Source organism: Paenalcaligenes sp. Me131 (genome assembly GCF_050487225.1).
Lineage (GTDB): Bacteria > Pseudomonadota > Gammaproteobacteria > Burkholderiales > Burkholderiaceae_B > Paenalcaligenes.
In genome coordinates this window covers 628544-686214 of the sequence record NZ_JBKQGY010000003.1, presented here as the reverse complement: position 1 = coordinate 686214, position 57671 = coordinate 628544, and the positions used below count along the sequence as shown (strand labels likewise).

Genomic DNA, 57671 nt, shown 5'->3' with positions numbered 1-57671 from the left:
TGTGAGCCGAAATACCAATGTTACGATAGCGCTCGATGGGGGTTTTGCGGGCCATGATTTTGTCCTTTGATTACCAACGGAAATGGCTGAATGCCTTGTTGGCTTCGGCCATTCTGTGCGTGTCTTCACGCTTTCTCATTGCACCACCACGGCCTTCTGCGGCATCCAGCAATTCGCCGGCCAAACGCAGGTCCATGGATTTTTCGCTGCGTTTTTTAGCAGCTTCACGTACCCAACGCATGGCCAGAGCCAAACGACGGACAGGACGAACCTCAACTGGCACTTGATAGTTAGCACCACCAACACGGCGGCCTTTAACTTCAACTACAGGTTTTACGTTATTGATTGCAGTGGTGAACACTTCGATCGGATCTTTGCCGGCTTTTTCCTGGATTTGATCGAGGGCGCCATACACGATGCGTTCGGCAACAGCTTTCTTACCGGACAACATCACAATATTCATAAATTTTGCGAGTTCTACGCTACCAAACTTAGGATCTGGCAGGATTTCTCTTTTGGGTACTTCGCGACGGCGAGGCATAATAATTCCTTGTGACTATTCAGTTGAACCGCTCTTCACGGTCTTGGCCATTCATAACAAATGACCACTTACATGCCTTTGCATCAGGACAGCAAAGGCTGCACGGACACGGGCCAGATTATCCGGCCAGCAGAAAGCAGTAAATTACTTCTTAGGACGTTTCGCACCGTATTTGGAGCGAGCCTGTTTACGATCTTTCACGCCTTGCAGGTCAAGTGCACCACGAACGATGTGATAACGCACACCTGGTAAGTCTTTTACACGACCACCGCGGATCAGAACGACCGAGTGTTCCTGCAGGTTGTGACCTTCACCGCCGATGTACGAAATAACTTCGTAACCGTTGGTCAAGCGAACCTTGGCGACTTTACGCAGAGCAGAGTTAGGTTTTTTAGGGGTAGTGGTGTACACACGGGTGCAAACACCACGACGCTGCGGGCAGTTCTCGAGGGCAGGACTTTTGCTTCCTGGACGAGATACGGCACGCGGCTTGCGTACTAATTGACTAATGGTTGGCATAGCCTCGACGTATCCTTTACGTACAAAAACGAACATATCCTTGCGACAGTATTCGTGTCGCCGGGACGACTTGCACAGAACCGCCCACAACGAACATTTACGTAAAAGAGCGGGTCTGGCAACAAAGGACCACAGGCAGGGTTTACCGATTAACTTATTGCCATCACAATACAACTCTGACAGCGCATGTTGATACGAATCGTAGCAACATCAAGTAAAAGGCGTAGCTAAAACAAGCTGTTTTTGGCCTATATAGAATGTTTCCATATAGACAGAACCCCGTGCACTGGGTTTATTTACCTAGGAATACCGGCAAAGGATCCCATGAGTAAGCTAGCCAATTTACCACGCAAAGGTTTTCAGGGTCAATAGTTTATGAGGGCAACGCTAGAGTTTGCGCGGGCTTCGTGACGCTAAAGTAACGGGTGGTTGCATCAGATACCCGGTCCCCTAGGGGGAAAAGTTATACTTCCTACAATTTCTTGCTTTTAATATTAACGCCATGAACATTGCCTCATTGGAAGACGATCCAGTACAAAGCGAAATGATCGTCAAAACACTGGATTCAGCCGGCTACACCTGCTCGCCCTTCCATACTGGAAAGTCATTGTTAGCAGCGTTGGCTAAACCGCACGATTTCAACGTGCTGGTGCTAGACTGGGAGCTCCCTGACATGAGCGGCCTAGATGTATTACACTGGGTACGGTCAAAACTAGGGTATGCCCTGCCTGTGTTGTTCTTAACCAGCAGAACTGCCGAGGAAGACTTGGTGATTGGGCTGCAAGCTGGTGCGGACGACTACATGGGTAAGCCTATTCGGCCTGCCGAGCTACAAGCCAGGGTTCAAGCCCTGTTGCGCAGGATGAACCCCGTTACGCCTTCTACCGACTCATTTGAGTTCGGGCCGTATAGTATTGACCCCGCTGCCGGCACAATTACGTTGCACGGTGAAGCAGTAGAGTTAGCGCCTAAAGAGTTTGAGCTTGCTCTGTTGCTGTTTCGCAATCCTGGTAGGCTATTTTCCCGTGATGTACTCAGTACGGCTGTGTGGAACCGTGAAATCCCGGCCACCTCACGTACGTTGGATACTCACCTTTCTAACATTAGACGCAAGTTACAACTGCGTCCCGAGAACGGTGTGCGTTTGAATGCTTCTTACGCACTGGGCTATCGCCTGGAAACCGTTAACGAGCTTTAAAACTATAAACGCTATATAACTATGCTTAAACATCTCGCCCTTGCTTGTTTCACTACATACAGTTTGTTAGCCGGCACAGTCAGTGTGGCCCAGCCCTCTGGCGCCGAGGGCGACGATTTTATCTATAACGTTAGAGCAGGCGACACGCTCTCTGCTCTATCAAAGTTATATACCGGCCAAAGCAATCACTGGCGTACATTACAAAGCCTGAATAATGTGGCTGATCCATTAGCCTTGCCTATTGGTAAAGCACTACGTATCCCGTTCGCATTGATTGCTGAAGTACCTGGCCAAGCGCGTATTAGCCACTACAGTGGCGACATCACAATTAACGGCCAACGTCCACAAACAGGCGACCTGCTCAAAGAGGGTGATTCCATTGTTGTAGGCAGCAATGCCTTTTTGACATTGCAACTGAGCGACGACAGTACCATCACGCTGCCACCTTCCAGCAATCTGAGCTTGAAACGTCTACGTGACTTTACCCATGCAGGGTTGACCGACTCCATTATCGAGCTGGAAAAAGGCGAGTTGGAAACACGTGTGGCACCTGACCACCGTGGTGTAGGCCGTTTTGAAGTCCACACCCCAGTGTCGGTAACGGGCGTGCGCGGTACAGACTTGCGTGTACGTAGCCAAGATGACCGCAGCATTACTGAGGTCATCAGCGGTAGAGCCAAACTGCAAACCGACGCCGCCAACCAACCCATGTACATCAAACCCGACCAAGGTACGATCGTAAAAGCTTCTGGTGAAGTCAGCACTGGCAACCTGTTGCCTGCGCCCGCCATGAGCGAACCCGAACGTGGCCCTAAAGGCTGGCAGGTATCCTTCCCTCCACTGCCTGGTGCGAATGAATACTTGGTACAAGTCACGCTGGATGAAGAAGGCTCACAGATCTACTCTCGTGAAACCACCACTGATACCACTGTTAGCTTCCACTCTGGCGGCACAGGCACTCACTATGTACGCGTAAGGGGTATTGATGCTGATGGTTTGATGGGTAGGGATGCCGTCGCCAGCTTCCCTGGTCAAATGGTCTTGCAAAGCTCTGACGGTTCACCTGTTATGAGTAGCTTTAACCTACCCATCACACTGCAAGAGTACTAGGCTGACTACGTTGTATGCGCAAGACAGCCTTGCCTCTACGTCCACCATCGGGCTCCAGTTCGCTGGGGCGCCAGGTGCTACTAGAGTGGCGAATCATGACGTTTTTCTTGATTCTGCTGACTATCTTGCTCATACAGTTCAAAGATGTACTAAAGCTCTCCCAAGTCGATAGCACCTTTTACGACTTCTACATGAAACTGACGTTGCCAGTTTCAGAGCCTGACCCCGATGTAGCACTTGTAGTCATAGACGAAGGCAGTCTGCAGCAAATGGGATACTGGCCTTGGCGGCGTGCTGAACACGCCCGCCTCTTGGAAAACTTACGTCAGGCCAAAGCCGTAGGCTTCGATATCCTGTTCCAAGACTACAACCCTGCCTACCCACAAGACGATCTTATCTTTGCGCAAGCCATTCAGAAGCATGGCCGCACTGTACTGCCTACCATCGTTCGCCCCGAGAGCACTCCTGCCTTAGTCGACAACCCTGTATCACCACTTGCTGAAAGTGCTGCCGAGTTGGGTTTTATCAATATTTATCCGGATCCCGATGGGGCGGTGCGCCGCATTTCACTGCACACCACAAACGGTGAACAAACCTTTTCGCATATTATTCCTGCCATGCTTAAAGCGGGTGGTGAAGAGGACATTGCCGCGTCGCTTTTGGCCGCCAAGCCATCTGAGTACATGATCAATTTCTCGGGGCCTCCGGATCATTACCAGACCTACCCTTATTCGGCCGTCGCCAATGGGTTGATTCCCCCCGAGGAATTCAAAGGCCGCTATGTACTGGTGGGCGCATGGAGCAGTGGTTTAGGTGATTACTACCCTACCCCACGCTCATGGGTAGACCGCACTAGCATGGCTGGTGTGGAAATTCTCGCGAATGCGCTGAGCAACGCGCGCGATGACAATTGGATCAAGCCACTGCCAACATGGTGCGTGATCGTTTTAAATATCGTTCCTATCTATTTGGTATGTTTGATACTGATACGGTTTTCGCCACGTAAGGCCTTCCTTACCACCACGGTGCTATGGCTAGCACTTATAGGCTTAGATTGGGCCTTATTACAGCTACTGCATTTCTGGCTGCCTATTTCCAGCAGCTTAGTGGTGATGATGCTGGCTTACCCCGCTTGGCACTGGCGCAGCCAAGAGACGGTATTACGTCATATCAATCACGAACTCTCGGTACTCAGTGCCCAAGATTCTGCCTTACGCCTCGCACTAGAAGCCAAAGCCCCCACTGAGACCCTACCCGCACGACTCAGCTTTCTGCACCGAGGTATTGAGCTGTTGCGCGAAGCCCAACAACGGCGTGAACAAACCCTGCGATTCATTTCGCACGATATGCGTGCCCCACAAAATTCTATTTTGGCGTTGGTGTCGTTACAGCGTTCTGGCCAAGAAACACTGGATGAAAAGCAATTATTGGGCAAGATAGAGTCGTATGCCTCTAACACCCTAGAGCTTGTGAATAACTTTATGGATTTGGCCCGTGCCGAGGCCATGGAAATTGAATTTCACGACGTCAATCTGGGCGACGTATTGGCAGATGTGTATGACGATGCATGGTCTCGTGCCAAAGCCAAACACATAGAAATAGAATTCGATGCCACGGAAGAACCGTTGTACGTGCACGGAAACGCCACCATGCTACGTAGGACGTTCAATAACTTGGTGGATAACGCCATCAAATACAGCTCGGCCAACACCACAGTACGCTGCACGCTTACTCAAGAAGGCAACTACGCCGTGGTCAGTATCAAAGACCAAGGCTGGGGTATTCCTGACCACTTACAACCCACGATCTTCCAAGCCTTTAATCGCGCGCACAGTACTGCTGAGGATGCCCCTATAGGCAGCGGTATAGGATTAGCGTTTGTGCAGACAGTGGTACAACGCCATCGCGGTGACATCACGTTAGAAAGCGAAGAAGGTAAAGGTAGTACCTTTACCGTTAGGTTGCCACTTAGTGAGGAAAAGGAGTCATCCTCCGCTGCCTACTAAAGCAAAGCCATGCTTAGCCATGGAAAGTAGCTCAACAGTACAACCACCGCCCCCGTAACCAAAAGAAAAGGCAACAGCACTTTAAACAACCGTCCTGACGGTACGCCCGTCATGGCTGATGCCACAAATAACCCCGTACCCACTGGCGGCGTGAGCAAACCCAACACTAATACCAAACAAATCACTACCCCAAACTGAAATGGGTTAATCCCAAATTCACCCACAGCAATAGGTAGCAGAATTGGCACGACCAAAATTAAGGCAGCGATACCGTCTAATACCGTGCCAATCAACAGCAGCAAACCACATACCATCAACATAAACATGAAAGGGTCCGAGGTGCTCTGCCCTACCCATGTCGCCACCATTTGGGGTACTTGCTCAAACGTAATCGTCCATCCAAAAACGCCGGCGGCTGCAACCAAAAACAACACCATGCCTGTGTTCAAGGCGGTGCGTTCTAGTAGCAGAGGTAGCTCTACCCACCGCAACTCTTTGTAGACATACAGCCCCACGAACAACGACACAATAGAAGCCACTGCAGCAGATTCTGTAGGCGTCGTCCAACCCGACAAAATACCGCCAATAATAATCACAGGAATAGACAGCGCAGGTAAGGCTTTTGTGCAAGCTGGCCAGATTGCCGACTTAGTAGGCCACTGCCCTTTGGGGTATTGATGACGTATGCCTAGCAAGAAAATAACAACCAGAATCCCTAGCCCCATTAACAAGCCAGGAATAATACCAGCGGTAAACATATCCCCAATAGATATCTGGGCCAACACGCCATAAATCACAAACATCATAGAAGGCGGAATAATCGATCCCATCAACCCTGAGATAGCAGTTAATGCTGTAGCAAATGATTTGTCGTAGCCTTCTTTTTCCATCTCAGGAACAATGGATTGCGACATGACGGCAATTTGCGCTACAGCAGAGCCAAGGATGGCCGCCATCAACATATTCGCCAACAAATTAATATACGCCAGACCACCCCGTAAACCACCAAAAAACAACCGAGCAAAATTAATCAGGCGCTTGGTTAGGCCCCCAGCATTCATTAACTCCCCTGCCAAAATAAACAGAGGAATAGCCATCAACCCGTAGTTTTCTACTGAGCCAAAGAGCTGCTGCGAGAAAGATGCAAACAAAACCGTATTATCTGAATGCCAGATGTAAAACACAGAGCTCAGGATCAACGTGATCCCTATGGGTACGCTCAGTAGCATCAGCAAAAGAAAAATAGCAAACGTCATACGCCTCTCCCGTCAGAGTCATGCGACGTATGGGTACCCCCCACAATATTCGCCAAACTATGAATCACACATGAACACGAAAACCACGCAATAATCAGCCATACCCAAAATTTAGAGAGGGGTAAGGTGGTCACGCGCTCTTGATAAATGAAATTCATGGTGGCAGCACTGAATGCTTCAGTATTAAAGCCGTAACGTATCAACTGCAAAGGTTCAAACCAATACCAACAGAAGACCAGCATCACAATACTAAAACCCAAGGTCACCCAATCTACCAACCTACTGACAGCACCTTGGTATACCTTAGGTAATATGTCTGTTAACACTGTGACAGCAACGACCTGACGCCGTTTAAATAACACCGAGATGGATAAAAACAGCATCCACACCATGGCATATATGGCCAGTTCATCCACCCAAAAGAAAGCGTTATTCATGGCACGAGTCACCACGTTAAAAGTGACTAATAACGCTACTGCTGCCGTACCAATAATCGCCCCCCACCGCTCTACAACAGCTAGCCCATTAGAGAATTGCTTAAGCATGATGCATACCCCCTGCTTATCTACTGGGACGTAGAAAAAGACGCTGATATATCACGCAATTGCTTTAACACAGGCGTTTTCTCTTGCCACTGGCTATCCCACTGCTCCAGCGTTGCACCAAAGAACTCTGGACCCACCTCATTTACTGTCACACCCGTGGCCAGCAACTGCTCTTTCCATTCCTGTTCTTTTTGCGCATACAACGTGATGGTCTTACCCAACTGCTCTTGCATTAGCGACTTAATCATTTGCTTAGTTGAATCATCTAAGCCAGCCCACACTCTGGCCGACACTACCCCTACTACTGGAAACATGATGTGGTTAGATAACACTACCGTTTCGGCCTTATCGTAAAACTTCAGCCCAATAATCATTTCCAGGTCCATATCAATGGCATCTACCTGCCCATTACTTAAGGCGTCATAGACGACTGAAAGCGGTAATGCTGTGGGTGCCGTGCCTAACCCTCTATAAAAATCCTGTAATGGCTCCAAGGGCGTAATACGCAGCTTTTTCCCCTTTAAGTCTCCAAGCGTCTCTACTGGCTTGGCACTGACAATTTGACGTAGTCCACCTGTACCATAGGCCATACCCACTACACCTGCTTTGGCGGGTAACGCATCCAACAAGGACTGTGCTGGCGGAGAGTTCAACACGCTGCCAACCTGCTCCATAGAGCTCACCAAATACGGTGCATACAACGCCCCCATATCGGCATAGCGATTACTCACCTCAGCAATGGTCAGAAATGCCATGTCTAGCGCCCCTGTTTGCAATTGCTGCAACATTTGCGCCTCATTTCCCAATTGTGCTGCCGGGAAGACAGCAACACGATGCTGCCCGCCTGATGCCTCCTCCAGATCTTTGCCAAACTGCGTGGCGGCTTCTGTCCAGATATGATTCGCGGGGGTTAACAACCCTAATCGGAAGTTCTTGGCACTGACCGTATTTGATACGGTGAACAAACATGCCGTCATCACCACAGCCGCGCCGATTTTCTTTGTAACGTTATACATTTTGTCTCCTCACACCCGGGGTATTCCTCGGTGGTGTTAATCGTTATAAAGCGAAAAACTGCTGTGCATTTTGATAAAGCAACTTGGCTTTCTGCTCTGCGTTAAAAGCCGCCCCATCAATTAATTGCCCTATCTGCTGCTCACCGAGTGGGAAGGGATAGTCCGAACCCAACATCACGCGCTCCTCACCCATCACGCCCACTAACATGCGTAATGCCTCTTCATTGAATACCGCGCCATCGGTATACAGCCTATGCGCATATTCAGACGGCAAACGCGGGCAGTTCTGACGCACAATATCGCGATGCTTCCATGCGTTATCCACACGCCCTAACAAGTAGGCAAAGCTGCCGCCCCCATGCGCAAAACAAATCTTGGCATGCTCAGGAATACGCTCTAACGCACCAGATAAAATCAACGACAACATACCCAGCTGGGTTTCCGCTGGCATGGCTACCAACCACGGCAACATCCATTGCTGCATACGGTCTGATCCACCCATCATGTCCCAAGGATGAATAAAGACTGGGATATGCTCATCAGCACAGTGAATTAAGAAATCCACCATGTCAGGGTGATCTAAATCTTTATCCGCCACATGGTTTCCTATTTGCACCCCTACACAGCCCATTTTTTGTGCTCTTGAGGCTTCAGCACATGCCAGTTTCAAGTTTTGCAATGGCACCTGGGATAAGGCTTTTAATCGAGTAGGGTGTGCTGAGCAAAACTGTACAGCTTCGTCATTTAATCGTTGTGCCCAGTCATTTGCTTTGCCCACATCCCAGCAATAACCAAACAACACGGGAGTGGAACACACCACTTGTATATCAATGTTCTGAGCATCTAACTCCTGCACCCTAAAATCTGGATCCCACAATGCCCTATACACGGGCCTGAACGGTTGATCACCCACCATAATCTGACCAGCGTTTCCGCTAGACTCTATTTGCAGCCATGCTGCACGCTCTGGATCAATGGCATGAGCCACATCACGGCTCAAGGCGGGGAAAAAATGTGAATGTATATCGATGCGCATAATCAGACAGTGGGGTAATGTTGCTTCAGCGTTTTATGCCACGCTCGGTAGTCGTGCCCGGGGTGCACCTCACCACACTTGGTGCAGCGTCGCTCCTCATCTGACAGACCATAAAACATCTCATAAACTGGCGGTAAGTCATCCACAATGCTGTCCAGAAGCATTTCAAAGCGGCGGATACGCGTACCACAACATGCGCAAAACCACTGCAATGCATCTTTAGCTTCGGGCGGACGCTTGTGCTCAATCACCAAACATAAACTGCCAGCTTCGGGACGTTGAGGTGAATGAATCACATGGGGCGCCATCAAGAACATGTCCCCCTCTTTTAGATGCACCCGTTCAAACGTGCCTTGATCCCACATCAGTAAATTGGCATTACCCTTGATCTGCCAGAAGTACTCTTCAACCGGATCATCGTGGAAATCCGTACGCTCGTTTGGGCCACCTACCACCGTAATCATGAAGTCAGCATCCTCCCAGATTTGCTGATTATTCACGGGTGGCTTCAGTTGCTGCTCATGCTCTATTAACCAACGCTGGAAATTTAATGGCATGCCATATTTCAGCTTCATGTCTCTCCCCCTGTACTGATAGGTTTATAGGCAACTGCTTTAATTTCGATCAGGAGATGGGGGTGCGGTAACTGATGCACAGCCACCGTGGTTCGCGTCGGACCGGAGTAATCAAAGAACTCGGCCCAGACTTCATTAAAACCACCAAAGTCATTCATGTTGACCAAAAACACACCCATCTCAACCACATCACTCAAGTCTGCACCGGCACTCTGTAAGATGGCTTGGATGTTATTGAGCACAGCGCGTGTTTGCACTCGCACATCCAAATTCGTGACACCCATTTCATCAACCGCTACACCTTCAAAGCTGTTATCACTGCGCCGTGAGCTGGTACCAGACACATAGATAAAGTCGCCCGCGCGGCGGTAATGGGGAAACTTGCCCCTAGGCTTTGCGCGTCCAGCAATCACTGCAGAGTGATCGCCTGTTTGTTTGTTCTGCATCTCAACTCACCACATGAAAACCGGCTTGGCCTACGCCACGCACATCCACATCTACATAGGTGCCAGCCTTCATCGCCTCAGCAGCGGTTGCCGCACCTGCCATAATCAAGCTACCAGCGGGTAAAGTCTGACCAGACTCGCCCAATAAACGCGAGACCTGCACAATGGCTCGCAACGGATTACCAAGAATGGCCGCCGTAGAACCCAACTGCACAGGCCTACCGTCTACCGATAAGCTCACGAATGCGTTGTGCAATGCGGTGAACGCGCTAGACCACTCCCCCACCACCAACCCAGATGAAGAACAGTTATCGGCCACCACATTGTTCAAATCAAATTTGAAGTTCTGAAATCGTGAGTCGATAATTTCTAACGCTGGTGCAACAGCTTCTATGTACTGCACGGCCTCTAAGGCAGTGATCGGCCCCGTGATCGCTCGCTTCGTCAGAAAGCAGACCTCAGGCTCAACGCGTGGGTGAATAAATGCCGATAAGCTGATATTGCTGCCTTCCTCAAATAGCATGTCATTGGTGAGCCATCCCCAAATCAGGTCATCTACCCCCATCTGTTTCATCTTGGCTCTACTGGTGAACCCCAGCTTCACCCCTCGAATAGCATGGCCTCGCGCAACACGGTGCGCGATAGATTCACGTTGAATGGCGTAGGCCTGTTCAAGGTCAAACGTACCTGGTGCATATTGTTCTACGGCTTGTTTGGTGAGTGCCGCCGCATCCAGATGCGTGGCAATATCCTTAAAGACGGACTGCATGTTGTTTCTCCTTTTTCTCTGCTGTGGGGATGATGGGGGACGCGTATCTGGCCTTAACCAAAGCAGGCACTCACACGTCCTAACCCTTCAATATCCACGGTGACGGCGTCACCGGCTTGCACTGTAGCCATAGGCCCCAATGCCCCCGTCAGCAAAATGTCTCCTGCCTGTAAAGGCGTACCCAATTTCACCATCGTGTCAGCCAACCATACCGCTGCATTAAGGGGGTTCCCCAAACATGCAGCGCCTGCCCCTACCGAAATTTGGTCACCACGACGCGACATCACCATGCCGCATCGGGCAAGCTCTACATCGCGCAACGATACCGGCCTAGACCCTAATACCAATGCTGCTGATGAAGCGTTATCCGCCACCGTATCTAGCAAGCTGATTTTCCAATTCTCTATGCGGCTATCCACAATCTCGATGGCGGGCAATACATACGCTGTAGCCGAAATCAGATCCGCAAAACTATGACGCTCAGCACAAAGATCACGCTCCAACACCAACGCAATTTCTGCCTCAATCTTGGGCTGTATCCACGCATTCGTATCCAACTCTTGGCTGCACCCATACGCCATATGCGCAAACAACGCACCAAAGTCTGGTTCATTCACACCCAACTGCTGCTGCACAACGGTAGAGGTCAGCCCTATTTTTCTGCCAATCAACCGCCCACCCATCGTCAACTGCCGCTCTGCATTCATACGTTGAATGGCATATGCGGTTTCTAGCGCTGACTGCCCTTTTGATGTCAATGCGTGTATAGCATCAGCGACTGGAGGTATAGCCACACGGCTTTCTTGTGCTTGCCACAATGCTTGGGCAATTGCCTCTAACGAGTAATCAGACATAACTACGATTTCCCAAAAATAACGATGAACGATGCGGTCTTAAATACGTACAGAGACGTTAGTGGTCTCAGAGTAAAACTCCAGTGAATAGGCGCCACCCTCTCGCCCTAGTCCCGATAGTTTCTGGCCACCAAAAGGCGTGCGTAGATCTCGAGCAAACCAATGGTTGACCCATACGACCCCGACTTTCATCTGTGCCGCAACTCTATGTGCCTGGGACAAATTTTCAGTCCACAGCACAGCGGCCAACCCGTAGTGCGTGTTGTTCGCGCGCTGTATCACCTCATCCTCATCATCAAAGGGCGAGATATGACATACCGGGCCAAACACTTCCTCTTGCATGCAACGCGCGGTATCTGGCAAGCCCGTCCACACCGTGGGCTGTACATACGCGCCATAATCGCGTTCATCATTAAACGTAGGGACTCCGCCGCCCGTCACCACGACGGCCCCTTCCTCCTCGGCTAAGCGCATATAGCCGAGTACTTTCTCTTTATGCACTAGCGAAATCAACGGCCCCATATTCACATCAGGGTCATTGGGCTTGCCCACTTTCAACGCCTCTGTCGCCACTTTCAATGCGGCCACAAACTGCTTAAAAATAGAGCGATGCACATAGACGCGCTCAGTGCACAAACAGACCTGCCCACTATTCGTAAAGGATGAGCGGACAATGCCTTGCACTGCCGCAGTAAAATCAGCTTCTTTAAATACAATGGCGGCATTTTTGCCACCCAGCTCAAACGACACGGGTTTTACACCCTGCGCCACCGCCTGCATGATGGTGGACCCAGTACCTGACTCACCAGTAAACGTCACCGCATCTATTTCGTGATGACTTGTCAAAAACTCGCCCGTAGAGTCTTTCCCAAACCCATGCAACACATTGAATACGCCGGGAGGCACACCCGCTTCATGAAAGGCCTCTGCCAGCAACGTAGCAGAAGATGGTGTTTCTTCAGACGGTTTGCATAACAAGGTATTGCCACAGATCAGGGCGGGTGCCGCTTTCCACGTTAGCGACAGCAAGGGCAAATTCCAAGGCGAAATACTAGCCACCACCCCTACAGGGCTACGACGGGTGTAATTCAACAGTTGTGTACCGTCTGGCAAATGGCTTTCAAACATCTCACCGTGCGCCTGCTTGCCTAGATCAGCAAAAGTACGCAGGTTATGTATGCCCCTATACACATCCAATGTCTTAGCCTGATGTACAGGTCGGCCTGTATCCATCACCTCTGCAGCCACAAACTCATCAAAACGTGCTTCGATGATGTCTGCCACCTTATGCAATAACACGGCACGCTGCTCTACTGTCATGGCTCCCCAAGGGCCTGATAATGCTTTCTTCGCACTGTGGACCGCATAATCCACTAACGCCTCATCCGCCTCATACACAACGGCAATTTGTTTACCGTCTACGGGGGAGTAATTCGCAAACGTCTTGGTGCTCTTAACAAACTCACCGTTCACGTAGCAACGGCAATGTTTAAGGCTTTTGGGTAGAACAGGTGCATGCACAAGCAGACTCCACAATCAGAAGCTAAGGTATGCTTCGATTGTAGGTACCTGATTTGTCTTCGAATAATCAAAAGATTGCGCATCGGTATAACCATTACCGATATCCGTACAAGCCCTAGTAGGCTGGCCCAGTGTACCTAGGGCAGCGTAGCCAACACCACCTCATTGAGCGCATCAATGAAGCGTTGACAGGCAGGGCTAGTAGGTCGATCTTTCAGTAAGGTATAACCTATGCTGCCCAAGACCACACGATCGTTCAGCGGCAATAGGCTTAACACCCCCAATTGAATAAAACGGTGCGCCACGGTAGAAGGCATCAGCGCCACAAAGTTAGACTCCGTCAAAATGCCTATGTTGGTCATGATGGATACTGACTCTATGGTACGTAAGGGGTGCTTCAGAGCTCTACGCTCAAAAAACTGTGTGACTGCTGCACCAGCTTCTGTATTAACAGGGGGAATAATCCAGCTCAACCCCTCATCCAGTAGCCAGTCTTCTTTGAGTTGTACCGCCAAAGGATTCTGCTTACCCACCACCGCACAGAGGCTTTCCTCATAGAGTACCGTATGTTCTAACTCATCCTGTGCCGATGTAAGGGGGAGCAAGCCCAACATAATATCTAGCTCGCCTTTAGCCAAACCAGGGTGCAGTTTTTCATTCACCCCCACTTTAATTTCCACGGTCACATTTGGTGCTAATTCTTTCAGGCGCATGATTGCTCTAGGCAAAAAATCCACCGATGCCGTCAGCATCGTACCCACCACAATGCGCCCAGAAATCCCCGTATTCCAGTTATTCAGATCATCAATCAGATAACGGAAATCGGTAACCAGTGTTTTGATATGCCGCTCTAGCATCAAGCCAAACTCTGTGGGTCGTACCCCTTGGCTGGTGCGTATGAATAGGCTTTGCCCCAGTGTTTCTTCCATATCTTGGATGGCTTTGGTCACTGCAGGTTGGCTCATGTGCAGGACTCTAGAGGCGGCCAGAATAGAGCCTCGGCTAAGCGTTTCGTCAAAAATATACAGCTGCGATAACCGTAGGCGTCGCAACAGAGTGGCAACAGAAAATTGCATAGCACAAGACAGTAAAGAAAGGGATCACACTAGATGTTCTCGCATAATGCCCTTTTCTGACCCCACAAACAACAACCCCCTGTACCCGAAGGTAACAGGGGGTTGTTGATGCAGTCAGTAGACAGCGAACTTAAGGATTACTCCTCGTCACTCGCGTCCAATGATGCTGATGCTTCAGGTTCTGCCGATGCAGCGTCTTCAACATCCACAAATGGGTTGTTGTCGCTCATGAACGGGTTTTCCTGTGCACGTGCTGCCTGACGCTCTGCTTGCTCGAAGATTTCTTTGTTGTGACGGGCATTGTGATAAGCCATACCCGTACCAGCAGGAATCAATCGACCAACAATCACGTTCTCTTTCAGACCACGCAGGTCATCACGTTTACCCATGATGGCTGCTTCAGTCAGTACTCGTGTGGTTTCCTGGAAAGAAGCCGCAGAGATGAAGGAGTCAGTAGACAGCGATGCTTTAGTAATACCCAACAGTACGTTTTCGTAAGTAGCTGGGATTTCATCTTTCGCTACGACACGATCGTTCTCGTTCAACAGCTCGGAACGCTCTACCTGTTCACCTGTGATGAACTCGGTATCACCCGCATCAGTAATGTGAACACGACGCAGCATCTGGCGAACAATCACTTCGATGTGCTTATCGTTAATCTTCACACCCTGCAGACGGTAAACGTCCTGCACTTCGTTAACAATGTAGCTGGCCAATTGCTCAATACCTTTCAAACGCAAGATATCGTGCGGATCAGCTGGACCGTCAACAATGGTTTCACCTTTGTTCACAACTTGGCCGTCGTGCACCAGAACCTGTTTCTCTTTAGGAATCAGGAACTCGTGGCTTACGCCTTCCAAGTCAGTGATGATCAGACGCTGCTTACCTTTGGTGTCTTTACCGAAGGAAACCGTACCAGTAACTTCTGCCAGCAAGCCAGCATCTTTTGGTGAACGAGCTTCGAACAGTTCAGCCACACGTGGCAGACCCCCGGTAATATCGCGAGTTTTCTGGGATTCCTGAGGAATACGAGCCAGAATTTCACCCACGCCCACCTGCTGCCCGTCACGCACTGTAATCAGCGCGCCCACTGGGAAGGAGATGTTTACCATGTGGTCTGTACCCGCAATCTTGATCTCTTCGCCTGCTTCATTCAGCAGTTTGATCTGCGGACGTACGGATGTTTTACCACCGCGAGTCTTAGGTGTAATCACCACCAAGGTAGACAGACCAGTAACTTCGTCAACCTGACGAGCAACGGTTACGTTCTCTTCGATGTTCTCGAAGCGTACGGAACCGGAGTACTCGGACACGATAGGACGAGTCAATGGATCCCAACTTGCAACGCGCTGACCAGCTTTGACGCTCTCGCCATCCGCCACGGCAATGTTTGCACCGTAAGGGATTTTGTGACGTTCACGTTCGCGACGGTTGTCATCATAAATGATGATTTCGCCAGAACGGGAGATCGCAACTTTCTCGCCTTTGCTGTTGGTCACATAGCGCAAGCCGATGGCAAAGCCAACGTGACCAGCAATTTTGGTTTCCACTGTGCTGGTTGTCGCTGCACGAGACGCCGCACCACCAATGTGGAACGTACGCATCGTCAACTGTGTACCTGGTTCACCGATGGACTGAGCAGCGATAACACCCACTGCTTCACCACGGTTAACCAACACACCGCGACCCAGATCACGACCGTAACAATGTGCACATAGACCATGACGTGTTTCACATGTCAGTGGTGTACGGATCTTGACTTCGTCAATACCCAGCGCATCGATCAGCTCAACTTTGTCCTCATCCAGCAATGTACCGGCAGGGATTGCAGTTTCTTGTGTATCAGGGTTGATGATGTCAGTAGCAGCCACACGACCCAAAATACGGTCGCGCAACGCTTCAATAACCTCACCACCATCCAGCACCGCTTTCATGGTGTAACCGCTGGATGTACCGCAATCGTCTTCTGTGATCACCAAGTCTTGGGTCACGTCTACCAGACGACGAGTCAGGTAACCAGAGTTAGCCGTTTTCAGCGCCGTATCAGCCAGACCTTTACGAGCACCGTGAGTGGAAATAAAGTACTGAAGTACGTTCAAACCTTCACGGAAGTTCGCAGTAATAGGTGTCTCAATAATGGAGCCATCGGGCTTAGCCATCAGACCACGCATACCTGCCAACTGACGAATCTGTGCTGCGGAACCACGAGCCCCGGAGTCAGCCATCATGTAAATGGAGTTGAAAGACTCCTGACGGACTTCCTCACCGTGACGGTCAATCACTGGCTCAGTTGCCAGTTGTTCCATCATGGCTTTACCAACGCGGTCACTGGCTTTACCCCAGATATCTACCACGTTGTTGTAACGTTCCTGTGCAGTCACCAGACCGGACGAGTACTGTTTATCAATCTCTTTAACTTCGTTACCGGCTTGCTCAAGGATTTCAGCCTTGACGGTAGGCACCACCATGTCACGCATGGAGATGGAAATACCACCACGCGTAGCCAGGCGGAAACCAGACTGCATCAGTTTGTCAGCAAAAATCACTGTGGCACGCAGGCCGCAACGACGGAAAGACAGGTTGATCAGCTTGGAGATTTCTTTTTTCTTCAGCGTCTGATTCAGAACTTTGAAAGAAAGGCCGTGAGGCAGAATCTCGGACAACAAGGCACGACCAACGGTGGTTTCAAAGCGTTGCAGCCTTTCAACCCACTCACCTGCTTCGTTTTTATCGTACTCAGGCAAACGCACGGTTACGCGCGATTGCAGTTCAACTTCGTGGTTGTCGTACGCACGCTGAACCTCAGCGACGTTGGCGAAGAACATACCTTCACCTTTGCCGTTGATACGATCACGCGTCGCGTAGTACACACCCAGCACGATATCCTGAGAAGGAACGATAGAAGGCTCACCGTTAGCTGGGAACAATACGTTGTTCGATGCCAGCATCAAAGTACGCGCTTCTAACTGAGCTTCCAAGGACAACGGCACGTGTACCGCCATCTGGTCACCGTCAAAGTCAGCGTTAAACGCTGCACACACTAAGGGGTGCAACTGAATCGCTTTACCTTCGATCAGCATTGGCTCAAAAGCCTGAATACCCAGACGGTGCAGCGTAGGTGCACGGTTCAGCATTACTGGGTGTTCACGAATCACTTCTTCCAGAATATCCCAAACTACGGGTTCCTGATTTTCAACCATGCGTTTGGCGGCCTTGATGGTCTGCGCCAAATCCATTTTTTCCAGACGGTTGAAAATAAAGGGCTTGAACAGCTCCAGCGCCATCAATTTTGGCAGACCACACTGGTGCAGTTTCAATTGTGGACCCACAACGATCACGGAACGACCGGAGTAGTCAACACGTTTACCCAACAGGTTCTGACGGAAACGACCGCCTTTACCTTTAATCATGTCAGCCAAGGACTTCAATTGACGCTTGTTAGCGCCAGTCATGGCTTTACCGCGACGGCCGTTATCCAGCAGCGAATCCACGGACTCTTGCAGCATACGTTTTTCGTTGCGCAGGATGATGTCCGGAGCTTTCAGTTCCAGCAGGCGTTTCAGACGGTTATTACGGTTAATGACGCGACGATACAAATCGTTCAGGTCAGAAGTCGCAAAGCGGCCGCCATCCAGTGGTACCAAAGGACGCAGTTCTGGAGGCAACACTGGCAGCACTTCCAAGATCATCCAGTCTGGTTTGATACCGGACTTTTGGAAACCTTCCAGCACTTTCAAGCGCTTGGAAATTTTCTTGATCTTAGCTTCGGAGCCAGTGGCTTTCAGTTCAGCACGCAGAGTTTCTACTTCTCTATCGATGTCGATAGTGCGCAGCAACTCACGAACAGCTTCCGCACCCATCAGGGCTTGGAAGTCGTCGCCGTATTCTTCTGTTTTAGCGTAGTAATCGTCATCAGACATGATCTGACCGCGTTTCAGCGGAGTCATGCCTGGCTCGATCACGCACCATGCCTCAAAGTACAGAACACGCTCGATATCACGCAGCGTCATGTCCAGAACCATACCCAAACGGGAGGGCAAGCTCTTCAGGAACCAGATGTGCGCAACCGGGCAGGCCAGCTCAATGTGGCCCATGCGTTCACGACGTACTTTGGATACGGTTACTTCAACACCACACTTCTCGCAGATTACGCCGCGGTGTTTCAGTCGCTTGTACTTACCGCACAAACACTCGTAGTCTTTTACTGGGCCAAAGATTTTGGCGCAGAACAGACCATCGCGCTCAGGGCGGAAAGTACGGTAGTTAATCGTTTCTGGCTTACGGACTTCACCGAAAGACCAGGAGCGGATTTTCTCAGGAGACGCGATACCGATGCGAATCGCATCGAATTGGTCATCCTGAGAGACCTGTTTAAAGAGATCGAGTAGCGCTTTCATTATTTACGCTCCAAATCCATGTCAAGCGACAAGGATCGAATTTCCTTGACCAGAACGTTGAATGACTCCGGCATACCGGCATCAATCACATGATCGCCCTTGACGATGTTCTCGTAAACTTTGGTACGGCCAGTGATGTCATCAGACTTCACAGTCAACATTTCCTGCAACGTGTAGGCTGCACCGTAAGCTTCCAGTGCCCAAACCTCCATCTCCCCGAAACGCTGGCCCCCGAACTGTGCCTTACCACCCAGCGGCTGCTGAGTAACCAAGGAGTACGGACCAGTGGAACGAGCGTGCATCTTGTCGTCAACCAAGTGGTGCAGTTTCAGGTAGTGCATGTAACCTACGGTCACAGGACGCTCAAACTGTTCACCAGTACGGCCGTCGAACAAAATCACTTGAGTACGGCTGTTGGCCAATTGCATTTTCTCGGCTACGTCATCTGGGTAAGCCAATGCCAACATCGTTTGGATTTCGTGCTCAGTTGCACCGTCAAATACCGGAGTAGCCAGAGGCACACCGTTGCGCAGGTTATGCGCCATGGAGATCAACTCAGCGTCAGTCAACGAAGCGATGTCTGCATGTTTGCCAGTGGTGTTGTAGACTTTTTCCAGGTAAGCACGCAGCTCAGCAACTTGATAACCTTTCTCGTTGCTCAGCATTTCGTTAATACGATCGCCCAGACCTTTAGCAGCCCAACCCAAGTGAACTTCCAGTACCTGACCCACGTTCATACGTGAAGGCACACCCAGCGGGTTCAACACGATGTCTACAGGAGTACCATCGGCCAAGTGAGGCATATCTTCTACCGGTACGATGCGGGAAACCACACCTTTGTTACCGTGACGACCAGCCATCTTGTCACCAGGTTGCAGACGACGTTTAACCGCCAAGTACACCTTAACCATTTTCAGAACGCCAGGAGGCAACTCATCACCTTGGGTGAGTTTCTTGCGTTTTTCTTCAAAGGCCAAGTCGAACTGGTGACGTTTCTGTTCCAGAGAGTCTTTGGTGTGTTCCAGAACCAGCGCGTGCTCTTCATCCGCCAAACGGATGTCAAACCACTGCCAGCGATCTAGATCAGCCAAGTACTCAGCAGTGATTTCACTGCCTTTAGCCAGACGACGTGGACCACCATTCACAACCTTACCGGTCAGGAATTTAGCGGTACGGTCGAAGGCATCGTCTTCCACGATACGCAACTGGTCATTCAAATCTTGACGGTAACGACGCAGCTCATCATCGATAATGGACTGTGCACGTTTATCGCGCTCAATACCTTCACGAGTGAACACTTGAACGTCGATCACAGTACCTACCATGCCGGATGGCACGCGCAGGGATGTGTCTTTCACGTCAGATGCTTTTTCACCGAAAATCGCACGCAGCAGTTTTTCTTCTGGTGTCAGTTGAGTTTCGCCTTTAGGCGTTACTTTACCAACCAGAACGTCATCTGCACGTACTTCAGCGCCGATATACACAATACCGGAATCATCCAGACGGTTCAGTTGAACTTCGGACAAGTTGCTGATATCGCGTGTGATATCTTCAGGTCCCAGCTTGGTGTCACGAGCAACAACCGTCAACTCTTCGATGTGCACCGAAGTGTAGCGATCGTCAGCCACAACTTTCTCGGAAATCAAAATCGAATCCTCGAAGTTGTAACCGTTCCAAGTCATGAAGGCGATCTTCATGTTTTGACCCAGAGCCAATTCACCCAAGTCTGTGGAAGCACCATCCGCCAGAACGTCACCGCGAGCCACTACGTCACCACGTTTTACGATAGGACGTTGGTTGATGTTGGTGTTTTGGTTAGAACGTGTGTATTTAGTCAGGTTGTAGATATCTACACCCACTTCACCCGCTACGTTTTCGTCATCGTTCACACGAATAACGACACGCTCGGCATCCACGTAGTCTACCAAGCCGCCACGAGTGGCCATCACGGTAGTACCCGAGTCAACAGCAACCGTACGCTCAATACCGGTACCGACCAGAGGTTTCTCTGGACGCAAGCACGGTACGGCCTGACGTTGCATGTTGGCACCCATCAGCGCACGGTTAGCATCATCGTGCTCTAGGAACGGGATCAGTGAAGCAGCAACGGACACGATCTGTGAAGGAGCAACGTCCATGTACTGCACGTTTTCTGGCGCAGTCATCAGCGTTTCGCCCGCTTCCCTACATGCCACCAGATCATCCACAAAGCGGTGATCGTCATCTAACTCGGCGTTAGCCTGAGCGATGATGTAGTTACTTTCTTCAATAGCCGACAGATACACGATCTCGTCGGTAGCCTGACAATCCACCACTTTACGGTAAGGTGTCTCAAGGAAACCGTACTCGTTCAGACGCGCATACAGCGCCATGGAGTTGATCAAACCAATGTTTGGACCTTCAGGCGTTTCAATCGGGCACACACGACCGTAGTGGGTTGGGTGCACGTCACGCACTTCAAAGCCGGCACGTTCACGAGTCAAACCACCAGGTCCCAGAGCGGATACACGACGTTTGTGTGTAATCTCTGACAGCGGGTTGGTCTGGTCCATAAACTGGGACAACTGGCTTGAGCCGAAGAACTCTTTCACCGCAGCCGAGATTGGACGCGAGTTGATCAAGTCGTGAGGCATCAGGTTTTCGCTTTCAGCTTGACCCAGACGCTCTTTCACGGCGCGTTCAACACGTACCAAACCTGCACGGAATTGGTTCTCAGCCAACTCACCTACACAACGTACACGACGGTTGCCCAAGTGATCGATATCATCGATCTGGCCAATACCGTTACGCAGATCTACCAACAGTTTGATGGTGTCTACGATGTCTTCGTCAGTCAGTGTGAGTGGACCTTCAATGCTTTCGCCACGGCCTAAACGGCTGTTCACTTTCATGCGGCCAACGCGAGACAAATCGTAGGTCTCGTCGCTGTAGAACAGGCGTTGGAACAGCGCTTCAACCGCTTCTTCGGTTGGTGGCTCACCAGGACGCATCATGCGGTAAATTGCCACACGTGCAGCCATCTGGTCTGCTGTGTCGTCAGTGCGCAGTGTCAGGGAGATATAACCGCCCTGATCCAAATCGTTGACGTACAGAGTTTCCAACTCACGAATGTTTGCATCGCGAGCTTCGGCCAGAATGCCTTCAGTGATTTCGTCGTTTGCCTTAGCAATGATTTCACCTGTTTCTGGATTAACCACATTCTTGGCCAATGTACGGCCTAGCAGGTAATCTTCAGGAATAGAGATGTAATCAATCTTGGCATCTTCCAGCTGACGCAGGTGACGGGCATTGATACGTTTGTCTTTTTCAACAATTACGTTGCCATCGCGATCGGTCACGTCGAAACGCGCCACTTCGCCACGCCAGTGCTTAGCCACGAACTGCAAGCGACCACCTTCACCCAACAGCTCGATATGATCGAACTCGAAGAAGTGAGCCAAAATGGCTTCAGGGGTCATGCCGATGGCTTTCAGCAAGATACTGACTGGCATCTTACGACGACGGTCAATACGGAAGAACAGAATATCTTTTGGATCGAACTCGAAATCCAACCATGAACCACGGTAAGGAATAACACGAGCTGAGAACAGCAACTTACCGGAGCTATGGGTTTTGCCCCGATCATGCTCAAAAAACACCCCAGGGGAACGGTGCAACTGCGATACAATGACACGCTCAGTACCATTGATCACAAAAGAGCCGTTATCAGTCATCAAAGGCATTTCGCCCATGTAGACTTCTTGCTCTTTGACTTCTTTGACTGTGGGTTTACTAACTTCGCGATCCATGATCACCAGTCGCACCTTAGCACGCAAAGGCGATGCATAGGTCAAACCACGCATTTGGCACTCTTTCACGTCAAATACGGGCTCACCCAGCGTATAGCTGACGAACTCCAGACGTGCCATGCCATTGTGGCTTACGATAGGGAAAATGGAATTAAACGCTTCTTGCAGACCTTCCGACTTACGTTCAGAAGAAATTGTTTCTCGTTGAAGAAACGTTCTGAAAGAATGTAGCTGGGTCGCCAGCAAATAAGGAACCTGCTGTACGTCTTCACGTTTGGCGAAGCTCTTGCGTATGCGCTTTTTTTCGGTATACGAATAAGGCATGAGCACTCCGACTCAAGGGTTACACGGGCCGTCAACCACGACCCTGGTTTACGACTCTAGAGAACCTGACTCAAGTAATAAATAAGCTTACTAAAATCACAGGTTTTCTAGAGACGCGAAAGCCCGGGAAGGCAAAAAGACACTTCCCGGGCATGTACTAAAGTCTTACTTAAGTTCGACTGCAGCACCAGCTTCTTCAAGCTTTTTCTTGGCGTCTTCAGCGTCAGCTTTGGACAGACCTTCTTTAACGTCTTTAGGAGCGCCGTCAACCAGGTCTTTAGCTTCTTTCAAGCCCAAGCCAGTCAATTCACGCACAACTTTAATAACGCTAACTTTGTTTGCGCCAACTTCTTTCAGGTGTACTGTGAACTCTGTTTGTTCAGCAGCAGCTTCGCCACCTGCAGCAGCAGGAGCAGCAACTGCAACAGCAGCAGCAGCAGCGGATACACCAAATTTCTCTTCCATGTCCTTGATCAGTTCGGACAACTCGAGAACAGTCATGTTTGCAACTGCATCGAGGATTTCAGCTTTAGTAGCCATGTTTCAACTCCAGATATTAGATATAAATGCCAGGTTTGGGTATCGTCCGATACAACAAAATTCCCTAAGGAAAGTAGCGCAATTATGCAGCTTCTTTCTGATCGCGTACGGCCGCCAGGGCACGTGCGAACTTAGTTGGAACTTCGTTAAGCGTACGCACAAATTGCGTGACAGGTGCTTGCATCGTGCCAAGCAGTTTCGCCAACAACTCTTCGCGAGAAGGCATTGTTGCCAATGCTTTAACGCCGTTAACATCCAGCAGGCTATTAGGCATAGCACCGCCTTTGATGACCAACGCGTCGTTAGTTTTAGCGAAATCTGACATGACTTTTGCCGCTGCAACTGGATCAGCACTGATGGCGTACATCAGAGGACCTACCAGTTGGCTAGACATATCTTCGAAAGATGTGTCTACCAATGCACGGCGAACTAACGTGTTTTTCAAAACACGCAGATACACGCCCGACTCACGCGCTTTTTTGCGCAATACGGTAACGGAAGCGACGTCCAGACCACGATACTCAGCGATAATGATCGATTGTGCCTGTGCTACTTGAGCAGCGACATCTTCGATAACTACCGCTTTCTCTTCACGATTGAGACTCACGGTTTGAACACTCCTATAAAGATGTCCGGACTTCTCCGGGACATCAACCGAATGCGGCGCACCTGGTCGAGTTTCTGAAGTAGAAAATCTTCCGCGGGCGCCGTCTACGTTGGATGGGATAATCCCGATTAAGGTTGCACAACTGTGTTGTACAAAGCCTCCAACGGTCTTTGACAGCAGTAGCTGCTATATCAGCCAGCTACGCCCAAAGTTCTGTTTTGCTTTTCTGCTAGCGATTAAGCTTGCAGAGTAGCGATATCTACACGAGCACCGCCGCCCATTGTGGACGATACGGCTACTTTACGCATGTACACACCTTTAGCTGCAGCTGGACGAGCTTTGTTCAGCGCGTCAACCAAAGCTACCAGGTTTTCCTGCAACTTAGCTGTATCAAAAGAAGCACGGCCAATTGTTGCGTGGATAATACCTGCTTTGTCTGTACGGTATTGAATCTGACCAGCTTTAGCGTTTTTCACTGCTGTAGCTACGTCAGGAGTTACTGTACCAACACGTGGGTTAGGCATCAGACCACGTGGGCCCAATACTTGACCTAGCGTACCCACAACACGCATTGTGTCAGGGGAGGCAATCACTACGTCGAAATCCATTTGGCCTGCTTTAATTTGCTCAGCCAAATCTTCCATACCAACGATCTCAGCACCAGCTGCACGAGCTTCTTCAGCTTTCTCGCCTTGTGCAAAAACGGCTACACGCACGCTTTTACCTGTACCGGCTGGCAGAACTACGGAGCCACGAACCAATTGGTCGGATTTACGAGGGTCAATACCCAGCTGAACAGCAACGTCAACGGATTCGTCAAATTTGGCAGTTGCCGTTTCTTTGATCAAAGCCAGTGCGTCGGAAACAGGGTACAGTTTGTTGCGATCGATTTTGGCAGCGATAGCTGCTGCGCGTTTGCTCAATTTAGCCATGACTGATTACACCCCTTCCACGATAACGCCCATACTGCGCGCAGTACCAGCAATGGTACGTACAGCAGCGTCCATATCTGCAGCAGTCAGATCTGGCTCTTTGGTTTTGGCGATTTCTTCGGCTTGAGCGCGTGTCAGCGTAGCAACTTTGTCTACGTTAGGACGAGCGGAACCGCTTTTCAGACCAGCAGCTTTCTTGATCAGAATAGTTGCTGGTGGAGTTTTCATGATAAAAGTGAAACTTTTATCAGCGTAAGCAGTAATAACAACTGGAATTGGCAGACCTGGCTCTACTTGCTGAGTCTGGGCATTAAATGCCTTACAAAATTCCATAATGTTCAGACCACGTTGACCCAGTGCTGGACCAATTGGTGGCGATGGGTTTGCTTTACCAGCTGGAACTTGCAGCTTGATAAACCCGACGATTTTCTTCGCCATGATGTACTCCTTGCGGGTAATAGTGCTACTTCAGAAGAAATAGCTCCCCGGGGTTAAAAATCAAGTCTTATCGACTTGGTCAAAATCCAGTTCTACAGGTGTGGAACGGCCAAAAATAGTAACCGAAACACGTACCTTGCTTTTTTCGTAGTTCACTTCTTCTACGTTGCCATTGAAATCAGCGAATGGGCCTTCTTTAACACGCACCATTTCGCCCACTTCAAACAACGTTTTAGGACGTGGCTTCTCGCCGCCCTCTTCCATTTGCGACATGATTTGTCGCACTTCACGTTCTGGAATTGGGGCAGGACGGTTACCAGAACCTCCCAAGAAACCACTTACACGGTTGGTGCTACGCACCAAGTGCCAGGTCTCATCGGTGAGATCCATTTCCACCAGCACGTAGCCAGGGAAAATACGTCGTTCAGTAATTGTTTTTTTGCCGTTCTTTACTTCTACGACTTCTTCGGATGGGATAAGAATATCGCCAAAAGCGTGCTCAAGCTCGGCACGCTCAATCCGTTCTTTCAACGCTTTCTGCACACTTTTTTCCATACCGGAATAAACGTGTACTACATACCAACGTTTGCTCATGTGTGCCCTTTATTTCCAGCCTAAGAACAGGCTATAGATTACCCACTCAAGGCCTTTATCAATCAACCAGAGCAGAATAGCCATTACCGTCACAAACAGGAACACAATGCCTGTCATTTGGGTAGCTTCTTTACGAGATGGCCAGTGTACGCGTCGGACTTCTTGATAGGAATCGCGAGCAAAACCAATCAGTCGTTTGCCGGTTTCGCTGAGGAACACAATGAGGGCTGCCACGATTAGGGCGCCCACGAAGACACCAACCCGTACAAAAGCGGATTGCCCCTCTAACAAGGAGTAACCAACTATGCCAGCAGCGAGCACTAACACTGCAAGGCCCAGTTTTAGACGTTCTGAGCCACGATTTACGGTTTCTACGTTGGTATTCGACATAATCCGACGATTAGACGTCACCAGAGTGTGACGAGTGACTGGGTGGCAGGGGCAGAAGGAATCGAACCCTCAACCTTCGGTTTTGGAGACCGACGCTCTGCCAATTGAGCTATACCCCTATACCTTGAAAACCGGTATGCATGAAACCCATACCGATAAGTGCAAAGAGGAATAATACCCTCTTTTGCACTTTTTGGCTACTACTTTATTTAATAATTTTGGCTACAACGCCAGCACCAACAGTACGGCCACCTTCGCGAATCGCGAAACGCAGACCTTCTTCCATAGCGATAGGCGCAATCAGCGACACTGTCATGGAAATGTTATCGCCTGGCAGAACCATTTCTTTGTCTTCTGGCAGCTCGATAGTACCGGTTACGTCAGTTGTACGGAAGTAGAACTGAGGACGGTAGCCTTTGAAGAATGGTGTGTGACGACCGCCTTCTTCTTTGGACAGAATGTACACTTCAGCTGTGAAGTCTGTGTGTGGCTTGATGGAACCTGGTTTGGCCAAAACTTGACCACGCTCAACGTCTTCACGTTTGGTACCACGCAGCAATACACCAACGTTATCGCCCGCTTCACCTTGATCCAACAATTTACGGAACATCTCTACGCCCGTGCATGTGGATTTTACAGTTTCGCGAATACCAACGATCTCGATCTCTTCACCAACTTTAACGATACCACGCTCGATACGGCCAGTTACCACTGTACCGCGACCGGAGATGGAGAACACGTCTTCAACAGGCATCAAGAATGCACCGTCAACTGCACGTTCTGGTGTTGGGATGTAGCTGTCCAGAGCTTCAGCCAATGCCAATACAGCTTGGCTACCCAATGGGCCTTCGTCGCCTTCCAGTGCCAGCTTAGCGGAACCTTTAACGATTGGTGTGTCGTCGCCTGGGAAATCGTAGTTCGACAACAGCTCACGAACTTCCATTTCTACCAGTTCCAACAACTCTTCGTCGTCAACCATGTCGGCTTTGTTCAGGAACACGATGATGTAAGGTACACCAACCTGACGGCTCAACAAGATGTGTTCACGTGTCTGAGGCATTGGGCCGTCAGCAGCGGACACTACCAGAATCGCGCCATCCATCTGCGCTGCACCAGTAATCATGTTTTTAACGTAGTCAGCGTGACCTGGGCAGTCTACGTGTGCGTAGTGACGTGCAGGTGTTTCGTATTCTACGTGAGAGGTGCTGATGGTAATACCACGAGCTTTCTCTTCAGGTGCTGCGTCGATTTGCGCGTAATCACGTGCTTCGCCGCCGAATGCTTTTGCCAAAACCGTGCAGATCGCTGCAGTCAGTGTTGTTTTACCGTGGTCAACGTGACCAATTGTACCTACGTTGACGTGCGGTTTAGTCCGTTCAAACTTGCCTTTAGCCATGGCAGACTCCTGAAGGGAATAATGCAGAGAATAATGAGATGATTGTGGTGCCCATGACGCGAATCGAACGCGTGACCTCTCCCTTACCAAGGGAGTGCTCTACCCCTGAGCCACATGGGCACTTCTTTATCGTAGTATCGATAAACTTGGAGCGGGTGAAGGGGATCGAACCCTCGTCTTAAGCTTGGAAGGCTTCTGCTCTACCATTGAGCTACACCCGCAGGTGATCCGTCTACACCCATACAAAAGCCTGTCGCTCTTGCATATAAATTTGGTGGTGGGAGTAGGATTCGAACCTACGTAGGCGTAAGCCAACAGATTTACAGTCTGCCCCCGTTAGCCACTTGGGTATCCCACCATTTGAAGCGAACTTCGTATTATGGACATGTTAATAATGTAAGTCAAGCACCTGACGAATCTAAGTGACTTGCTATTACCACATACGAAGCATGCTATTGTGCATGGTCTATAAAGCGAAGTCAATAAAAATGGCGGACATTTTTTATTTTATGTCCGCCATCTATCTAAAAGCCTACAAATTACTTAGAAGTAAGTTAGACCGATAGAGATAATTACGCCTGTGACAAACAGCTGGATTAAGCAAAAACCCATAATGTCTTTCGCTTTCAAACCTGCAATCGCCAATACAGGCAATGCCCAGAAGGGTTGCAACAGGTTAGTCCATGCATCACCCCATGCCACAGCCATCGCTACGCGTGGCATATCTGCACCCAGAGCTTGTGCGCTGGCAATCACAACAGGCGCCTGCACGGCCCACTGACCACCACCTGATGGCACAAACATGTTCACCAAGCCGGCACTCATGAAAGTCCAGAAAGGCAAGCTGTCTACCGTTGCAAAGGATACAAACCAATCGGACAAGGTTTTTGCCAAACCGGAATCCACCATAATGGCCATAATCCCCGCGTAGAACGGGAATTGGATAATGATCCCCGCCCCACCCTTCACAGCCTCATTCAAAGAATTCAGCAAATTACGAGCATTGCCGTGCAAGACAATAGCCAAGAACAAGAAAGTGAAGTTAATCACGTTCAGGTTCAAACCACCTTGTTTGATCACGTAGTAGTTGAACAAGTATGCCAAGCCGGCAATACCGATCAACATTGCCAGGATAGTGCTGTTTTCTAATCTGGCTGCAGGACGGTTGTCAGCAGCGTTGGCAGCATCTTCTTGAGCCTTTGCGTCTTGTTCTAACAGCTCGGGCGAGATGTACACGCTTTCTTCTTCAGAAGGCATCATCAAACGGTTAACCAGCGGCACCGCAATGAACAACGCCAAAACAATCAGCAGATTGAAGGTGGAGAAAATTGTCTCGCCCGTACCGATAATGCCAATTTTGCTCGCTTGGAAGTGACCTTCAGTAGCGATAGTTAGCGGTACTGAACCCGCTAAACCACCATGCCACACAATAAAGCCCGAGTACGCGCTCGCTACCAGAAGGCGGTAGTCTACGCGTACTTTTTTGGCGATTTCTTTGGCGAACAAAGCACTCACCACCAAACCGAAACCCCAGTTGATCCAGTCAGCAATCAGGGCAACAAAGGTGACCAGAATAATTGCTGCGCCGGGGCTACGAGGCAATGAAGCCAAAGCCGACAAAATTGCTTTCACTGCTGGGGTGCTTGCCAACATGTAGCCAGCCATCAACACCAATAGCATTTGCATGGTGAACGATAACAAGCCCCAGAAGCCATTACCCCAAATATCTATTACCTCCATGGGAGTTTTACTTTCACTCCACATGGCGGCAACACCTGCCACTAAGGTCAGAATTACAACGAAGATATAAGGATCTGGTAAATAACGCTCAACCAGCCTTACAGAAAAACGAGTAATGGATTTAAACATTCGGATACTCCAAAAAAGTATTGTGCGAATTTCAATCCTTAGCCGCTTTTCTGCCTATCAGTAATAACCCTTATCTCGTTGTTAAGCTTGATCCAAAATTTGCTGTAAACCTTGTTTTTCCAACAAACTATTCAAATGTTCCCAATCATGGAAAGCAATTTGTAATTGGCCTTTATTTTTCGCACCCACTTTAAGCACAACCTTAGTGCCTAGGTGTTCAGACAACACGCGCTCTACGCGTTGGATATCGCCATTTTTTTGGGCAGAAGACGACTCTCGACCGTCTTTATCACTTTCTTCTGCCTCGCGTAGTGTCTTAGCCACTAGCTTTTCTGTTTCACGCACCGACAAGCGTCTGGCGATCACTTCATTTGCCAACATGATCTGGGTGGCAGGATCGGTAGCCAAAATACTGCGTGCATGCCCCATATCGATATCACCGGCCAACAGCATAATCTGTACAGGCTCAGCCAGATTAAGTAAACGCAGCAAGTTGGTGGTGGTAGAGCGGGATCTACCAATTGCTTGAGCCGCTTGCTCATGAGTCATTTCAAACTCTTCCAGCAAACGTTTCACCCCATGGGCTTCTTCAAGCGGGTTTAGATCTTCACGCTGTATATTTTCAATCAACGCCATAATGGCAGCGTTCTCATCTGCCACTTCGCGTATTAATACGGGGACTTTATCCAACCCAGCTAATTGGGCAGCACGGAAACGACGTTCCCCCGCAATAATTTCATACTTCCCTTTTTGTTTGCCTTTTAAAGGGCGAACCAAAATGGGTTGCATAATGCCTTGAGTTCGAATGGATTCAGCCAGTTCATTTAAAGCACCTTCGTCCATACGTGTACGAGGCTGGTATTTACCGGCGATCATTTCTTTAACGTACAGCTCAGAACCTGGTGCGGTGCTGACTTCTTTACCCAGGCTACCAATTACATTTGCATCTTCACCCAGTAATGCATCCAGGCCTCTGCCCAGCCCTTTAGGCTTACGTGTTGCCATGATGAATCCTTTTATTCTTTATCAACCTAATATTACGCAGCACTTTTTGCGCTTTTCTTCAGCTGCTTCACTAACTCTTTGCCAAACTCTACGTACGCTTTAGCGCCACGCGAGTTTTTGTCGTACACAGTACCTGGCATACCATGGCTAGGCGCCTCAGCAAGCCGCACATTACGCGGAATCACTGTTTTGAATACCTTGTCACCAAAGTGCGCTTCAATTTGCGCTGAGACCTGCTGTTGCAGCGTGACACGGGCATCAAACATCACTCGCAACAACCCAATCAGCTGTAGTTCTGGATTGATATTGCGGTATACGCGCTTAATGGTGTTAACCAGGTCAGACAAACCTTCCAAAGCAAAGTATTCACACTGCATGGGGATGATCACGCCATGCGCACTCACCAACCCATTCAGCGTCAGCAACGAAAGCGTAGGCGGACAATCAATCAAAATGATGTCGTAATCATCAGATGCTTCTTGCAGCGCTTTTTTCAGCTGTTGCTCACGCTCTTGCATCTGTACCAGATCAATTTCAGCCCCAGATAGCTCTCTATTCGCGGGCAAAACATCGTAACCCCCTGATTCTGAACGTTTTTTTGCCTCAGAAACCTTATTTTGGCCAATCAACACCTGATAAATATTGATCTCTGCTGCATTTTTATCAACGCCACTACCCATCGTGGCATTACCTTGGGGGTCTAAGTCTATCAACAGCACTTTTTTCTTGAGGGCAGCTAGTGCTGCCGCCAGATTAATCGCTGTCGTTGTTTTTCCTACCCCACCCTTTTGGTTCGCAATACAAAAGACGGAGGCTTTTTCTTTTTTGGCAGAAGCAACAGACATGCTCAAGACCCTTTACGTTTTAAATAAACCAAACAACGCTGGGCGTCCAATTCAGGAACGTCTAACGCTTCTATTGTCTCTACCATCCAATCAGTTTCTTGTTCCAATTGGTTGATTTCCTCTTCCGGCTGTTTTCCCTTCATCGCCATGATACAACCCTGAGCAGAAACATGACGACCTGCCAATGTGACAAAATCAGTCAAGGAAGCAAATGCACGTGAAATCACCACGTCTGCTTCGTAGCAATCTCCTACTTCTACTCGTCTATGCGTAGCCGTTAAATTAGGTAATTCCAACACTGCAGACATTTGACGTACAAATGCCATTTTCTTTTCCACAGCATCTACACAGGTAATGTTCCACGTGGAACTAGCCACAGCTAACACCACACCAGGCAAACCAGCTCCTGCTCCCACGTCTACAATACGCAGTGATTCTTTTTGTTGTTGTTCCATATATTTTGTTAGCGCTGGTATTACTGACAAGCTATCAAAAATATGTTGAATCAACATCTGCTCAGGATCACGCAGAGCAGTTAAATTATAAGTTTTATTCCAACGCTGTAATTGAGCAATGTAACGCAGCAATTTTTCTTGCTGCGCTTCACTCAATGCGAGGCCTAGTGTATTGCAGGCTGAAAGCAGCCTTTGAGAGAAATCCATTACGACTGTTTATTTAAATGTTTGGCAAGTGTGTGCCGTTTCAGATATACCAATAACAAAGAGACTGCCGCAGGAGTAATCCCGGAAATACGGCTAGCCTGACCTACAGTGGTAGGTTTAGCTGCATTAAATTTTGCCAATGCTTCGTTAGACAGGCCTTTGACCAAACTATAGTCCATATCCTCAGGGATAGGCTGGTTTTCAAAACCCGCTTGTCTTTCAATTTCGGTTTTCTGTCTAGAAACATAACCGGCATACTTCACTTCAATCTCTACTTGATGGCGTAAGTCGTCATCAAGTTCGGCATTGTCTTGCAAAATACGTTCTTGATCTACGCTAACCAACTGCAGCAAAGACTCATAACGTACTTCGGGGCGTTTTAGTAAATCATAAAGATTGTACTCACGCTCAATGCCCTTCCCTAAAACTTCACTCAATGTTTCACGTGAAACAAGTCTGGGGTTAACCCATGTTCCACGTAGTCGTTCAATCTCTTGAGCTAATGCATCACGTTTACGATTGAAAACATCCCAACGAGCGTCATCAATCAAACCAAGCTTTCTACCAATTTCGGTCAGTCGCTGATCTGCATTATCTTCGCGCAAGCTTAGTCTGTATTCAGCGCGCGATGTAAACATACGGTAAGGCTCGGTCACGCCTCTAGTAATGAGGTCATCCACCAATACACCAATGTAGGCTTCGCTACGTTGTGGAGTCCAACCCTCTAGACCACGAATTAATTGCACAGCATTTAATGCGGCCAACAACCCTTGAGCTGCCGCCTCTTCGTAACCGGTAGTGCCATTAATTTGACCAGCAAAAAACAAACCACGGATGGCTTTGGTTTCCAATGTAGGTTTTAGAGCACGAGGATCAAAGTAATCGTACTCAATGGCATAACCAGGGCGCAGAATTCGGGCATTCTCCAAACCAGGCAGGCTGTGGACAATTCCTAATTGGATATCAAACGGTAAGCTTGTGGATATCCCATTAGGATAAATTTCTGTACTCGTAAAACCTTCAGGTTCTAAAAACACCTGATGGCTAGTCTTGTCAGCAAACTTGTGAATTTTATCTTCAATAGAAGGACAGTACCTTGGGCCTACACCCTCGATGGTTCCTTCAGGGCTATACATAGGCGAACGATCTAAACCCGAACGAATGATGTCATGGGTTTGCTCATTAGTATGCGTAATCCAGCACGGTAACTGTTTAGGGTGCATCGCTGCATTCCCCATAAACGAAAACACCGGTACAGGATTCGTATCACCATGCTGTTCTTCCAACTGGGAAAAATTGATGGTGGTTGCATCAATACGCGGAGGCGTACCTGTTTTCAATCTGCCTTGTGGAAGCTTTAATTCTTTTAAGCGTTCAGCCAACGTAATAGCTGGTGGATCCCCTGCTCGACCACCCGAGTAGTTTTCCAAGCCTACGTGTATACGACCATTTAAAAAAGTACCGGCTGTTAGCACTACTGCTTTGGCTTTGAACCTGACACCAATTTGAGTAATAGCACCTACAACTTTATCCCCTTCAAGGATTAAGTCATCCACAGGCTGCTGAAATACCATTAGGTTTTTCTGATGCTGCACCATCTGACGAATGGCAGATCTATACAAAGAACGATCAGCCTGCGCTCGCGTTGCTCGTACAGCTGGACCTTTAGACTGATTCAAAATTCTGAATTGAATCCCAGCCTTGTCTGTAGCCAATGCCATTGCTCCGCCTAGAGCATCTACCTCTTTTACCAAATGCCCTTTTCCAATCCCACCAATGGAAGGATTGCACGACATTTGCCCCAACGTGTCCATATTGTGTGTGAGTAAGAGTGTAGAAGCCCCCATCCTGGCAGCAGCCAATGCGGCTTCTGTTCCAGCGTGGCCACCACCAACGACGATCACATCAAATTCGTCTGGATAAATCATTCTTGTATCTACAAAAAAACGTAAAAGATCATTATACGACTGCGTATTGCTTATTTTGTTTCAAAAGCCCTTTTACTTGCAGTATCTTTAAATTTATACGCATCTACCACAATGTTTCACGTGGAACATAAAACAAAAAGATGTTCCACGTGAAACACACATCTACGTATACAGATGTACTTTGCCCACACTGCAGATGCGTGAAATGTAGTGCTAGTGGTTTAGCGCATATAGTTATAACAATGTGTAGGCAGTGGATCGCTTAAGATTTTGATAACAAATTTTCTAGTGCATAAAAAAATGAATATCGTATCTAAGCTCCCCGATGTGGGAGTAACCATCTTTACTGTGATGAGTCAGTTAGCAACAGATCATCACGCTATCAATCTTGGTCAGGGCTTCCCAGACTTCAATACTGATAAAGCATTATTGGATGCTGTTTATGAAGCTATGCTTCAAGGCTATAACCAGTACTCGCCTATGAGTGGTCATCCACTACTAAAAAAAGCCATCACAGAAAAAACACAACTTCTGTATGGTGCGTACTATGATCCTCAGACAGAAGTCACGGTGACCAGTGGTGCGAGTGAAGCATTAATGAGCAGCATTCTTGCTTTTGTACATCCCAATGACGAAGTGGTAGTCATTGAGCCATTTTATGATTTGTATTTACCAGTCATTCAATTGGCTGGAGGCGTTGCAGTCCCCGTGTCTATGGAAGCGCCACGTTCTCCGGAACAAAGTTTCAGCATTGATTGGGACAAAGTAGAAAAAGCGATTACCAACAAGACGCGTATGTTAATTATCAATACGCCTCATAATCCTACTGGCGCCATCCTCAAGTCAGAGGATTTAGATGCTCTAGAAAAAATTGTCGCTAACTGGGACATTTTGATTTTGTCCGACGAGGTGTATGAACACCTGGTTTTTGATGGGGCTAAACATTTGAGCATGGCGACTAGGCCTGCACTGAAGAAAAACTCCATCATTGTTTCTTCATTTGGTAAAACGTTTAGCGCTACTGGTTGGAAGGTAGGCTACTGCTTAGCACCACCTGCGTTAAATACTGAAATTCAGAAAATTCACCAGTTTTCAGTTTTTTCAGTACCTACACCACTACAAGTAGGTTTAGCCAGATATATGGCTGATGCTAATACCTATTTAGACCTGCCTAACTTTTATCAACAAAAACGTGATCAGTTGTACCAAGGGTTACGTAATACACCATTCACTCCGTATCAAAGTGAAGGTACCTTTTTCTTATTGGCCTCATACGAAGGGTGGTCTGACAAATCTGAACTTGAGTTCAGCAAATGGTTAACCACGGAATACAGTGTAGGAGTCATACCTGTCTCAGCGTTTTACAGAAACCCAGAATCTAAAGAAGCAAACCAAAACCTCATACGATTCTGTTTTGCAAAACAAGAGCAAACCCTTGCTACAGCGTTAGAGCGTTTACCAAAAAAATAATCCTTTCACAGTTTGTTCACACCGTCCCCTATCAAGTTTTTGGTAGGGGATTTTTTATGCACAGGCTTCAAGTGTAAGGAACCAAATAGCAAAAGACAAGGTCGCTTTAGCCTGTGTAAAGAGTAGATGTAGTTAGTAGTTATTCACTAGTATTTATATATCTTTGGTAGTTAGTATAAGGGGTGTGGATAACTAGGATAACTCCTTGTAGCCCTTATTCTATGCACTTCTACAGAGATTTCCATCACAGGCAAAACTGCATAAGTCTAGGTGTATAGATTGGGCATAAAAATAAGAATCTCTGTAAACAATGTGGTTATCCAATACTCATCCACAACTAATCCTCAAGTCGTCCCTCTAGGACTTATCCACAGAAAATATATTTGCTGTCACGTGTACCTAAAACAACGTTAGCTTTTCAGCAAAGTTCATCTTGAAAAACTGTTGTCAAAAGGATGCTTTCAAAAAAAGTTCAGCAGCTCTTTCTTCCTAGTGTTGTTAACTATCATATATATCTATAGATGATTAATAATGGGTGTCTGTGGATAAGTGGTACAATCCTTTGAAAGCCTGATTATTCAACGCTTTAACCTATATTTTTGCTTGTTGATGGCTGAGCGTTTTGTTGAGGATGGTTTCTGGATAATTTTTGTGTATAAGTTTCATACGCCAGTTAAGCCTTTTCACTCCACAACTTATCCACAAGCACTTCCCCTGCAGCTATCCACAGGCCTTGTTTTTCAAGGGCCTTGCAGCGACATTGTTTAGATCAACATGTGCAAGATATACTCGCTGCATACCAGCAGTTTTTCTTACTTGATGTTGTATTAGCATGTCTAATGTCGCGGTCTACCGCCTTGCCTCTGACTGGCAGAAAACTCTAAAAAAAATTCCTGAGCACATACGCTGTTATGTGAAAGAAGCGGCAAACAGCCATAAAGAGCTACTGGCGTCGTATTTTTATGCCAGTTTGCTGAATGACCAGGCGGCAAACGTGTTCCTAAGTCATGATGAAGTGCAGAAAAGGTTGTCCAGTTCTCTGCAAAAATGGCTAAGCGAGCTTTTTTCGGTCACTCCCGATGATGATTTTGTGGCGTTAGTTGAGTTACAGCGCCAAGTTGGTGATGTGCACGCTCGTATAGATCTGCCGTTGTATCTGGTCTTAAGTGGTGCCCGACTGCTAAAAGAACGATTCTTTGAAATTGTTCAGGAAGAACCGCGCTTAGCATTGATAGATAAGATGGCGGCACAGCAATTTATTGCTGAATCCATAGACATTGCGATTGAGTTTATGAGTCGAGCGTACGCGGCGTCGTACGATAGAAAATCCAGAGCTGAAGAGTCCTACAGGGTGTTTGCAGCTGTGCATAACTCTGCTGCTGAACGGGGGCGTCAACGTGCGGCCTTGCTGGACTGGGAAAACAACCTAATGTTTGAGTTAGCCACAGGTATGGTGGATAAACAGTTATCCACTATCAATAGCTCAGAATTTGGACTGTGGTTTCACCATAAAGGGGCTCATGCGTTTGAGAACCTTAAGGAAACTCTGGTTATACAAAATACGATGGAGCACATCGATCAAGATGTTCTCCCCCGTTTTACACAGGCTAATTCGGCCAACCAGCTGGATGTGCTGCGTGAACTACGCACGCAAACCCGTTTGATTCTACTGAGTATGGATTTGCTGTTTGAACAGCAAAATGAGGTAGAGGCTGGGCGCGATACGTTGACCAAACTATTGGGACGTAAATATTTGCCCGTGGTTTTGGGCAGAGAAGTGGCTTACTCTCGACGTAGAGGTGTGAAATTCGCCTTATTATCCATAGACTTGGATCACTTTAAACGCGTAAATGATGAGCATGGCCACGAGTCTGGCGATGCTGTACTGCGTCAGTTTGCCGAGTTATTAAATGCACAATGCCGTGCAGGCGATTATATTTTTCGCTTAGGTGGCGAGGAGTTTCTCGTTCTGTTGGTGGATGTGAATGTAGACACCGCTTTGCGTATTGCCAAAAAAATTAGCGAACGCATACAGCGAGAGAAATTCATTCTGCCTTTTGGTCATGAATTGAACCTAACGGCGAGTATGGGTTTAGCGCTTTATGATGGTCATCCCGACTATACTCCTACGCTTAGGCGTGTGGATAAAGCCTTGTATCAAGCTAAACATGCCGGGCGTAATCGTATTGAGTTGATGACTTAAGCAATACGTTGTGGACATCTTTTCGTGTGTCCCAATTCTTTTGAATGTGTATAAACATGGTAGAACGTCTGGCCATATGGCTACAGTATTTATTGCCTAAACGCTTGTTAACACAGGCTGTGGGTAAGTTAGCGGCTCATCCTGGTGGTAGCTTAACGACGCGAGCGATAGAGTGGTTCATCAAACGGTATAAGGTGGATATGAGCGAGGCTAGTCAGCCTAACGCCGCTGCCTATGCGACGTTTAATGACTTTTTCACCCGAGAACTGAAAACAGGTGCACGCCCCATTGCCCAATCCGCGCTAGTAAGCCCTGTCGATGGTGCTATTAGTCAGTTGGGCAAAATACAGGTACAGCAGATTTTTCAAGCCAAGGGCCATGATTATTCTGCACAAACGCTGTTGGCTGGGGATACCTCTCTGGCAAAAGTGTTTGAAAACGGGCTGTTTGCGACCTTATACCTGAGCCCTAAGGATTATCACCGTATCCATATGCCCTGCACTGGCCGCTTACGTACAATGACCTATGTACCTGGTGATCTGTTCTCTGTGAACCCATCCACAGCACGTAATGTGCCGGGGTTGTTTGCTCGCAATGAGCGCGTGGTGTGTGTGTTCGACTCAGAGCGTGGCCCATTTGTGATGGTATTAGTGGGGGCCACCATCGTAGGTAGTATGAGCACCGTGTGGCATGGCCAAGTTAATCCACCGCGTTATGGTGAGGTTGTGCATTGGCAGTATGACGATCAACAGATTGTCTTGCAGCAAGGCGAAGAAATGGGACGTTTCTTGCTGGGCTCTACGGTAGTGCTGCTCTTTCCTGAAAACACCTACCAATTCGATTCAGACTGGTCTGCTACCGGAAAAATCTGCATGGGCCAAAGCATGGGCTCTGCATTGCATACTGAGTAATCATGATTGAACAAAATTCGTGGGCCGCGTTGCTACGGGGGCGTAATGGCTTGCGCTCCGTAGCTTTAGCCGGCGGCGTAGCGCTGCACGCCATTAATGTGTATTTAGTGACCACCATTTTGCCGTCTGTGGTCGCGGATATTGGCGGGTTGTCGTATTACGCGTGGAACATGACGCTGTTTGTTATGGCATCCATTATTGGCTCTGCACTATCCCCTAAACTCTTGCAGTCAGTAGGACTGCGCCACGCATTTGTGGTCGCCATGCTGGTCTTTATGGTGGGGACTATTGCCTGTGCGTTGGCATTTTCTATGCCTGCGATGCTTGTGGGTCGTACTGTACAAGGCTTAGGAGGCGGTTTCTTATTAGGCCTGTGCTATTCTGCCGTGCGCTTAGTGTTTCCCGAAGTGTTATGGCCTCGCGCCATGGTATTGGTGTCCAGTATGTGGGGTGTTTCTACACTGATAGGCCCGACGATTGGCGGCATTTTTGCAGAAAGTGGGCATTGGCGACTGGCATTTTGGTCGGTAATCCCTGTTATTGCGTTGCTAATGTTCTTGGTCTGTACCCAGATCGAGGCCGGAAAATCACAAGACAGCAAAAAACTGAAAGTGCCTATGGGCAAGCTGCTGGTGTTAGCCGTTTCAGTGCTGTGCGTGTCTTGGGCCAGTTTATCGGTGAACTGGATGGTCAATGCAGCAGGGTTAGTAGTAGCCATACTGCTTAGCGTATTAACAGGGCGTGCAGACAAGCATAGTGACGCCAATCTATTACCGCATGGTGCTTATCAATGGGGAGGCGTTTTAGCTGTGCTATACGGTTGTATAGCGCTGTTAAGCCTAGCCATAACGGTAGAGGTGTTCATCCCCTACTTTTTACAGACCATACATCATCAAAGCCCTCTGATTGCAGGCTATTTCATGGCGTCGTTGTCCTTTGCGTGGACGATGGGATCATTTTTGAGTGCAGGTCGTTCGCCCGCCACGACGCACCGCTATGTGCAAGTAGGGCCACTGGTCTCTGGATGTGGTTTGTTAGGCCTTGCCATCATGATGCCTATGGGCTTTGGTACAAGCAACATGATGTGCTTCTTGTTGATACCGTTAATGGCTGTGGGTGGTGGTATTGGTGTGTGTTGGCCGCATGTGCTGACGCGTGTGTATCAAGCCGCTCCCAAAGGGCAAGAGAACATAGCCTCTTCTGCCATTATCACGGTGCAGTTGTATGCGTTGGCTCTAGGGGGCGCATTTGCCGGTATGTTGACCAATTTGGCTGGCTTTGTGAATCCTGGCGGCTTTGAGGGTGCGCGCCAGGCTTCTGTAGTACTGTTTAGCGTGTTGAGTATTGGCCCTCTGCTAACGGTATGGCTGATTTACAAAGGGTTGTCCAAACACTGATTTACCCGCTAAACCCACCTTCTTTTATGTACTCTACTTCTTCGGGGGTAGAGTCTCGACCCAGAATCTTGTTTCGATGAGGAAAGCGGCCAAAACGTTGAACAATCTCACGATGGTGGTGAGCAAATTTCAACCCTTCACCAGTTTTTCCTCGTTCGTTTAGGCGCACAGCTAGATTTTGATCTTCTAGACTTTCAGAGTGCGTAAAGGGCAGATAACAGAACACTCGTAATTCTTGTGGCAAGGTGAGGTCACCTTTTCGTTCTATTAGTAGTCTAGCGTAGTGACGGGCTAAGCTATCAGTGGCATACATGTGACCACTTTCTCTAAAACAGTTGCGTGGAAATTGGTCCAGCAAGATCAGTAACGCTAAACCGCTGTCATCATATTGAATCCAGCTTTCCAATTCGCGACGAGCCGCTTGCCAGTGTAGGGCTTGGCAATGGTGGTGAAATTCACGGTCAAACTCTGTACTTTTATTAAACCAGTGATCTGCGTTTTCCGACCAAAATGCCAGAACATCATCATGAGCAATGGCGGACATAGGGTTCTCCTGAATGGATTGACATAAGAAATCCTAGCACACTAAAAAATTTTGGAACTTTACAAGCTGAAAAACTATGTTAGGGTTACACCCCATAAGCGATTAGCCCAGCGGTAAAGCGTTGTCATCTCTAGGTTGCAGCCATCAGTTCAAATGTGGCATCACCTACTACTATTCCGCACCTATGGGTGCGTTTTTTGATCTGTCTACACAGCGTCAAGCTTCATGCATTATGTACTGCAGACGCTCTTTGCAAGGTGTTACAGTGGTTATGGGGTGATACGCTTAGACAAAGTAAATTTCAGCTAGGACACAGCTGTGTAGGATTTAGGAAAAACGCGGCTATAAACAGACAAAGCGTTACAAATTAGCGATGTTAGGCGGAAAAAGCGTAATTTTAGCGTAGGAAAAGCAGTTTTAGAGTTGCGACGATTTTTGCTATGACTAGAGTATGTCCATACCCGTAGTGTCTATCCCTGACTCTGTACAACTCAAAACGACGGTTATCGTTGTGGTGTGCTGTTAGAATTCACGTCAACGTCCCCTTCTTACTTTTTGATGCAGAGCCCGCCATGTCTAAAGTATCCACTCAACTACTACTCATAGGTTTGATTTTGGTGGTGATTACGTTGGGCCTGAATATATATAGCAGCGTGACAGCAGATACGCTGCGAGGCGAAGAATTATTTTCGACTAACTGGTGGGCGCGTTGGTTTCCGCTGTACGGGACTGGGGGCGGATTGATGTTGGTAGGTGCTGTGTTGCGTTGTACAGGTAAAGGGCGCTAAATAATTACCTTGGTGATAGGGGTAGGGTGTAGCCTTCTATGCGCTAACGTTCCCCTAAGGTTAGCCCTTCTTGAGTAATGAGTAGGTCTTCAAGGGACTCTGCGGATTTTTCTAAAAAATCTATGCTCATTACCCCCATTCCTACTTCAAATACTTCCCCGTTTTCATTGAGCAAAATGGCTTGGCCACCGCTGTCATCGCCAATCATGAAATAACCCGGCATGTATTCCGCTACGTCATAATCTGCGTTTCTCGCAGTAAGTGCCTCTATTTCGTGCAGAGTTAAACAACCCTCTGAGCGTAAGCCATTACTCACCAAGAGTAGGTCTATATAGGCTTGAGGGAAGCTAATGGTAGAGCGCGACTCAGCAAACTGTATGTGTTCTAGCGACGCAGGCGAATTAACAGAGTAGTGGTCACGTAGATACTGTATATCTAGCATTGAAAACACCTACGCTATCTAAAAAGTCAAAATGAAATGGTAGTGCACATACTCTACTGTAGGGTATGTGCTTTTTGCTGCGTGTATTACTTACCAATACAGAAGCTAGAAAAAATTTCGCCCAGTAAGTCGTCGCTAGTGAACTCACCAGTAATAGAGCTTAGCGACTCATGGGCTAAGCGCAGTTCTTCGGCAAACAAATCCAATACCTGATCGCTGTGAGACGCGTGCTGTGCAGCAATGCTCAAGTGCTCGTTGCTGTTTTCCAGTGCACGTAGATGGCGTTCTCGTGCTAACCATGGGGACTCGCCGCCCCCTGTCCACCCTGCTATGTCTAGCAATGCGCTACGTAGGTTATCTAAGCCCTGCCCTTTCTTGGCCGAGATATGCAAGGTGCGGGCTTGTGGGTTATGTGCTGGCAACGCCGCAGAGGCCGTGTCGTCTAACAGATCGCACTTGTTGTAGACGTTCAAGATAGGTACGTCAGTAGGCAAGCGTGCGGTGATGGCATCATCGAGCTGATCGTTGGGCTGTCTGGCATCGTGTAGGTGCAAGATCACGTTCGCTTTGGCGATCTCAGCCCAGCTACGCTCAATACCAATGCTCTCTACGGTATCTTCCGTTTCACGTAGGCCTGCGGTATCCACGATATGAATGGGTACGCCGTCTAGGTGGATCAGTTGGGTGACGCGATCGCGGGTGGTGCCAGCAATGTCGGTCACGATAGCGATGTCATCGCCTGCCAGTGCATTCAGCAAACTGGATTTACCTACGTTGGGCTGCCCTGCTAACACGACGTGCAAGCCATCACGTAAGACCATGCCTTGTTTGGCTTGGCGCATCAGGTCATGCAGCGTTTGTTGTATGCCTTGCAACTGGGCTGCCGCTTGGTATTTTTCTAAGAAGTCTATTTCTTCTTCGGGGAAGTCTAAGGTGGCTTCTACCAGCATACGTAGATGCACGAGCTTATCGGCCAGCTCGTTCACATGCTGTGAAAATGCCCCCGACAATGATGCCATTGCACTTTTGGCTGCAGCACTAGAGGAAGCGTTGATGAGGTCAGCCACCGCTTCGGCTTGGGCTAAGTCCATACGATCATTTAAAAATGCGCGTTGGGTGAACTCACCGGGTTCTGCTAAGCGTAAACCGAACTCTTTACCTACTTCTAAGCAACGCTCTAGTACGCGGCGTAATACGGCTGGGCCGCCGTGGCCTTGTAGTTCAAGTACATCTTCGCCGGTGTACGAGTTGGGGGCGGAGAAGAACAGTGCAATGCCCTCGTCTATGCTTTGCCCTTCTGCATCGTTGAAGGGAATGTAATGCGCATGACGGGGTTTAAGTTCGGTGTTTAGCAGTGCTTGCGTAAAGGCACGCAATTGTGGGCCAGATACACGAATAACACCTATGCCGCCTCGGCCAGGAGCTGTGGCGATAGCAACAATGGGGGAATGGGAGGTATAGGACATAAGTGGCACACAAAAACGGCTGAAAACATCGTTATTGTAAGCCACCCGCCCCCATCACTGTATGCAGGATGGGGGCAAGGATGTGGTTACTGTTGTGCGCCAGCCTGTACTAGCATGTTGGCAGAGATATCAGCAATGCTACGTGTGCTGGTCAGCGTCATGGCCACGCGCATTTCTTTTTCTATCAATTGCAGCAGGTTGCGTACTCCAGCCTCACCAGCAGTAGACAGTGCGTACAAGAATGCACGGCCAATCATCACAGCATCAGCACCCAGTGCCATCATACGCACTACATCTAGCCCAGTACGGATACCCGAGTCGGCCAGAATTTTGAGGTCGCCTTTAACGGCATCTGCAATAGCCGGCAATGCACGGGCCGATGACAACACGCCATCCAACTGACGGCCACCGTGGTTAGACACCACAATACCGTCGGCACCAAAGCGTACCGCATCACGAGCATCATCAGGATCCAGAATGCCTTTGATGATCATGGGGCCTTTCCAGAAATCACGAATCCACTCTAGGTCTTTCCAGGAAATGGAAGGATCAAAGTTATTGCCTAACCAACCTATGTAATCTTCTAGGCCAATCTTCTTACCTAAGTAAGCAGAGACGTTACCCAGATCATGGGGTTTACCGTTTAGGCCCACATCCCACGACCACTGAGGGTGAGTAACGGCTTGCCAGTAACGACGCATGGCGGCATTGGGGCCACTCATACCTGAGTGCGCATCGCGGTAACGTGCACCCGGTACAGGCATATCTACCGTGAATACCAAGGTGCTGCAGCCAGCCGCTTGGGCGCGCTCTAAGGCGTTTTTCATGAAACCACGATCGCGCAGCACATACAACTGAAACCACATAGGGCGGTTAATTGCTGGGGTGACTTCCTCAATAGGGCAAACCGATACCGTAGATAGGGTAAAGGGAATACCGTGGGCGTCGGCGGCGCGGGCGGCTTGTACCTCACCACGTCGGGCAAACATGCCCGTTAACCCTACGGGGGCGAGCACCACAGGCATGGACAGTGACTCACCAAACAACTCGGTACTCAAGTCTAGATTAGACATGTCTTTGAGTACCCGCTGGCGCAGGGCAACATCAGACAAGTCTTCTACGTTACGACGCAATGTGTGTTCCGCGTATGCACCACCATCGGCATAGTGAAACAAAAAAGGGGGGAGCCGTTTTTTAGCGGCTTCTCTGTAGTCGGTAGCAGCAGAAATAATCATAGTAGCGGGTCCGGAAGAGAGAAACGGGTTAAGCGTTGGCGACGAGCATGGTTGTCGTCGTTCTCGCGTATGGTGTCCTGTACGTAATGCAGATGTTGGCTGATGGCGTGTTTAGCTTGTTCTGGATCACCCGCCAAGATGGCATTCATCAGGGTTTCGTGTTGATGCGTCAACATTTTGAGCACATTAGGCTGCGAACTTTGGAACATGGTGTTGCGGCTTTGACTGACCACCGATAGCAGTACATCAAAGAGCCCTCGCATGAACTGTATGAGCACAATGTTGTGTGAGGCTTCGGCGATAGACATGTGGAAGCGCGCATCGGCGCGCGAGGATTGCTCGGCATCACCTTGCTGCTGGTAATTCACCATGATGTCAAAACAGCGCTGTATGTTGTCTTTATCTTGGTCGGTAGCACGTAAGGCGGCATACCACGCGGTACTGCTTTCTAGTGCGTGACGGGCTTCCAGCATGTCGTAGTTATAGGCTGGGTCAGCCACGACCAATTGCGCCAAGGGCAATAAGTTTTTTTCTGGCCAATCTTGTATGGGTGACAGCACGAAGGTACCGCCCCCTGGACGGGTTGCTAATAGACCTTGGCTGGCCAGCGTACGTATGGCTTCGCGAACGGGGGGGCGAGACACATTTAACTGTGCTGCTAATACACGTTCAGCGGGCAAACGCTCGCCTGGCTTTAATTGTTGGTCACATATCAGTTGTTGTATTTGTTGTGCTATCTGGTCAGACAGGCGTAAGGGAGTGGACATCTTGTGGGCCCAGGATAGTAGAAATGTGGCGTATTTAATTGATTTTGGTATTACCAGATTATAACGTTTGTACGGATTTTTGTATCCCTACAAGGGTAAATACGGGTTTCGTGTAAAGTGGTATTACCAATATGATTCAGGATGTTTATTTTTTAGCTAGGTAAGTGAGTGGTCGTAGAGTGGGATGGATGTAGGCAAAGAAAAACCCACCATTACGTGCTTGCCGATTCTTCAGAAGAGTATTAACTATGAGTTCTTTCTACATGCTACTGGCGTTGGCTCCAATTGCTGTAGTGTTCTTGTTGATGGTTGTACTAGAACGCTCTGCAAAATTCTCCATGGGAGTTGCATACGTCGTTACTGCGCTGCTGGCATTGTTTGTGTGGAATGCCCAAGGTACCGTGGTTGCGGCGGCGACTGTTCATGGGTTGATTACGGCCATTACCTTGCTCTTTATCGTGTTTGGCGCGATTTTGCTGCTGAACACCTTGAAAGAAAGTGGCGCTTTACAAGCCATACGCCAAGGTTTTACTGACGTCTCCCCTGACCGCCGCATACAAGTCATTATTGTGGCGTGGTTGTTTGGCTCTTTGATTGAGGGCTCTTCAGGTTTCGGTACACCATCAGCGGTAGGAGCTCCATTGCTCTTGGCGTTGGGTTTCCCTGCCATGGCTGCGGTGATGTCTGTACTGATTATTCAGTCCACGCCAGTATCGTTCGGTGCTGTGGGTACGCCTATGTTGGTGGGTGTGCGCTCCGGTATTGATAACAAAGCCGATGTGGCCGCTCTGATCTCTCCTAGTACGCCTCTGGAGTACTTGCAGCAGATCGTGGATAACGTGGCGTTGGTGCATGCTCTGACAGGCTTTGTGATTCCTCTGATTCTGTGTGGTTTGCTGACACGTTTCTTTGGTGCGAAGCAATCCTTCCGTGAAGGTTTGGGCGCATGGAAATTTGCGTTGTTCGCTGGTATTGCGTTCACCGTGCCGTACTACTTCATCGCGACTATCTTGGGACCTGAGTTCCCATCTATGTTGGGTGCGCTGATTGGTTTGGCGATTGTGGTGCCTGCCGCGAAAAAAGGTTTCTTGATTCCTAAAACCACCTTTGATTTCCCTCCTCGTGATTCATGGGAAGAGAAATGGTTGGGTACGCTGCGTACTGTAGATGATGATCCTACGGCCAAAAAATTCTCCGTATTGCGTGCGTTCTCGCCTTACGTATTGGTTGTCGCTTTCTTGATCATTACTCGTACTATTCCAGCTGTAAAAAGTGCGCTGACTGGCCCTGATGCCACCATCACTTTTGCTAACCTGTTTGGTACAAAGATTTCTAGCTCTGCCCAGTTCTTGTTCTCACCAGGTTTTATCCTGATCGTAGTGTCCTTGCTGTGTATTGCCATCTTCAAAATGAACATGCAACAGTTTGGTCGCGGTATTAAGAACTCTGGTATCACCATGCTAGACGCGGCCCCTGCTCTGTTGTTGGCAGTGCCTATGGTGCAAGTGTTTATTAACTCTGCAGCGGCAGATGGTTCACTAAACAGCATGCCATTGGTATTGGCTCAGGGTGCGGCTGGTTTGGCTGGTCACAGCTGGCCTAACGTTGCTCCATGGGTAGGTAGCTTGGGGGCGTTTATTGCTGGTTCTAACACTGTTAGTAACATGATGTTCTCGTACTTCCAGTTTTCCACAGCACAGCACATTGGTCTGGGTATTGATGCATCAGCCATTGTGGTAGCGTTGCAGGCCGTTGGTGGTGCAGCCGGTAACATGATTTGTGTACACAACGTGGTTGCAGCGGGTGCGGTGGTAGGGATGATGAACCGTGAAGGTGAGATCGTTCGTAAAACATTGATCCCAATGGCCTACTATTGTATTCAGGCTGGTCTGATTGGTCAGGCTCTGATTACAGGCAGCATGGGCTGGTGGATTGCCGCCTTGGTATGGTTGGTCGCATTCTTCGGAATTCTGTCCAGCAACAAAGGCAAAGCTTTGAAAGTAGCAAACGCATAACCCGCCTTGCCCATTTAGCCATCCATATGGCGACATTAAGCCCCACGTATTGCACGTGGGGCTTAATGCTTTGGGGATGTAGTCACTTTCGTTTGAGTGTAAAAGCGGTGGCAAACAAGGTATGACGGTGTGAGCGAGTACAGTCATTACGTTATACACAGCCATAAAGAAACCGGAGCAGCATAAGCGCTGTTCCGGTTTCTTAGTGGGTAGCGATTAGGCTTTTGCTAAGGCCTTACGCACACCTTCTGCATACGCAGGGTCAGCTTGATGGAAGTGTTCTAGCTGTCTGTCGATGATGAACTGAGGTACACCAGCCATGGCAGCAGCAACGTTATCAAACAGTTGTTGCTGTTGATCTGGGCTCATCAAACGGAACAGGTCACCCGGTTGTGAGTAGTAATCACTGTCTACGCGATGGCTCCAGTGGTCAGCAGCTTTACCATCCAAGGCCAGAGGCGGTTCTTGGTAAGAGGACTCTTTCCATGTACCGGCGCTGTTAGGCTCGTAGTTAGGTTTGTTGCCTTGGTTGTCGTCTACACGCATAGCACCATCACGGTGGTAGCTATTGTGGAATGGGCATTTAGGCGCATTCACAGGGATCTGGTTGTGGTTGATCCCCAAGCGGTAGCGCTGGGTATCGCCGTAGGCAAACAATCTACCTTGCAGCATACGGTCTGGAGAGTAACCAATACCAGGAACCACGTTGCCAGGTGTAAAGGCAGCTTGCTCAATTTGGGCAAAGTAGTTGTCTGGGTTACGGTTCAGTTCCAACACACCCACATCGATCAGCGGGAAGTCGCCATGTGGCCACACTTTAGTCAGATCAAAGGGGTTGAGGTGGTAGTTCAGTGCTTGTTCTTCTGTCATCACCTGAATGCGCAGTGCCCAACGTGGGAAGTCACCGGCATCAATGTGCTCGTACAGGTCGCGTATAGCGCTTTCACGGTCTTCACCTACCAGCTTGCTGGCTTCTGCATTGGTGTAGTTCTCAATGCCTTGCATGGATTTGAAGTGAAACTTCACCCAATGGCGTTTTCCCTCGGCGTTGATCAGGCTGTAGGTATGGGAACCAAAGCCGTGAATTTGGCGGAAGTTTTTAGGTAGACCACGGTCACTCATCAAAATGGTGACTTGGTGCAGTGATTCGGGGTTCAGTGACCAGAAATCCCAGGCATTTGTCATGCTACGCAGGTGGGTTTGTGGATCACGTTTTTGGGTGTGGATAAAGTCAGGGAACTTCAGAGGATCACGGATAAAGAACACCGGGGTGTTGTTGCCCACCATGTCCCAGTTACCTTCCTCAGTGTAAAACTTCAGCGAAAAACCACGTACGTCACGCTCGGCATCTGCTGCACCAGCCTCACCAGCGACAGTAGAGAATCTGGCCAATACAGAGGTTTGCTGCCCTTTTTTGAACACATTGGCACAGGAGTACTGGCTAATGTCGTGTGTGGCGGTAAAAGTACCAAAAGCACCTGCGCCTTTGGCGTGTACTACACGTTCAGGGATACGTTCACGATTAAAGTGCGCCAGCTTTTCCAACAACCACGTGTCCTGCATCAAGACTGGTCCACGCGGGCCAGCCGTCATGGAATCATTGTTATGGCTGACGGGGGCGCCAGCAGCTGTGGTCATGAGGTCTTTCTTCATTGAAGCTCTCCTATTCGGGTGTATGTACAGGGGATCTGTATTGCACTCTATATGTGATCTATTCTAGGAGAGTTTGTTTCTTAGTTGAAATTGAATATATTGAAGAAGTTGATAGCTTTACTTAATCACTGCTGTGTATTCGCTTTTACCGGGGTAGAAACACAATCCTGATTTCGTCCGCGAATTTTTGCGGTATAGAGGGCTTTATCAGCAGCTTTATACAGATCCTCGAAAGAGCATAGCTGAGTGCTGGAGACCAAACCAGAGGAAAAGGTGTAATAAATTATGCTCTGGGCCGTACTGAACGGGTGTTTTTGCAGATGTACACGCAGTTTTTCTAGTAAGTCTTGTCCACAGCTAGTGGGGGAATTGGGCAATACGACTAAAAACTCTTCCCCGCCGCTGCGCCCTATTACGCCACCCGCCGCTCGTATAAGGATATCGGCCTGGGTAGAGAAATGGCGTAATACGGCATCACCCATAGCGTGACCGAAGTTGTCATTCACTGATTTGAAGTGATCCAGATCGATGATTGCCACCGTCAGAGACTGGTGTTGTCCTAAGCAATATTCATAGAGCTGGTGAAAGCGTTGAATGATTGCCCCCCTATTGGGGAGCCCGGTCAGGTCATCCGTTTTAGCAGCAAGTACGGCCTCGGCATGGGCTTTCTGTAAGGCGAACTCTTTGTTTTTGATGGCCGTGAAGTCAATGATTTGCACCATCGTCCACTGATTCGTAAACGTGACCTCTGTACCCCACATCCAGCGCCCATCTAGCATGACCACCTCAAATGTGCGTACGGGAATAGTACGGCGTTTGGATTGCACCGTGCTGATCCATTGCGATAAGGGGCCAATAATGCGAGGGCCTTTTTGCTGGTGAAAGCAGTGGCTAATGATGCTGTGAAAGGTTTGATCGCCGGGCTGTACGGCGTAGAGCTGCATGAACGAGGGGCTGGCAAAGTACAGCTGATCGTCTGCATTGAAAATGGCAACGGCGGTATTACTGGCCAACACCCACTGCCCTAATTCTTGTTGTGCTGCTATGCCGTTAGTAGTTGAAGGAACAGGCGGTGTGAGGAAGGAAGATGAGTCAACCATACGTTCCAGTTGCGAAAAAGATTCGAGGGCGCGATGCAACTGACGCCGTATTAAGAGAAAACAACTTGAGGTGTAGGCACTAAAAAGGGGCAGACGTTATGTCGGCCCCTTTAGGATAAATCAACGTCGCTTAGCGTTTAGCTGCAGCGGTTTCTTTGTCCAGTTTATGCATGATGTAGCGTTGCTGAGCGATGGACAAGGTGTTGTTCACGCACCAGTACAGAACCAGACCAGCTGGGAAGAAGAACATCATCCCCCCGAATACCAATGGCATGATCATCATGATACGAGCCTGCATTGGATCTGGAGGTGTTGGGTTCAACTTGATCTGCAGGAACATGGTGGCCATCATCACTGCTGGCAAGATGAACCATGGGTCACGTGCGGCCAAGTCTTGTACCCATAGGATCCATGGTGCACCGCGCATTTCCACGCTGCCCAACAGTACCCAATACAGAGCAATAAACACCGGAATCTGTACCACCATAGGCAAACAACCACCCAATGGGTTGATCTTCTCGGTACGGTACATTTCCATCATGGCGGCATTCAGCTTGGCTTTGTCGTCACCGTATTTGGCGCGCAGAGCTTGCAAGCGTGGTGTTACCAGTTTCATTTTGGCCATAGAGCGGTAGCTGGCTGCTGACAACGGGTAGAACACCAGTTTGATCAGCACTGTCAGTGCCACAATAGACCAACCCCAGTTACCTAGGAAGCTGTGCAACAGCGCCAACAGGTAGTACAGAGGTTTAGCCAGAATCGTTAACCAGCCGTAATCCACAACCAGATCTAGACCCTCGGCCAAGGAACCCATAGCGGCTTGGTCTTGTGGGCCTACCCACAGATCAGCAATCATGCTTTGGCTTGCACCAGGAGCAATGCTACCCATGCCTTCGATGGTACGAATAGCGTACAGGTTGTCGCTTACACGCAGAACTTGGTTGGTACGGGCGCTGTCTGCGGGTGGAACCCACGCTGTCGCAAAGTAGTGCTGTACGAAACCAATCCAGCCATTATTGGCTTGGGCTGTGTAGCTAGCTTTGTTCTTGTCTACATCCGAGAAAGAAATTTTCTGGAATTTATCTTCACTGGAGTACACCACAGGGCCAGTAAAGGTGTTGTACAGACGAGAGGAATCAGGAGGGTTGTTACCATCACGAGTCAACTGCAGATATACAGAAGGCTGGATCGTAGCGTCACTCACGTTGAACACGTCGTGTCGTACCTGAATGGCGTAGCTGTCGCTACCCAAGGTAAAGGTTTTTACTACACGAACGCCATCGGCAACGGCTTCAAACACCAGTGTACGCACGTTGGCGCTATCGACAGTGTTAGATACCAGACCGTAGGGGGTCAGGTGAGTAGGATAGCTTTGACCTGCTGGCGCACCCACAATACCGCTTTGTACCATGTACACCGAGTCGGCAGAGTTATCCAGCAGCACCATTGGTTGATCAGGCGCTTCAGGGGAGTTGTACTTCAGCAGTTCAGCTTTGACCAACTGGGCACCAGTAGGATCAAAACTCAACTTATACACATTGGTCTCAACCTGTACAAGTTCGGTGCTGGGGGTAACCGCAGCACTGACAGGCAATTCAGCAGGCGTGCTGGCTGTCGCTGGTGCGGCTGATGGGATGCTAGCGTCGGACGTGCCGGTTGCTGTAGGTGCACCATCAGTGGTGGCCTGTGCAGTGGTTTCGCTTGCAGGGGTACTGGAAAACAACGAAGGTTTGCCATTGTACTCTTGCCAGTTATTCCATAGCAGCAGGAGCGAGAAGGAGAAGATCATCCAAAGGAGGGTACGACGAATATCCATAGCGCCTGTTTCACAATATGAAGCTGAGCAAACTTAGCAGTTTAACGCAGCTTGATGCTGGACTGATAATTTATGTAGATGTTACAGGGTTAGTGATTACATCCAGGGTGATTATCATGGGAAGTCTGCCCGGAATCAGGCTTTTCAGTGGCGACTGACAAGCGATTTTTGACCGGGGGAACGGGATCATAGCCACTACTACCCCAAGGATGGCAACGAGCAATACGACGAATGCCAAGCCAAAGTCCTTTTAGGGCTCCGTGTGTCTGAATGGCTTCAATAGCGTAGGCGGAGCAACTGGGGCTGTAACGACAACAGCGGCCTAACCAGGGGCTGATCACATACTGGTAAAACCGTATGGGGGCGATCAGCAAGGCTTTGATCATTGTTGTACCCGTTTGAGGTGTTCTTCTGCTTCGTTACGTACCAGTTCTTTTAATTGGCGTAGCGAAATATCGGGTACTTTGCTGTGCAACCTAAAGACATAATCGCGAGCAGGTAGCAGATGACGCTGGTGCCTGAAGGTATCGCGCAATATGCGTTTGATTTGATTACGGGTGACAGCCAAAGGAGCAGAGCGCTTGGGGATAATTAATCCCAGGCGGGCTTGTTCCTGTGGAAAACTCTCGCCAGATGAGCGTGGAGTATTTACAACGAACAAAGCCCCTCTGGCGATACGCCGGCCTTTGAGGGCCTGCACATATTCGGAGGGGCGTTTTAAACGGGCAGTGGCTGGAAATGTTGTGACCATGATTGCTCAGGCACTAGAATGTGCCAGCCATTTTCCGCTAATTATACTGCTAGGCGTTTACGGCCTTTACCACGGCGTGCGTTCAGAACAGCACGACCAGTGCGGGTTTTCATACGGATACGAAAGCCGTGAGTACGTTTACGGCGAGTAACGGAAGGTTGATAAGTGCGCTTCATGGGGATTTATCCACAAATAAAGGTGCCGCCAGAAAACGCCTAATAAGGGCCTACATCCGGCAACCATGCCGGCCTCTGGCAACAAAGAATTCTTGAAAAGCTCACCATTTCAGCAAACTTTTGGCTTTTAGTCAATTGTTTAGGCCATCAATTACAATGTAAATTCTACTGTCTGTGGATAACTGGGTGCCACACAGGGTAGAATCGAGGTTTACACAAGTGAGAAATATGAACGAATTTTGGCAGTCTTGCGTTCAGACGCTTGAACAGGAGCTCCCGCCGCAGCAAATTAGTGCTTGGATACGCCCTTTGGTTCCTTTGGAATACGATGAAGGGCAGGCAATCTTGCGCCTGTCAGCGCCGAACCGTTTTAAATTGGATTGGGTGCGTAAGAATTTTGCGCACCGTATACAGGACTTGGCCAGTGAGTGGTTCGGTCGTCCTGTTGAGCTTGCGTTAGAGCTGGCTGCTAATGCGCCTGCCGCACAACCTGCTGTGCCACGTCGTATGCCATCAGCGGCATCGGGCGTGGCTGCACCGTCTGCGATGGGCGGTGGTGAACCGATGGCTGAAGCCCCTCTTGTGAATCCCGCAGCCGTTGTGGCTGATGCGGTACACGAGCGTTCGCGTTTGAATCCTGAGCTGACTTTCGATAACTTTGTGACCGGTAAAGCCAACCAGCTAGCGCGTGCTGCTGCGTTGCAGGTCGCCGAAAACCCTGGTGTGTCCTATAACCCGCTGTTCTTGTACGGTGGTGTGGGCTTGGGTAAGACTCACTTGATTCACGCGATTGGTAACGCCCTGCTGGCAAATGGCACAGGTATGCGCGTACGTTATGTGCACGCAGACCAATACGTGTCTGATGTGGTGAAAGCGTATCAACGCAAAGCGTTTGATGAGTTCAAACGCTACTACCACTCGCTGGATTTATTGTTAATTGACGATATTCAGTTTTTCGCTGGCAAGAACCGTACCCAAGAAGAGTTTTTCTATGCGTTTGAAGCGATGGTGGCTCAGCGCAAACAGATCATTATCACGTCGGACACGTATCCAAAAGAACTGTCTAATATTGATAGCCGACTGATTTCTCGATTTGACTCTGGTTTGACGGTAGCGATTGAGCCGCCCGAACTAGAGATGCGGGTCGCTATTTTGCTGCGTAAAGCACAGACCGAAGGCATTGTGATGCCCGAGGAGGTGGCGTTCTTTATCGCTAAGCATTTGCGCAGTAACGTGCGTGAACTGGAAGGTGCGCTGCGTAAGGTGTCTGCCTATGCACGTTTCCATGGCCGCGACGTGCTGAGTGTAGAAGTCTGTAAAGATGCCCTGAAAGATTTACTCTCTGTTTCCAATGGGCAGATTACGGTAGAAAACATTCAGAAAACGGTAGCAGATTTCTATAAAATCAAAGTAGCGGACATGTACTCAAAACGACGTCCTGCTAATATTGCTCTGCCCCGCCAAATTGCTATGTATTTGGCCAAAGAACTCACTCAAAAAAGTTTGCCAGAAATTGGTGAGTTGTTTGGTGGGCGGGATCACACGACGGTGCTGCATGCGGTGCGTAAAATTACTGAGGCACGCAGCAAGCAGACAGAGTTGAATCACTCTTTACACGTACTTGAACAAACCCTGAAAGGATGACCATGCAACTTGTACAAGCCTCTCGTGACGCATTGCTCAAGCCATTATCGACAGTAGTAGGGATTGTCGAGCGTCGCCACACCTTGCCTATTCTTGCCAACATTCTTTTGCGCAAAGAAGGCTCTAGGGTTTCGTTTATTGCCTCCGATATGGAAGTGCAAATCACCACTCATGCTGATTTTGGTGTGGGTGATGAGCATGTAGCGACTACGGTTGCTGCACGTAAATTACTGGATATTCTGCGTGCACTGCCTGATGTGGGCGACGTAGTGTTGTCTCTGGTAGATGGCAAACTGATTGTGCAGTCGGGACGTAGCCGCTTTGCGCTGCAAACCATGGATGCTAACGAGTTCCCTACTTTGGCTCAGCCAGAGCAGTGGGATGTGTCGTTGGCGCTGCCACAGAAAACACTGAAACACTTGTTCAATACCGCCCACTTCGCGATGGCGCAACAAGATATCCGTTACTACTTGAACGGTATGCTGTTTGTGTTTGAACCCGGTTGGGTACGTACTGTGGCAACAGATAGCCACCGTTTGGTACATAACGGTACTGAGATCGAAGGTTTGGAAAGCCGCCAAGATGTCATTGTTCCACGTAAAACAGTGCTAGAAATGCAGCGCTTGTTGGGTGAGATCGATGATGCGGTACAAATCCAAGTGGCCGGTGGCCAGATTCGCTTCAGCTTTGACCAAGTTGAGCTGATCTCCAAGTTGGTGGAAGGGAAATTCCCTGATTTCACCCGCGTGATTCCATCTACCTATACGCGCCACTTCACGGTTAACCGTGAAGCGCTGCAAGGTAGTTTGCAACGTGCGGCTATTTTGACCACCGACAAACTTCGTGGCGTACGCGTGAACTTGGCGAACCACCAGTTGCGTATTTCTGCTTCCAACGCGGAGCAAGAAGAAGCCAACGAAGAAATTGAAATTGACTACGAATTTGAACCGCTGGATGTAGGCTTTAACGTCAGCTACTTGCTGGATGTATTGGCTAACGTCAAAACCGAACAGGTACGCTGGTCGGTGCAGCCTGATTCCAATGCATCGGTGCTGATCACTCTGCCTGATGAGGATGCATTCAAATACGTTGTCATGCCAATGCGCATTTAAGCGTTGGCTTACTAAGGGTATAAACAATACATGTCAGATCAAAGCACTCCAAACACCGAGTACGGCGCCGATTCAATTCGCATGCTCAAAGGCCTGGAAGCGGTTCGTAAACGCCCAGGCATGTACATTGGCGATACCTCGGACGGTACCGGTTTGCACCACATGGTTTTCGAGGTGGTGGATAACGCCATTGACGAAGCCTTGGCGGGTCATTGTGATGAGATTCTTGTCACTATCCATGCAGACAACAGTATTTCTGTTTGCGATAACGGGCGCGGTATTCCTACCGACATTCACAAAGACGACGAAGAGCAACGTAGTGCGGCTGAAATCGTCATGACTGAACTGCACGCCGGCGGTAAGTTTGACCAGAACTCCTACAAGGTGTCTGGTGGCTTGCACGGGGTGGGTGTGTCGTGTGTGAACGCCTTGTCCGAGTGGCTGGATCTGACAATTTGGCGTAATGGTCATGAGCATTACCTGCGCTTTCAGCGTGGTGAGCGTGTAGAACCGTTGAAAGTGGTGGGCGACACTACCAAAACAGGTACACAAGTACGCTATCTTGCTGACCACGAAATTTTCAATAATATTGAATACACCTACGAGATTTTGGCAAAACGCTTACGCGAACTGTCATTCTTGAATAACGGTGTGAAAGTTAAGCTGATTGACGAGCGCCAGAACAAAGAAGAAGACTTCGCGTTTTTGGGCGGTGTTAAAGGCTTTGTGGAATACATCAACCGCGGTAAAAGCGTGTTGCACCCTAACGTGTTCTCGGTAGAAACAGAGTCCGAGGCAGGTGGTGTGTTGGTGGGCGTGGAAATCGCCATGCAGTGGAACGACAGCTACGCCGAAAACGTACTGTGTTTCACCAATAACATTCCTCAGCGTGATGGTGGTAGCCACTTAACTGGCTTGCGTGCTGCGATGACTCGCGTGCTGAACAAATACATCAGCGACAACGAGTTGGCTAAACGCGCCAAGGTAGAGACTTCTGGTGACGATATGCGCGAAGGCTTGGCTTGCGTGTTGTCAGTGAAAGTACCTGAGCCAAAATTCAGTAGCCAGACCAAAGACAAACTGGTGTCCAGTGAAGTACGTCCTGCTGTAGAAGACGCAGTAAGCCGTACCTTGGAAACTTGGTTGCAAGAAAACCCAGCGGATGCGCGCTCGGTTTGCAACAAAATTATCGAAGCAGCGCGTGCCCGTGAGGCCGCTCGTAAGGCTCGTGAAGTAACGCGTCGTAAGAGTGTGCTGGAAGGTGCTGGTTTGCCCGGCAAACTGGCTGACTGCCAAGAAAAAGACCCGGCGAAATCCGAACTGTACATTGTGGAGGGTGACTCCGCGGGTGGTTCGGCTAAGCAAGGCCGTGACCGTAAATTCCAAGCGATTTTGCCGCTGCGAGGCAAAATTCTGAACGTGGAAAAAGCACGTTTCGACAAACTGATCAGCAGCGAACAGGTCACTGTGTTGATTACCGCACTGGGTACCAGCATTGGCCCAGACTTTGACGTCAGCAAACTGCGTTACCACCGCATTATCATCATGACTGACGCGGACGTGGATGGTGCACACATTCGTACCTTGTTGTTAACGCTGATCTACCGTCAGATGCCTGAGTTGATCGAGCGTGGCTACATCTACATTGCGCAACCACCACTGTACAAAGTGAAAGTGGGCCGTGATGAGCGCTATCTGAAAGACGAAGCGGAAGAAGCCCAGTTTATGCTGAGTATCGCCGTGAAAGATGCGCAATTGCTGCCACGCGAAGGTGCAGAGCCTATTACTGGCAATGCGCTGGAAAGCTTGGTGCGTCAGTATGTATTGGCTGACCAAGTGATCGATAAGCTGTCCAAGCTAATGGATAGTGAAGTGCTGTCGGCGATTGCTGAGGGTAGCGTTATCAAGCTGGACGACGAAGCTGCTGCACAACAATCTGCAAAAGAGCTGACAGAGCGTTTGCAAGACCCTGCCAACCCACACCTGTTTAGCGTCAGC

At 49.1% G+C, this 57671-nt stretch carries 50 protein-coding genes and 4 tRNA genes (2 of these 54 running past the window's edge); 12 read left to right on the top strand and 42 right to left on the bottom strand.

The annotated features are described in order from the left end of the window. From fusA to rpsL, 3 genes are all read right to left on the bottom strand, one after another. Nucleotides 1–55, bottom strand: partial view of an elongation factor G gene (gene fusA, locus ACLPHM_RS14840; protein ID WP_430221988.1) — the 5' end (the start) only. The gene continues 2048 nt to the left of window position 1, outside the view; 55 of the gene's 2103 nt are visible here — the first part of the coding sequence; the start codon lies at nt 53–55; its stop codon lies beyond the left edge, outside the window. Nucleotides 56–70: 15 nt separating this feature from the next. After that, nucleotides 71–541 (bottom strand): 30S ribosomal protein S7, encoded by a 471-nt coding sequence (gene rpsG / locus ACLPHM_RS14835; RefSeq protein ID WP_135863560.1) that lies wholly within the window; start codon nt 539–541, stop codon nt 71–73. Between the two features lie 144 nt (nt 542–685). Continuing rightward, nucleotides 686–1060 (bottom strand): 30S ribosomal protein S12, encoded by a 375-nt coding sequence (rpsL, locus tag ACLPHM_RS14830; protein ID WP_135863562.1) that lies wholly within the window; start codon nt 1058–1060, stop codon nt 686–688. A gap of 502 nt (nt 1061–1562) precedes the next feature. Here rpsL and ACLPHM_RS14825 point away from each other — a divergent pair. From ACLPHM_RS14825 to ACLPHM_RS14815, 3 genes are all read left to right on the top strand, one after another. After that, nucleotides 1563–2258 (top strand): response regulator transcription factor, encoded by a 696-nt coding sequence (locus ACLPHM_RS14825; protein ID WP_430221987.1) that lies wholly within the window; start codon nt 1563–1565, stop codon nt 2256–2258. Between the two features lie 21 nt (nt 2259–2279). Beyond that, nucleotides 2280–3368: a FecR family protein gene (locus ACLPHM_RS14820; RefSeq protein WP_430221986.1), complete on the top strand. Its 1089-nt coding sequence runs from the start codon at nt 2280–2282 to the stop codon at nt 3366–3368. A 95-nt stretch (nt 3369–3463) separates the two neighbouring features. Next, nucleotides 3464–5374, top strand: a complete 1911-nt coding sequence (locus ACLPHM_RS14815) for a CHASE2 domain-containing protein (protein ID WP_430221985.1) — start codon at nt 3464–3466, stop codon at nt 5372–5374. On the opposite strand, the gene ACLPHM_RS14810 is transcribed toward ACLPHM_RS14815, so the two are convergent. The 28 genes from ACLPHM_RS14810 to mnmG form a co-directional block, all read right to left on the bottom strand. Continuing rightward, on the bottom strand, nt 5371–6630 hold the full coding sequence (locus tag ACLPHM_RS14810; RefSeq protein WP_430221984.1) for a TRAP transporter large permease: 1260 nt from the start codon (nt 6628–6630) through the stop codon (nt 5371–5373). The two genes, ACLPHM_RS14815 and ACLPHM_RS14810, sit on opposite strands and share 4 nt — an antisense overlap. After that, complete coding sequence (locus ACLPHM_RS14805) at nt 6627–7175, bottom strand: TRAP transporter small permease (protein ID WP_430221983.1); 549 nt, start codon at nt 7173–7175, stop codon at nt 6627–6629. Before ACLPHM_RS14805 ends, ACLPHM_RS14810 begins: the two co-directional genes overlap by 4 nt. A 20-nt stretch (nt 7176–7195) precedes the next feature. Continuing rightward, the gene (locus tag ACLPHM_RS14800) at nt 7196–8191 is read right to left on the bottom strand and encodes a TRAP transporter substrate-binding protein (RefSeq protein WP_430221982.1); all 996 of its coding nucleotides are present in this window, start codon (nt 8189–8191) and stop codon (nt 7196–7198) included. Nucleotides 8192–8234: 43 nt separating this feature from the next. Further along, nucleotides 8235–9227 (bottom strand): amidohydrolase family protein, encoded by a 993-nt coding sequence (locus tag ACLPHM_RS14795; RefSeq protein ID WP_430221981.1) that lies wholly within the window; start codon nt 9225–9227, stop codon nt 8235–8237. A 2-nt stretch (nt 9228–9229) separates the two neighbouring features. Then, nucleotides 9230–9802, bottom strand: coding sequence for a 3-hydroxyanthranilate 3,4-dioxygenase (locus tag ACLPHM_RS14790; RefSeq protein ID WP_430221980.1), 573 nt, complete (start codon nt 9800–9802; stop codon nt 9230–9232). Then, entirely contained in the window at nt 9799–10248 is a 450-nt protein-coding gene (locus ACLPHM_RS14785; protein ID WP_430221979.1) for a RidA family protein, read from the bottom strand. Before ACLPHM_RS14785 ends, ACLPHM_RS14790 begins: the two co-directional genes overlap by 4 nt. 1 nt (nt 10249) lies before the next feature. Next, entirely contained in the window at nt 10250–11017 is a 768-nt protein-coding gene (locus ACLPHM_RS14780; RefSeq protein ID WP_430221978.1) for a 2-keto-4-pentenoate hydratase, read from the bottom strand. Between the two features lie 53 nt (nt 11018–11070). Then, nucleotides 11071–11871: a 2-keto-4-pentenoate hydratase gene (locus tag ACLPHM_RS14775; protein ID WP_430221977.1), complete on the bottom strand. Its 801-nt coding sequence runs from the start codon at nt 11869–11871 to the stop codon at nt 11071–11073. Between the two features lie 39 nt (nt 11872–11910). After that, entirely contained in the window at nt 11911–13392 is a 1482-nt protein-coding gene (locus tag ACLPHM_RS14770) for a 2-hydroxymuconic semialdehyde dehydrogenase (RefSeq protein ID WP_430221976.1), read from the bottom strand. A 137-nt stretch (nt 13393–13529) separates the two neighbouring features. Next, nucleotides 13530–14468 carry a LysR family transcriptional regulator gene (locus ACLPHM_RS14765; protein WP_430221975.1) on the bottom strand — a complete coding sequence of 313 codons (939 nt, stop codon included), beginning with the start codon at nt 14466–14468 and terminating at the stop codon, nt 13530–13532. A 137-nt stretch (nt 14469–14605) separates the two neighbouring features. Beyond that, nucleotides 14606–18865, bottom strand: a complete 4260-nt coding sequence (gene rpoC / locus ACLPHM_RS14760) for a DNA-directed RNA polymerase subunit beta' (RefSeq protein WP_430221974.1) — start codon at nt 18863–18865, stop codon at nt 14606–14608. Then, nucleotides 18865–22977 (bottom strand): DNA-directed RNA polymerase subunit beta, encoded by a 4113-nt coding sequence (rpoB, locus tag ACLPHM_RS14755; RefSeq protein WP_430221973.1) that lies wholly within the window; start codon nt 22975–22977, stop codon nt 18865–18867. The genes rpoC and rpoB overlap by 1 nt, the downstream gene beginning before the upstream one ends. Before the next feature lie 165 nt (nt 22978–23142). Further along, the gene (rplL, locus tag ACLPHM_RS14750) at nt 23143–23517 is read right to left on the bottom strand and encodes a 50S ribosomal protein L7/L12 (RefSeq protein ID WP_135863573.1); all 375 of its coding nucleotides are present in this window, start codon (nt 23515–23517) and stop codon (nt 23143–23145) included. 82 nt (nt 23518–23599) lie between these two features. Next, a complete protein-coding gene (gene rplJ / locus ACLPHM_RS14745) occupies nt 23600–24124 on the bottom strand; it encodes a 50S ribosomal protein L10 (RefSeq protein WP_430221972.1) in 525 nt (174 codons plus the stop codon). A gap of 236 nt (nt 24125–24360) precedes the next feature. Beyond that, entirely contained in the window at nt 24361–25056 is a 696-nt protein-coding gene (gene rplA / locus ACLPHM_RS14740) for a 50S ribosomal protein L1 (RefSeq protein WP_430221971.1), read from the bottom strand. Nucleotides 25057–25062: 6 nt separating this feature from the next. Beyond that, the gene (rplK, locus tag ACLPHM_RS14735; RefSeq protein ID WP_135867107.1) at nt 25063–25494 is read right to left on the bottom strand and encodes a 50S ribosomal protein L11; all 432 of its coding nucleotides are present in this window, start codon (nt 25492–25494) and stop codon (nt 25063–25065) included. A gap of 60 nt (nt 25495–25554) precedes the next feature. Continuing rightward, nucleotides 25555–26088, bottom strand: a complete 534-nt coding sequence (gene nusG, locus ACLPHM_RS14730; RefSeq protein WP_430221970.1) for a transcription termination/antitermination protein NusG — start codon at nt 26086–26088, stop codon at nt 25555–25557. Nucleotides 26089–26097: 9 nt separating this feature from the next. Then, nucleotides 26098–26478, bottom strand: a complete 381-nt coding sequence (gene secE, locus ACLPHM_RS14725; RefSeq protein WP_166409879.1) for a preprotein translocase subunit SecE — start codon at nt 26476–26478, stop codon at nt 26098–26100. A gap of 43 nt (nt 26479–26521) precedes the next feature. Then, nucleotides 26522–26597: transfer RNA gene (locus tag ACLPHM_RS14720), tRNA-Trp, on the bottom strand. Nucleotides 26598–26683: 86 nt separating this feature from the next. Then, complete coding sequence (gene tuf, locus ACLPHM_RS14715) at nt 26684–27874, bottom strand: elongation factor Tu (RefSeq protein ID WP_430221969.1); 1191 nt, start codon at nt 27872–27874, stop codon at nt 26684–26686. 45 nt (nt 27875–27919) lie between these two features. Next, a tRNA-Thr gene (locus ACLPHM_RS14710) sits at nt 27920–27994 on the bottom strand. Nucleotides 27995–28021: 27 nt separating this feature from the next. After that, nucleotides 28022–28095, bottom strand: a tRNA-Gly gene (locus ACLPHM_RS14705). Between the two features lie 51 nt (nt 28096–28146). Beyond that, nucleotides 28147–28232, bottom strand: a tRNA-Tyr gene (locus tag ACLPHM_RS14700). Between the two features lie 185 nt (nt 28233–28417). Next, nucleotides 28418–29743 carry a short-chain fatty acid transporter gene (locus ACLPHM_RS14695; RefSeq protein WP_430221968.1) on the bottom strand — a complete coding sequence of 442 codons (1326 nt, stop codon included), beginning with the start codon at nt 29741–29743 and terminating at the stop codon, nt 28418–28420. A gap of 81 nt (nt 29744–29824) precedes the next feature. Continuing rightward, nucleotides 29825–30748, bottom strand: coding sequence for a ParB/RepB/Spo0J family partition protein (locus ACLPHM_RS14690; RefSeq protein WP_430221967.1), 924 nt, complete (start codon nt 30746–30748; stop codon nt 29825–29827). A gap of 32 nt (nt 30749–30780) precedes the next feature. Beyond that, nucleotides 30781–31593, bottom strand: a complete 813-nt coding sequence (locus tag ACLPHM_RS14685) for a ParA family protein (RefSeq protein WP_430221966.1) — start codon at nt 31591–31593, stop codon at nt 30781–30783. 2 nt (nt 31594–31595) lie between these two features. Further along, nucleotides 31596–32255: a 16S rRNA (guanine(527)-N(7))-methyltransferase RsmG gene (rsmG, locus tag ACLPHM_RS14680; RefSeq protein WP_430221965.1), complete on the bottom strand. Its 660-nt coding sequence runs from the start codon at nt 32253–32255 to the stop codon at nt 31596–31598. Beyond that, entirely contained in the window at nt 32255–34183 is a 1929-nt protein-coding gene (mnmG, locus tag ACLPHM_RS14675; protein ID WP_430221964.1) for a tRNA uridine-5-carboxymethylaminomethyl(34) synthesis enzyme MnmG, read from the bottom strand. Before mnmG ends, rsmG begins: the two co-directional genes overlap by 1 nt. Nucleotides 34184–34483: 300 nt before the next feature. Here mnmG and ACLPHM_RS14670 point away from each other — a divergent pair, with 300 nt between their 5' ends. The 4 genes from ACLPHM_RS14670 (at nt 34484) to ACLPHM_RS14655 (ending at nt 40164) form a co-directional block, all read left to right on the top strand. Then, nucleotides 34484–35653 (top strand): methionine aminotransferase, encoded by a 1170-nt coding sequence (locus tag ACLPHM_RS14670; RefSeq protein ID WP_430221963.1) that lies wholly within the window; start codon nt 34484–34486, stop codon nt 35651–35653. Between the two features lie 832 nt (nt 35654–36485). Beyond that, the gene (locus ACLPHM_RS14665) at nt 36486–37856 is read left to right on the top strand and encodes a diguanylate cyclase (RefSeq protein ID WP_430221962.1); all 1371 of its coding nucleotides are present in this window, start codon (nt 36486–36488) and stop codon (nt 37854–37856) included. A 56-nt stretch (nt 37857–37912) separates the two neighbouring features. Further along, nucleotides 37913–38767, top strand: a complete 855-nt coding sequence (gene asd, locus ACLPHM_RS14660; protein ID WP_430221961.1) for an archaetidylserine decarboxylase — start codon at nt 37913–37915, stop codon at nt 38765–38767. A gap of 2 nt (nt 38768–38769) precedes the next feature. Next, the gene (locus ACLPHM_RS14655; RefSeq protein ID WP_430221960.1) at nt 38770–40164 is read left to right on the top strand and encodes an MFS transporter; all 1395 of its coding nucleotides are present in this window, start codon (nt 38770–38772) and stop codon (nt 40162–40164) included. 1 nt (nt 40165) lies between these two features. On the opposite strand, the gene ACLPHM_RS14650 is transcribed toward ACLPHM_RS14655, so the two are convergent. Then, nucleotides 40166–40708 (bottom strand): DUF924 family protein, encoded by a 543-nt coding sequence (locus ACLPHM_RS14650; RefSeq protein ID WP_430221959.1) that lies wholly within the window; start codon nt 40706–40708, stop codon nt 40166–40168. A 572-nt stretch (nt 40709–41280) separates the two neighbouring features. On the opposite strand from ACLPHM_RS14650, the gene ACLPHM_RS14645 reads away from it, so the two are divergent. Next, nucleotides 41281–41496: a hypothetical protein gene (locus ACLPHM_RS14645; protein WP_430221958.1), complete on the top strand. Its 216-nt coding sequence runs from the start codon at nt 41281–41283 to the stop codon at nt 41494–41496. A gap of 43 nt (nt 41497–41539) precedes the next feature. On the opposite strand, the gene ACLPHM_RS14640 is transcribed toward ACLPHM_RS14645, so the two are convergent. The 4 genes from ACLPHM_RS14640 to lldR all read right to left on the bottom strand — a co-directional run bounded on the left by ACLPHM_RS14640 (nt 41540) and on the right by lldR (nt 45406). After that, nucleotides 41540–41938 carry an SMI1/KNR4 family protein gene (locus ACLPHM_RS14640; RefSeq protein WP_430221957.1) on the bottom strand — a complete coding sequence of 133 codons (399 nt, stop codon included), beginning with the start codon at nt 41936–41938 and terminating at the stop codon, nt 41540–41542. An 86-nt stretch (nt 41939–42024) separates the two neighbouring features. Next, nucleotides 42025–43404 (bottom strand): tRNA uridine-5-carboxymethylaminomethyl(34) synthesis GTPase MnmE, encoded by a 1380-nt coding sequence (mnmE, locus tag ACLPHM_RS14635; protein WP_430221956.1) that lies wholly within the window; start codon nt 43402–43404, stop codon nt 42025–42027. Nucleotides 43405–43490: 86 nt separating this feature from the next. Beyond that, entirely contained in the window at nt 43491–44639 is a 1149-nt protein-coding gene (gene lldD / locus ACLPHM_RS14630) for an FMN-dependent L-lactate dehydrogenase LldD (protein WP_430221955.1), read from the bottom strand. Beyond that, the gene (gene lldR, locus ACLPHM_RS14625; RefSeq protein WP_430221954.1) at nt 44636–45406 is read right to left on the bottom strand and encodes a transcriptional regulator LldR; all 771 of its coding nucleotides are present in this window, start codon (nt 45404–45406) and stop codon (nt 44636–44638) included. The genes lldD and lldR overlap by 4 nt, the downstream gene beginning before the upstream one ends. Before the next feature lie 248 nt (nt 45407–45654). Between lldR and ACLPHM_RS14620 the strand changes: the two genes are divergently transcribed. Further along, on the top strand, nt 45655–47421 hold the full coding sequence (locus tag ACLPHM_RS14620) for an L-lactate permease (RefSeq protein WP_430221953.1): 1767 nt from the start codon (nt 45655–45657) through the stop codon (nt 47419–47421). 216 nt (nt 47422–47637) lie between these two features. Here the strand turns inward: ACLPHM_RS14620 and ACLPHM_RS14615 are convergent, their stop codons facing one another. From ACLPHM_RS14615 to rpmH, 6 genes are all read right to left on the bottom strand, one after another. After that, on the bottom strand, nt 47638–49074 hold the full coding sequence (locus ACLPHM_RS14615; protein ID WP_430221952.1) for a catalase: 1437 nt from the start codon (nt 49072–49074) through the stop codon (nt 47638–47640). 125 nt (nt 49075–49199) lie between these two features. Continuing rightward, complete coding sequence (locus ACLPHM_RS14610; protein ID WP_430221951.1) at nt 49200–50174, bottom strand: GGDEF domain-containing protein; 975 nt, start codon at nt 50172–50174, stop codon at nt 49200–49202. A gap of 130 nt (nt 50175–50304) precedes the next feature. Next, nucleotides 50305–51990: a membrane protein insertase YidC gene (gene yidC, locus ACLPHM_RS14605; protein ID WP_430221950.1), complete on the bottom strand. Its 1686-nt coding sequence runs from the start codon at nt 51988–51990 to the stop codon at nt 50305–50307. Between the two features lie 89 nt (nt 51991–52079). Then, a complete protein-coding gene (yidD, locus tag ACLPHM_RS14600; protein ID WP_430221949.1) occupies nt 52080–52376 on the bottom strand; it encodes a membrane protein insertion efficiency factor YidD in 297 nt (98 codons plus the stop codon). Then, nucleotides 52373–52741 (bottom strand): ribonuclease P protein component, encoded by a 369-nt coding sequence (gene rnpA, locus ACLPHM_RS14595; protein WP_430221948.1) that lies wholly within the window; start codon nt 52739–52741, stop codon nt 52373–52375. Before rnpA ends, yidD begins: the two co-directional genes overlap by 4 nt. A gap of 41 nt (nt 52742–52782) precedes the next feature. Continuing rightward, on the bottom strand, nt 52783–52917 hold the full coding sequence (gene rpmH / locus ACLPHM_RS14590) for a 50S ribosomal protein L34 (RefSeq protein WP_135862368.1): 135 nt from the start codon (nt 52915–52917) through the stop codon (nt 52783–52785). Between the two features lie 228 nt (nt 52918–53145). On the opposite strand from rpmH, the gene dnaA reads away from it, so the two are divergent. The 3 genes in view from dnaA to gyrB are tightly spaced (at most 30 nt apart) and all read left to right on the top strand, a layout consistent with a single transcriptional unit that may run on beyond the window. Beyond that, entirely contained in the window at nt 53146–54561 is a 1416-nt protein-coding gene (dnaA, locus tag ACLPHM_RS14585) for a chromosomal replication initiator protein DnaA (RefSeq protein WP_430221947.1), read from the top strand. Between the two features lie 2 nt (nt 54562–54563). After that, entirely contained in the window at nt 54564–55673 is a 1110-nt protein-coding gene (gene dnaN / locus ACLPHM_RS14580) for a DNA polymerase III subunit beta (protein ID WP_168246808.1), read from the top strand. Nucleotides 55674–55703: 30 nt separating this feature from the next. Beyond that, nucleotides 55704–57671: the 5' portion of a DNA topoisomerase (ATP-hydrolyzing) subunit B gene (gyrB, locus tag ACLPHM_RS14575; RefSeq protein WP_430221946.1), read on the top strand. Its footprint extends 474 nt past the window's final position; only the first 1968 of its 2442 coding nucleotides appear in the window; it begins with the start codon at nt 55704–55706; its stop codon lies off the right edge, out of view.

What these genes read in the sequence shown, in the direction of transcription:
- rpsG (WP_135863560.1), bottom strand. Translation starts at nt 541, where the DNA reads ATGCCTCGCCGTCGCGAAGTACCCAAAAGAGAAATCCTGCCAGATCCT.
- rpsL (WP_135863562.1), bottom strand. Translation starts at nt 1,060, where the DNA reads ATGCCAACCATTAGTCAATTAGTACGCAAGCCGCGTGCCGTATCTCGT.
- ACLPHM_RS14825 (WP_430221987.1), top strand. Translation starts at nt 1,563, where the DNA reads ATGAACATTGCCTCATTGGAAGACGATCCAGTACAAAGCGAAATGATC.
- ACLPHM_RS14820 (WP_430221986.1), top strand. Translation starts at nt 2,280, where the DNA reads ATGCTTAAACATCTCGCCCTTGCTTGTTTCACTACATACAGTTTGTTA.
- ACLPHM_RS14815 (WP_430221985.1), top strand. Translation starts at nt 3,464, where the DNA reads ATGACGTTTTTCTTGATTCTGCTGACTATCTTGCTCATACAGTTCAAA.
- ACLPHM_RS14810 (WP_430221984.1), bottom strand. Translation starts at nt 6,630, where the DNA reads ATGACGTTTGCTATTTTTCTTTTGCTGATGCTACTGAGCGTACCCATA.
- ACLPHM_RS14805 (WP_430221983.1), bottom strand. Translation starts at nt 7,175, where the DNA reads ATGCTTAAGCAATTCTCTAATGGGCTAGCTGTTGTAGAGCGGTGGGGG.
- ACLPHM_RS14800 (WP_430221982.1), bottom strand. Translation starts at nt 8,191, where the DNA reads ATGTATAACGTTACAAAGAAAATCGGCGCGGCTGTGGTGATGACGGCA.
- ACLPHM_RS14795 (WP_430221981.1), bottom strand. Translation starts at nt 9,227, where the DNA reads ATGCGCATCGATATACATTCACATTTTTTCCCCGCCTTGAGCCGTGAT.
- ACLPHM_RS14790 (WP_430221980.1), bottom strand. Translation starts at nt 9,802, where the DNA reads ATGAAGCTGAAATATGGCATGCCATTAAATTTCCAGCGTTGGTTAATA.
- ACLPHM_RS14785 (WP_430221979.1), bottom strand. Translation starts at nt 10,248, where the DNA reads ATGCAGAACAAACAAACAGGCGATCACTCTGCAGTGATTGCTGGACGC.
- ACLPHM_RS14780 (WP_430221978.1), bottom strand. Translation starts at nt 11,017, where the DNA reads ATGCAGTCCGTCTTTAAGGATATTGCCACGCATCTGGATGCGGCGGCA.
- ACLPHM_RS14775 (WP_430221977.1), bottom strand. Translation starts at nt 11,871, where the DNA reads ATGTCTGATTACTCGTTAGAGGCAATTGCCCAAGCATTGTGGCAAGCA.
- ACLPHM_RS14765 (WP_430221975.1), bottom strand. Translation starts at nt 14,468, where the DNA reads ATGCAATTTTCTGTTGCCACTCTGTTGCGACGCCTACGGTTATCGCAG.
- rpoC (WP_430221974.1), bottom strand. Translation starts at nt 18,865, where the DNA reads ATGAAAGCGCTACTCGATCTCTTTAAACAGGTCTCTCAGGATGACCAA.
- rpoB (WP_430221973.1), bottom strand. Translation starts at nt 22,977, where the DNA reads ATGCCTTATTCGTATACCGAAAAAAAGCGCATACGCAAGAGCTTCGCC.
- rplL (WP_135863573.1), bottom strand. Translation starts at nt 23,517, where the DNA reads ATGGCTACTAAAGCTGAAATCCTCGATGCAGTTGCAAACATGACTGTT.
- rplA (WP_430221971.1), bottom strand. Translation starts at nt 25,056, where the DNA reads ATGGCTAAATTGAGCAAACGCGCAGCAGCTATCGCTGCCAAAATCGAT.
- rplK (WP_135867107.1), bottom strand. Translation starts at nt 25,494, where the DNA reads ATGGCGAAGAAAATCGTCGGGTTTATCAAGCTGCAAGTTCCAGCTGGT.
- nusG (WP_430221970.1), bottom strand. Translation starts at nt 26,088, where the DNA reads ATGAGCAAACGTTGGTATGTAGTACACGTTTATTCCGGTATGGAAAAA.
- secE (WP_166409879.1), bottom strand. Translation starts at nt 26,478, where the DNA reads ATGTCGAATACCAACGTAGAAACCGTAAATCGTGGCTCAGAACGTCTA.
- tuf (WP_430221969.1), bottom strand. Translation starts at nt 27,874, where the DNA reads ATGGCTAAAGGCAAGTTTGAACGGACTAAACCGCACGTCAACGTAGGT.
- ACLPHM_RS14695 (WP_430221968.1), bottom strand. Translation starts at nt 29,743, where the DNA reads ATGTTTAAATCCATTACTCGTTTTTCTGTAAGGCTGGTTGAGCGTTAT.
- ACLPHM_RS14690 (WP_430221967.1), bottom strand. Translation starts at nt 30,748, where the DNA reads ATGGCAACACGTAAGCCTAAAGGGCTGGGCAGAGGCCTGGATGCATTA.
- ACLPHM_RS14685 (WP_430221966.1), bottom strand. Translation starts at nt 31,593, where the DNA reads ATGTCTGTTGCTTCTGCCAAAAAAGAAAAAGCCTCCGTCTTTTGTATT.
- rsmG (WP_430221965.1), bottom strand. Translation starts at nt 32,255, where the DNA reads ATGGATTTCTCTCAAAGGCTGCTTTCAGCCTGCAATACACTAGGCCTC.
- mnmG (WP_430221964.1), bottom strand. Translation starts at nt 34,183, where the DNA reads ATGATTTATCCAGACGAATTTGATGTGATCGTCGTTGGTGGTGGCCAC.
- ACLPHM_RS14670 (WP_430221963.1), top strand. Translation starts at nt 34,484, where the DNA reads ATGAATATCGTATCTAAGCTCCCCGATGTGGGAGTAACCATCTTTACT.
- ACLPHM_RS14665 (WP_430221962.1), top strand. Translation starts at nt 36,486, where the DNA reads ATGTCTAATGTCGCGGTCTACCGCCTTGCCTCTGACTGGCAGAAAACT.
- asd (WP_430221961.1), top strand. Translation starts at nt 37,913, where the DNA reads ATGGTAGAACGTCTGGCCATATGGCTACAGTATTTATTGCCTAAACGC.
- ACLPHM_RS14655 (WP_430221960.1), top strand. Translation starts at nt 38,770, where the DNA reads ATGATTGAACAAAATTCGTGGGCCGCGTTGCTACGGGGGCGTAATGGC.
- ACLPHM_RS14650 (WP_430221959.1), bottom strand. Translation starts at nt 40,708, where the DNA reads ATGTCCGCCATTGCTCATGATGATGTTCTGGCATTTTGGTCGGAAAAC.
- ACLPHM_RS14645 (WP_430221958.1), top strand. Translation starts at nt 41,281, where the DNA reads ATGTCTAAAGTATCCACTCAACTACTACTCATAGGTTTGATTTTGGTG.
- ACLPHM_RS14640 (WP_430221957.1), bottom strand. Translation starts at nt 41,938, where the DNA reads ATGCTAGATATACAGTATCTACGTGACCACTACTCTGTTAATTCGCCT.
- mnmE (WP_430221956.1), bottom strand. Translation starts at nt 43,404, where the DNA reads ATGTCCTATACCTCCCATTCCCCCATTGTTGCTATCGCCACAGCTCCT.
- lldD (WP_430221955.1), bottom strand. Translation starts at nt 44,639, where the DNA reads ATGATTATTTCTGCTGCTACCGACTACAGAGAAGCCGCTAAAAAACGG.
- lldR (WP_430221954.1), bottom strand. Translation starts at nt 45,406, where the DNA reads ATGTCCACTCCCTTACGCCTGTCTGACCAGATAGCACAACAAATACAA.
- ACLPHM_RS14620 (WP_430221953.1), top strand. Translation starts at nt 45,655, where the DNA reads ATGAGTTCTTTCTACATGCTACTGGCGTTGGCTCCAATTGCTGTAGTG.
- ACLPHM_RS14615 (WP_430221952.1), bottom strand. Translation starts at nt 49,074, where the DNA reads ATGAAGAAAGACCTCATGACCACAGCTGCTGGCGCCCCCGTCAGCCAT.
- ACLPHM_RS14610 (WP_430221951.1), bottom strand. Translation starts at nt 50,174, where the DNA reads ATGGTTGACTCATCTTCCTTCCTCACACCGCCTGTTCCTTCAACTACT.
- yidC (WP_430221950.1), bottom strand. Translation starts at nt 51,990, where the DNA reads ATGGATATTCGTCGTACCCTCCTTTGGATGATCTTCTCCTTCTCGCTC.
- yidD (WP_430221949.1), bottom strand. Translation starts at nt 52,376, where the DNA reads ATGATCAAAGCCTTGCTGATCGCCCCCATACGGTTTTACCAGTATGTG.
- rnpA (WP_430221948.1), bottom strand. Translation starts at nt 52,741, where the DNA reads ATGGTCACAACATTTCCAGCCACTGCCCGTTTAAAACGCCCCTCCGAA.
- rpmH (WP_135862368.1), bottom strand. Translation starts at nt 52,917, where the DNA reads ATGAAGCGCACTTATCAACCTTCCGTTACTCGCCGTAAACGTACTCAC.
- dnaA (WP_430221947.1), top strand. Translation starts at nt 53,146, where the DNA reads ATGAACGAATTTTGGCAGTCTTGCGTTCAGACGCTTGAACAGGAGCTC.
- dnaN (WP_168246808.1), top strand. Translation starts at nt 54,564, where the DNA reads ATGCAACTTGTACAAGCCTCTCGTGACGCATTGCTCAAGCCATTATCG.